Annotated in this window: 35 protein-coding genes, 3 tRNA genes and 1 pseudogene; 22 read left to right on the top strand and 17 right to left on the bottom strand. The window is 38.2% G+C overall.

The annotated features are described in order from the left end of the window. Positions 1 to 135 precede the first annotated feature (135 nt). The 4 genes from AW17_RS11150 to AW17_RS11165 all read right to left on the bottom strand — a co-directional run bounded on the left by AW17_RS11150 (position 136) and on the right by AW17_RS11165 (position 3,911). Positions 136 to 1,323: a class I SAM-dependent methyltransferase gene (locus AW17_RS11150; RefSeq protein WP_029276383.1), complete on the bottom strand. Its 1,188-nt coding sequence runs from the start codon at positions 1,321 to 1,323 to the stop codon at positions 136 to 138. A gap of 150 nt (positions 1,324 to 1,473) precedes the next feature. Beyond that, the gene (locus tag AW17_RS11155; protein WP_029276384.1) at positions 1,474 to 2,739 is read right to left on the bottom strand and encodes an aspartate kinase; all 1,266 of its coding nucleotides are present in this window, start codon (positions 2,737 to 2,739) and stop codon (positions 1,474 to 1,476) included. 1 nt (position 2,740) lies between these two features. After that, entirely contained in the window at positions 2,741 to 3,208 is a 468-nt protein-coding gene (locus AW17_RS11160) for a GNAT family N-acetyltransferase (protein ID WP_029276386.1), read from the bottom strand. Between the two features lies 1 nt (position 3,209). Then, complete coding sequence (locus tag AW17_RS11165) at positions 3,210 to 3,911, bottom strand: YggS family pyridoxal phosphate-dependent enzyme (protein WP_029276388.1); 702 nt, start codon at positions 3,909 to 3,911, stop codon at positions 3,210 to 3,212. A 69-nt stretch (positions 3,912 to 3,980) separates the two neighbouring features. On the opposite strand from AW17_RS11165, the gene AW17_RS11170 reads away from it, so the two are divergent. The 5 genes from AW17_RS11170 to AW17_RS11190 all read left to right on the top strand — a co-directional run bounded on the left by AW17_RS11170 (position 3,981) and on the right by AW17_RS11190 (position 10,030). Beyond that, complete coding sequence (locus tag AW17_RS11170) at positions 3,981 to 4,538, top strand: DUF4296 domain-containing protein (RefSeq protein ID WP_083488686.1); 558 nt, start codon at positions 3,981 to 3,983, stop codon at positions 4,536 to 4,538. Position 4,539: 1 nt separating this feature from the next. Continuing rightward, on the top strand, positions 4,540 to 6,918 hold the full coding sequence (locus AW17_RS11175) for an endonuclease MutS2 (RefSeq protein WP_029276390.1): 2,379 nt from the start codon (positions 4,540 to 4,542) through the stop codon (positions 6,916 to 6,918). Positions 6,919 to 7,213: 295 nt separating this feature from the next. Continuing rightward, the gene (locus tag AW17_RS11180; protein ID WP_029276392.1) at positions 7,214 to 8,302 is read left to right on the top strand and encodes a PQQ-dependent sugar dehydrogenase; all 1,089 of its coding nucleotides are present in this window, start codon (positions 7,214 to 7,216) and stop codon (positions 8,300 to 8,302) included. Between the two features lie 297 nt (positions 8,303 to 8,599). Further along, entirely contained in the window at positions 8,600 to 9,301 is a 702-nt protein-coding gene (locus AW17_RS11185; protein WP_029276393.1) for a CoA transferase subunit A, read from the top strand. Between the two features lie 69 nt (positions 9,302 to 9,370). After that, entirely contained in the window at positions 9,371 to 10,030 is a 660-nt protein-coding gene (locus AW17_RS11190; protein WP_029276395.1) for a CoA transferase subunit B, read from the top strand. Between the two features lie 115 nt (positions 10,031 to 10,145). Here the strand turns inward: AW17_RS11190 and AW17_RS11195 are convergent, their stop codons facing one another. Beyond that, entirely contained in the window at positions 10,146 to 10,790 is a 645-nt protein-coding gene (locus tag AW17_RS11195) for a uridine kinase family protein (RefSeq protein ID WP_036669687.1), read from the bottom strand. 2 nt (positions 10,791 to 10,792) lie between these two features. Beyond that, positions 10,793 to 12,337, bottom strand: a complete 1,545-nt coding sequence (locus AW17_RS11200; protein WP_051691773.1) for a muramidase family protein — start codon at positions 12,335 to 12,337, stop codon at positions 10,793 to 10,795. A gap of 283 nt (positions 12,338 to 12,620) precedes the next feature. Here AW17_RS11200 and AW17_RS11205 point away from each other — a divergent pair, with 283 nt between their 5' ends. Continuing rightward, positions 12,621 to 13,100, top strand: coding sequence for a Dps family protein (locus AW17_RS11205; RefSeq protein WP_029276401.1), 480 nt, complete (start codon positions 12,621 to 12,623; stop codon positions 13,098 to 13,100). Between the two features lie 104 nt (positions 13,101 to 13,204). Next, positions 13,205 to 15,040 (top strand): UbiD family decarboxylase, encoded by a 1,836-nt coding sequence (locus tag AW17_RS11210; RefSeq protein WP_029276403.1) that lies wholly within the window; start codon positions 13,205 to 13,207, stop codon positions 15,038 to 15,040. Positions 15,041 to 15,140: 100 nt separating this feature from the next. Here AW17_RS11210 and AW17_RS11215 read toward each other — a convergent pair whose 3' ends face one another. Beyond that, complete coding sequence (locus AW17_RS11215; RefSeq protein ID WP_029276405.1) at positions 15,141 to 16,670, bottom strand: OmpP1/FadL family transporter; 1,530 nt, start codon at positions 16,668 to 16,670, stop codon at positions 15,141 to 15,143. Between the two features lie 20 nt (positions 16,671 to 16,690). Then, positions 16,691 to 17,713 carry a hypothetical protein gene (locus tag AW17_RS11220; protein ID WP_029276407.1) on the bottom strand — a complete coding sequence of 341 codons (1,023 nt, stop codon included), beginning with the start codon at positions 17,711 to 17,713 and terminating at the stop codon, positions 16,691 to 16,693. Between the two features lie 198 nt (positions 17,714 to 17,911). On the opposite strand from AW17_RS11220, the gene proS reads away from it, so the two are divergent. From proS to AW17_RS11245, 6 genes and pseudogenes are all read left to right on the top strand, one after another. After that, complete coding sequence (proS, locus tag AW17_RS11225; protein WP_029276409.1) at positions 17,912 to 19,384, top strand: proline--tRNA ligase; 1,473 nt, start codon at positions 17,912 to 17,914, stop codon at positions 19,382 to 19,384. A gap of 191 nt (positions 19,385 to 19,575) precedes the next feature. Further along, a complete protein-coding gene (locus AW17_RS11230) occupies positions 19,576 to 20,715 on the top strand; it encodes a cystathionine gamma-synthase (protein ID WP_029276411.1) in 1,140 nt (379 codons plus the stop codon). A gap of 171 nt (positions 20,716 to 20,886) precedes the next feature. Further along, a complete protein-coding gene (locus AW17_RS11235; RefSeq protein WP_029276413.1) occupies positions 20,887 to 21,738 on the top strand; it encodes a TIGR02757 family protein in 852 nt (283 codons plus the stop codon). Positions 21,739 to 21,853: 115 nt separating this feature from the next. Continuing rightward, a complete protein-coding gene (locus AW17_RS11240; RefSeq protein WP_029276415.1) occupies positions 21,854 to 22,468 on the top strand; it encodes a Crp/Fnr family transcriptional regulator in 615 nt (204 codons plus the stop codon). A gap of 150 nt (positions 22,469 to 22,618) precedes the next feature. Then, positions 22,619 to 22,969, top strand: a pseudogene (locus AW17_RS25390) (type IX secretion system membrane protein PorP/SprF). A gap of 111 nt (positions 22,970 to 23,080) precedes the next feature. Beyond that, complete coding sequence (locus tag AW17_RS11245) at positions 23,081 to 23,728, top strand: response regulator (RefSeq protein ID WP_029276417.1); 648 nt, start codon at positions 23,081 to 23,083, stop codon at positions 23,726 to 23,728. A 28-nt stretch (positions 23,729 to 23,756) separates the two neighbouring features. On the opposite strand, the gene AW17_RS11250 is transcribed toward AW17_RS11245, so the two are convergent. Further along, positions 23,757 to 23,942: a hypothetical protein gene (locus AW17_RS11250; RefSeq protein ID WP_029276419.1), complete on the bottom strand. Its 186-nt coding sequence runs from the start codon at positions 23,940 to 23,942 to the stop codon at positions 23,757 to 23,759. 554 nt (positions 23,943 to 24,496) lie between these two features. On the opposite strand from AW17_RS11250, the gene dinB reads away from it, so the two are divergent. The 5 genes from dinB (at position 24,497) to AW17_RS11275 (ending at position 31,135) form a co-directional block, all read left to right on the top strand. Continuing rightward, positions 24,497 to 25,810, top strand: coding sequence for a DNA polymerase IV (dinB, locus tag AW17_RS11255; RefSeq protein WP_029276421.1), 1,314 nt, complete (start codon positions 24,497 to 24,499; stop codon positions 25,808 to 25,810). 2 nt (positions 25,811 to 25,812) lie between these two features. Then, the gene (dnaE, locus tag AW17_RS11260; RefSeq protein ID WP_029276423.1) at positions 25,813 to 28,827 is read left to right on the top strand and encodes a DNA polymerase III subunit alpha; all 3,015 of its coding nucleotides are present in this window, start codon (positions 25,813 to 25,815) and stop codon (positions 28,825 to 28,827) included. A gap of 10 nt (positions 28,828 to 28,837) precedes the next feature. Next, positions 28,838 to 29,416, top strand: coding sequence for a hypothetical protein (locus AW17_RS11265; protein WP_029276425.1), 579 nt, complete (start codon positions 28,838 to 28,840; stop codon positions 29,414 to 29,416). Between the two features lie 91 nt (positions 29,417 to 29,507). Next, entirely contained in the window at positions 29,508 to 30,614 is a 1,107-nt protein-coding gene (locus AW17_RS11270) for a Fic family protein (protein WP_029276427.1), read from the top strand. 11 nt (positions 30,615 to 30,625) lie between these two features. Continuing rightward, a complete protein-coding gene (locus AW17_RS11275; protein WP_029276429.1) occupies positions 30,626 to 31,135 on the top strand; it encodes a YdeI/OmpD-associated family protein in 510 nt (169 codons plus the stop codon). A gap of 45 nt (positions 31,136 to 31,180) precedes the next feature. Here the strand turns inward: AW17_RS11275 and AW17_RS11280 are convergent, their stop codons facing one another. From AW17_RS11280 to AW17_RS11310, 8 genes are all read right to left on the bottom strand, one after another. Then, complete coding sequence (locus tag AW17_RS11280; RefSeq protein ID WP_051691774.1) at positions 31,181 to 31,957, bottom strand: polyprenol monophosphomannose synthase; 777 nt, start codon at positions 31,955 to 31,957, stop codon at positions 31,181 to 31,183. 580 nt (positions 31,958 to 32,537) lie between these two features. Continuing rightward, a complete protein-coding gene (locus AW17_RS11285; RefSeq protein WP_029276432.1) occupies positions 32,538 to 34,019 on the bottom strand; it encodes a peptide MFS transporter in 1,482 nt (493 codons plus the stop codon). A gap of 197 nt (positions 34,020 to 34,216) precedes the next feature. Further along, positions 34,217 to 35,806, bottom strand: a complete 1,590-nt coding sequence (locus AW17_RS11290) for a peptide MFS transporter (RefSeq protein ID WP_083488687.1) — start codon at positions 35,804 to 35,806, stop codon at positions 34,217 to 34,219. A gap of 147 nt (positions 35,807 to 35,953) precedes the next feature. Beyond that, the gene (locus tag AW17_RS11295; protein ID WP_051691775.1) at positions 35,954 to 36,850 is read right to left on the bottom strand and encodes a hypothetical protein; all 897 of its coding nucleotides are present in this window, start codon (positions 36,848 to 36,850) and stop codon (positions 35,954 to 35,956) included. Positions 36,851 to 36,887: 37 nt separating this feature from the next. After that, positions 36,888 to 38,063, bottom strand: a complete 1,176-nt coding sequence (locus AW17_RS11300; RefSeq protein WP_029276435.1) for an acetyl-CoA C-acyltransferase — start codon at positions 38,061 to 38,063, stop codon at positions 36,888 to 36,890. Between the two features lie 609 nt (positions 38,064 to 38,672). Then, on the bottom strand, positions 38,673 to 38,840 hold the full coding sequence (locus tag AW17_RS23625) for a type II toxin-antitoxin system antitoxin (RefSeq protein ID WP_083488688.1): 168 nt from the start codon (positions 38,838 to 38,840) through the stop codon (positions 38,673 to 38,675). Position 38,841: 1 nt separating this feature from the next. After that, positions 38,842 to 39,363, bottom strand: a complete 522-nt coding sequence (locus tag AW17_RS11305) for a hypothetical protein (RefSeq protein ID WP_051691776.1) — start codon at positions 39,361 to 39,363, stop codon at positions 38,842 to 38,844. A 5-nt stretch (positions 39,364 to 39,368) separates the two neighbouring features. Continuing rightward, entirely contained in the window at positions 39,369 to 40,226 is an 858-nt protein-coding gene (locus AW17_RS11310) for an SPFH domain-containing protein (RefSeq protein ID WP_029276438.1), read from the bottom strand. Between the two features lie 190 nt (positions 40,227 to 40,416). On the opposite strand from AW17_RS11310, the gene AW17_RS11315 reads away from it, so the two are divergent. The 4 genes from AW17_RS11315 (at position 40,417) to AW17_RS11330 (ending at position 42,890) form a co-directional block, all read left to right on the top strand. Beyond that, a complete protein-coding gene (locus tag AW17_RS11315; protein WP_157280269.1) occupies positions 40,417 to 42,423 on the top strand; it encodes an HD family phosphohydrolase in 2,007 nt (668 codons plus the stop codon). Between the two features lie 82 nt (positions 42,424 to 42,505). Beyond that, positions 42,506 to 42,592 (top strand) — tRNA-Ser (locus AW17_RS11320). A 100-nt stretch (positions 42,593 to 42,692) separates the two neighbouring features. Further along, positions 42,693 to 42,766, top strand: a tRNA-Pro gene (locus tag AW17_RS11325). Positions 42,767 to 42,816: 50 nt separating this feature from the next. After that, a tRNA-Pro gene (locus AW17_RS11330) sits at positions 42,817 to 42,890 on the top strand. Positions 42,891 to 43,224 lie beyond the last annotated feature (334 nt).

Genomic DNA, 43,224 nt, shown 5'->3' on the forward strand with positions numbered 1-43,224 from the left:
TCTTTTTGATGCCAAAAAGAAAGAGCCCTTCGGCGGCGGAGAGCCGAGGCAAGACCGCGCCGTAGGACGGGAGAAGGCAATTATACGTCACTCATATTGAACTTTAAACAATTAATTAACCCTCAGAATGACAACCTAATAGTATTGAATAATGGATGCCTTAATAACGATGTTTTCCCCATTACCCACCTTGGTGAAAATTAAAAACTGATTTTGATCTGCTTTTATTTTATATTTTTTAACCAAATCTTCAGGCTTTGCCGGATAGTTCCGGACAATCACATTTCCCTTTAAATTTTCTTGTTTCTTAAGTGCCGCGGTTGTAAGTACAACTTCAATTTTAAATATCCTGCCTGGGAAATCTTCATTTACAATAGCCGAACTAAACAGTTGTGTTTGAGGATGTAGTTTTAAAAGATTGTAAGTTGTGCCAATTAAATTAAAAGCGCCCGATTTTAGTAAAGCAGCATCTGGTTCGTACAAGTAATCACCAGTGTTTAGGTCGTCAATAAACTGAATTGAACCATTTGAAGCTGATCTGTAAAAAGAAAAATCTTTTTCAATCCCGTTATTTAGGGTTACAGCTATAATTTTCGTATCACCATTGTAATCTTTATCGATGATCCATAAGAGTTCTTTGCACTCATTTTTTAAACTCACAATATGAATCTCGCTAACTTGTTTCAATTCTGATAATCCTGCTGAAATATCGAGTAAAGGAGCAGTTTTGACGATTATCCTCGAAGATTTTTCTAACAAGGCATCCAGATTACTTGCAATGTCGGGTGTACAGTCTTTTAGCATAAAAACTTTGCCCTTTTCGGCCCTTCGGGCAGGATCTACATAAATCGTATCAAATGATGCATCACTAGTCTGGAGGTAAGCAATTCCATCTTCTGCTTTAAATTCAATATTTGTTGCGTGTAAAGCCTGTGCATTATGTTGGGCTATTACAGATAGTTCAAGGTTAATTTCGCAATGTGTAACCGCTTTTACCTTTTTAGAAAAGTAATAGCTGTCAATCCCGAAACCTCCGGTAATATCAATTAAAGTATTGCCTTTAGCGAGTTTAGATTTGTATTTAGCAGTAATTTCAGAAGAAGTTTGTTCGATGGATAATACAGGGGGGTAATAAATACCTTGAGTGTTAAACCAGGTGGGTAATTTTTTTTCTGATTTTTTTTTTGCGGTAATTTGTGTGGCCAGTTCGGCTGCAGTAATACCCTCGAACGGACTTTTTGCTAAAGCAATCTGATTTACATCTGCATTTAAATTTGTGCTGATATAGTCTTGTACGGCTTTGGCTAAAAGTTTATTGTTCATTGTTTAAATTCAGGTACTTGTTATAAGGGTAGGCGGTATTGTCAGTCTGAGCCTGTCGAAGACCTGCAGGTAATCTCAAATAAATAAGATACTTGTCCTTCGACAAGCTCAGGATGACAATATTTTTTTAAGTTAATGATATTATAAGTTTTAGACCCGATTTTTCATCACCATCTGGCAGGTATGACGGCTTTTAACTTCCAATAAAATATCTTTATCAACCGTTACACGATCAATAGTTTGTTGGTTATAATAGCGGATGGTTACCAGTTCCAGGCCCTTGTTGTATTTTACTGTAAATTCTTGAGAAAGGTCTTTGATCAGTTTTTCAATTTGAGTAGGATGATCATCAACGCTCACCGAAAAGCTGATAGCAGAATTGAGCATCGTATTGATTTTGATCCGGTGTGTATGGAAAAGCTCAAAAATATTGCTCAGGTTTTCTTCGATAATAAAAGAATAATCTTTTGGGAAAATTGAAATCAACGCCTGGTTAACCTTAAAAATAAAAGAGGGAATAGGCAATGGGTTATTTTCTTTTGTAATTGCTGTTCCTGAGCCTTCTGGTTGGATAAATGACCTTACAAAAAGCGGAATCCCTTTATTTTGAAGTGGTTTTATTGTTTTTGGATGGATTACCGTTGCGCCATAATAAGTAAGCTCTATCGCATCGTGATAAGAAAGCTGAGCAATTTTTTCTGTTTCGTCAAACCATTTCGGATCTGCATTTAATACCCCGGGAACATCCTTCCAGATGGTTAGTGCAGCAGCATCTAAGCAGGAAGCAAATATGGCTGCCGAATAATCAGAACCTTCCCTGCCTAAAGTTGTGGTGTAGTTTTCGCTGGTGCCGCCAATAAATCCTTGTGTGACAATAATGTTGTCGGTTAAGAGTGGTAATAAGTCTTTTTGTATAATCTGATTGGTTTTTGCCCAATCTACTTTTCCTTCGCGGTAGGTATTGTCAGTCTGGATATAATTCCGTGCATCAGCCCAAAGGGCTTTATTACCTGTTTCATTTAACCAGGCTGCCACAATTTTTGTAGAAACCACTTCGCCGATAGATACAATCTGATCGTAAATATAATCAGCATTGTTATCCGGTTCATCTTCAATCAGCCAGTCAATTTCAACAAATGTGTTAGCCACATCATCATAAACAGGATTGGCTTTGCCTTGAAACAGCTCGTCTATAATGCTGAAATGGAAATGTTTAATTTCATCAAAAATTGCATGCGCTTCATCACTTTGTGATAAGAATGCCTGCGTTAATTTTTCCAGTTTATCAGTAATCTTACCCATCGCCGAAATTACAATCAGTAGATTTCCTTTTTTGTAATCGCGGACAATATTGGCCAGGTTTTTTACTCCACCTGCATCTTTTACCGAAGCACCACCAAACTTAAAAATATCCATATTAAAATGCCTTGATTTGTTCTTTAGAGAAAGCTGCGTTTAACCAGCCACTTTCTAAATGTGCTTTATATTTATTGTAGAAGTTTATTGCAGGCTCGTTCCAGTCTAATACCTGCCAAACCATGCCACTATAGTTGCCATTTTTAGCCTCTTCTATCACTTTTTCGAATAATACTTTACCCAGGCCTTTTCCTCTAAATTCTTCTGTTACGATAAAATCTTCGAGATATAACCTGCATCCTTTCCATGTAGAGTAACGTGTATAGTATAATGCGAAGCCCACAATTATATTATTTACTTCGGCTACGTAAGCTTTCCATACCGGGTTTTTGCCAAAACCAGCCTCGATAAAGTGATCTAAAGTAACAGTTACTTCTTCAGGGGCACGCTCATAAATGGCGAGCTCATTAATTAATTCCAATATTCTTGGACAATCATCTGCAGTCGCAAATCTGATGTTAAAATCCATATTAGTTGGTCGTAATATCGTTTTTGAAATGTTTGATTACCCTTTTTCCAAAAATACTGCTACCAATGCGTACCATCGTACTTCCCTCCTCAATTGCGATTTTATAATCTGCGCTCATTCCCGTCGATATTTCCTTAAAAGCATCGTCTTTACGGAAAAAGCTCACTTTAATGCCATCAAAAAATACTTTTAGTTCGTGAAACTCGGTCATAATATGCTTTTCGTTCTTGGTATTGGTGGCAATGCCCATTAAACCTACTATACGGATGTTTTTCAATTCGGCTAACTCTTCGGCACGTAGCAATTCGATCACTTCATCAAAACCAAGTCCGAATTTAGTGTCTTCATCTGCAATGTAAACCTGTAATAAGCAATCAATTACGCGTTTGTTTTTTGCCGCTTGTTTATTGATTTCCTGTAGCAGTTTCAAACTGTCTACCCCATGAATAAGTTTTACAAATGGGGCAATGTATTTTACCTTATTACTTTGTAAATGGCCAATAAGATGCCATTCGATATCGTTTGGGAGTTGCGCTTGTTTATCTGCCATTTCTTGTACATGGTTTTCTCCAAAAATGCGCTGTCCGGCGTTGTAGGCTTCTAAAATTGATTCTACTGGTTGTGTTTTTGAAACGGCAATTAGTTTTACCCCGCCTGATTCAACTTCGCTTTTATATTGTTTAAGATTATCAGCTATGCTCATTTATAACTATTTTTGGTAAAATTAATAACCTTGCCGCAATTTGGGCAAAAAATAATATTTAAATTAAGCATGAAGAGATTAATATGGGTTTTAATGACAGCTATATTATGGTTTGGTTGCAAACCTGGTATACCTGATGGCATTATTAAACCTGATAAAATGGAAAAGATTTTATACGATATGCACATTGTTGATGGCTACCTTTCAAGTATTTATGTAGTAGATTCAGCAAAGAAGGTGGCAGCAGCTTATTATAAAGGGATTTATAAAAAATTTGGTACAGATTCTGCCGAATATAACAGGAGTTTAATATGGTATAATACCAACCCTGCAGCATTAGAGGCGATGTATAAAAACATACAAAAATTGTTAGCCAAGCAAAAAAAGGGAACGGCATTAGCCGATCTGATAATCAAGAAAAAGGCATTTAAAGCCGACTCTTTAGTGATAGCAAAGAAATTTAAGGCCGATTCTCTTGCGATCAGAAAAAAAATGAAACCAGATTCTTTATCGAAGGTTAAAGCAGTTGCTGAAATTGCAAAGAAGAAAAAACAGGCCGATTCATTAATTAATATAAAAAAAGCTGGCGTATCGGAAGTAGTTCAAAGTCCAGCTATTGTACAATAATATGTTATATCCCGAAAACTGTTTAGAACGTTTAGGTTTTGTTGAGATCAGGCAGCTGATTAGCAAACATTGTTTAAGTCCGATGGGGCAAACAATGGTAGAAAAGATGCAGGTGATGAACCGTTTTGATCAGATTGATAAGTTTTTACGTCAAACAAACGAGTTTAAAAGTATCCTGCAAAATCAGGAACCACTACAGATTAATACCTTTTTCGATATTAAGTCGCTGGTTGAAAAAATCAGGGTTGAAGGCACCTATCTGTTAGAGGATGAGTGGTTTCAGGTATATACTTCGTTGCATACTGTTTTTTCGGTACTCCGTTTTTTCGAAGAACGTGCAGAAGTATACCCTACATTAGAAGCTTTATTTGAGCATCTGCCGATCGAAAAAACGATCCTTCGTAAAATAGAAACTGTTATAGATGCCAAAGGAAAGATCAAGCCCAATGCATCAAAAGAATTGCAGGAGATTACCTCTGCCATTTCGAAAGCAGAGCAAGATGTGCGTAAGCGCATGGATTCGATCTACAAGCAGGCTATTGCCAATAATTGGGTAGCCGATGGGAGTTTAACCATTCGTGATGGTAGAATGTGTATCCCGGTTTTGGCTGAGAACAAACGTAAACTCAAAGGCTTTGTACACGATGAATCGGCAACAGGGCAGACGGTTTATATTGAACCTGAAGAAGTATTTACCTTAAATAATAAGATGCGCGACTTAGAGTTTGACAAACGCCGGGAAATTATTAAGATTTTAATTGCCCTAACGGATGATTTGCGGCCATATTCGCCACTATTGCTTTCTTACCATGGTTTCCTTACCAAACTGGATTTTGTTCGTGCAAAGGCTTTATTTGCGATGGATATTGAAGCTGAAATGCCAGGTTTGTTAAAAGAGCCTAAAACCAAGCTTATTAATGCACGGCACCCTTTGCTATCGATTTCATTTGCAGCCGAAAAGAAAACGGTTACGCCTTTAAATATCCATATAGATGCCGAAACCCGGGTGGTATTGGTATCAGGACCAAATGCAGGCGGTAAATCGGTTTGTATGAAAACTGTTGGCCTTTTGCAGATTATGTTGCAAACAGGTTTGTTAATTCCGGTTGATGCGAATAGTGAAGTGGGTATTTTTGAAAATATTTTTGCCGATATCGGCGATGACCAATCTATAGAAAGTGATTTAAGTACTTACAGTGCGCACCTAAAGAAGATGCGCTATTTTGTAGAGCATGCTTCGCCAAAAACGATGGTGCTGATTGATGAGTTTGGTACCGGAACTGATCCGCAGTTTGGCGGACCAATGGCCGAGGCTGTTTTAGAGGTGTTGAACAATAAAAAGGTGAGGGGGGTAATTACTACCCATTATTCTAATTTAAAGCTTTTTGCAGGTAATACACCTGGTTTGGAAAATGCATCAATGCTTTTTGATAATGCCAAAATGAAACCGCTTTATATTTTGGAAATGGGTAAACCTGGTAGTTCTTATGCATTCGAAATCGCTCAGAATATTGGTTTGCCAAAAGAGGTAATCGAGCTGGCCAAAGAAAAAACAGGATCTAACCAGAACCGCGTAGATACCATGCTTGTTGATCTGGAGCGCGAAAAGAAAAATGTTTACGATGCCAAAGTAAGTTTAGCCAATCAGCAGAATAAAGCTAAAAACCTGGTTGCCGAAAATGAAAAGTTGAAAAGCTTTTTAGAGGAGAATAGAAAGGTACTGATTAAAGAGGCGAAACAAGAGGCGCAGAATATTATTAAAAATGCCAATAAACTGGTTGAAAATACCATTGCCGAGATTAAGGAAAAGCAAGCTGATAAGGAAATAACTAAAGAACTCCGCCAGAATTTGCAAAAAGAGCTTGTTAAAAATACTATTCCTAAAGAGCGCCCTAAACCAGTACAGGTAGTTGTTGGCGGTGAAATTGAAATTGGTGATTTAGTGAAATTTATGGATAGTGAAACCATTGGTCAGGTTTTAGAAATTAACCGCAATGAATTGGTTTTGGCTATTGGCGATTTACGATCGACTGTTAAAAAGAACCGCGTTCAAAAGGTGAGTAACCGCGAAGCCAAAAAGGTAGTTCAAAGCAGTGCAAATTCTTTTGCAGGGCGCATGAATGATGCCGTATCTGGTTTCAGGGCCGAACTTGATCTTCGTGGAAAACGAACTGAAGACGCCCTCTTTGAAGTAGAGAAATATTTAGATAAAGCCATTATGCTCGGCTTTCCGTCCATTAAACTGATTCACGGTAAAGGTGATGGTATTTTGCGGAAAATGATTAGAGAGTATCTCCGTAAATACAGTCAGGTGAATAGGATGGAGGATGAACATGCTGATAGAGGCGGGGATGGGATTACTTACGTGTATTTGAATTGATTGTGGTGTCGGATGTTATCATCCGATACTAAATTATTTTTTTGAAAATCTGTCAGATGATAACATCTGACAGCACTCTAAAAGCTAATTATAAAGATTTTGCTGCGCAGAGCACTTCGTGGTTCTCTGCTTCGTTGCGCTTCGTTCGAAATGAGATTAGTTGTGGTGTCGGATGTTACCATCCGACACTAAATTATTTTTTTTGAAAATCTGTCAGATGGTAACATCTGACAGCACTTACAGAAAACTAAAACTTTTATAACCGTAATGCTGTTATTTCTAAGACGTTACGGTTATGAGGGCAATACTACTCTGCTTATTTGTAATGCTATTCGTTACAAATTGCAAAAAGAATGGTGATGATAATGACGATCCGGGTACTTTACCTGATGTAGAATTAAAATCAAAAGTAGTTGTATCCGGATTGAGCCTCCCCTGGGAAATGGTGTATGGCCCTGATAATTTCATTTGGTTTACCGAAAAAGCAGGTAAAATTAGTCGTTTAAATCCTGCCAACGGACAAATTACCGCTTTACTTACCATAACCGAAGTACGTACCAATGGAGAGGGTGGCCTGCTTGGAATGACGCTACATCCCGATTTTACCAGTAACCCTTACGTTTATGTAATTTATGGCTATGGTAGTACGTATAAGGCTAAAGTTGTACGTTATACTTACAGCGGAGGAAATTTAACGAGTCCGCAGGTATTATTGGATCAGATTCCTGCTGCTTCAATCCACAATGGTTCGCGTTTGCTGATCAGTGACGGTAAACTATTTATCAGTACCGGCGATGCTGCTGATACTGGCAATCCTCAAAATGTTAATTCCTTAGCAGGGAAAATTTTAAGGATAAATTTAGATGGCTCGATCCCCAGTGATAACCCTTATCCAAATAATCCGGTTTGGTCTTTAGGGCATAGAAATGCACAAGGATTGACCCAGGTGGGCAATAAAATTTTTTCTTCAGAACATGGTCCTGATTCTGATGATGAGATTAATATTATCGAAAAGGGAAGAAACTATGGATGGCCAAATATTAAAGGTTTTTGTAATGAAAGTGGAGAACAATCGTTTTGCAGTTCGAACAATGTGGTAGAGCCATTAATCAATTGGACACCCACTATTGCGCCTAGTGGTTTAGCTTATTACAACTCCGATTATATTCCGCAGTTTAAAAATTCGTTGCTGCTGGCTGTATTAAAAGGAACTAAATTGATGCAACTTAAATTAGACGATGCTCAAACAAAAATCACCGGAACGAAAGATTTTTATGTAAACACTTACGGCAGAATAAGGGCTGTTTGCCAATCGCCAGAAGGGAAAATTTATATCTGTACCAGTAATGGAAGCGATGATAAAATTGTAGAAATTGTGAAGTAGATTAATTATTTTTTCCGTCCTGGACACTTTTTACAGCGTTTACCTTTTTTGAATTTCTCACAACATTTTTTGTGCTCAGCCGTACAGCTGAAAATAAAACCCATGCCCTTTTGAAATTCAGGATCGGTGGGTAATATGAATAGACTTTCTTCTCTCTCGTAAATCATTGCAGCACAAAGGTAATAGTTATTTAGATTAATTCCAATTAATTAATATTCCTGGAAGATTTAAAAAATATAAATGCTACATTTTTGAAGGCAATTTGTAATTTAGCGAACTAACCAAAAAATTCATAAGATGATAAATAAAGTGGTATCTGGAGCTGAAGAGGCTATTAAGGATATATCAGATGGTGCTACCCTCATGCTTGGTGGTTTCGGGCTTTGTGGTATTCCAGAAAATTGCATTAATGCTTTGGTAAACAAACAGGTGAAAAATTTAACCTGTATCTCTAATAATGCCGGTGTTGATGATTTTGGTATCGGTTTAATGCTGAAACAACGTCAGGTTAAAAAAATGATTTCTTCGTATGTAGGTGAAAATGCCGAATTTGAAAGGCAATTGCTGAGTGGCGAACTCGAAGTAGACCTTATTCCACAAGGCACTTTAGCTACGCGTTGTCTGGCTGCCGGATATGGTATGCCTGCAATTTTTACGCCTGCAGGTGTGGGTACTGAAGTGGCAGAAGGCAAAGAAGTACGCAATTTTGATGGCAAGGATTATTTAATGGAATATGCTTTTGATGCCGATTTCGCTATTGTTAAAGCCTGGAAAGGTGATACCGCTGGAAATTTAATCTTCAGGTCTACCAGCCGGAACTTTAATCCAGTGATGGCTATGGCGGGCAAAGTAACCATTGCCGAGGTAGAAGAGTTGGTGGAGGCCGGTGAACTTGATCCAGATTATATCCATACGCCTGGTATTTATGTCCATCGGATTTTTCAAGGGAAAGATTATGAGAAAAGAATCGAGCAGAGAACAGTGAGAAAGGTTCAATAGCTCACTTGTTCATTAATTCATTGGTGAATCATTTATTCGAAATTCTTTCAATCAATCATTAAAAAAAATATGTTTTCAAAAGAAGAAATCGCACAGCGTATTGCTAAAGAAATAAAAGACGGATACTATGTTAACCTTGGTATTGGCATACCTACTTTGGTCGCCAATTATATTCCAAAGGGAATTAACGTAGTGTTACAGTCTGAAAACGGCTTATTGGGTATGGGGCCATTTCCTTTCGAAGGAGAGGAAGATGCCGATTTAATTAACGCAGGGAAACAGACCATCACCACTTTGCCAGGATCGTCTATTTTTGATTCGGCCATGAGTTTTGGGATGATCCGTGCGCAAAAAGTAGATCTGACTATTCTGGGAGCCATGGAGGTATCAGAAAATGGTGATATTGCCAACTGGAAAATCCCAGGTAAAATGGTAAAGGGAATGGGAGGGGCTATGGATTTGGTAGCATCAGCCAAAAATATTATTGTGGCGATGCAGCACATCAATAGAGCAGGAGAAAGTAAATTATTACCTAAATGTACTCTGCCTTTAACCGGTGTAAAATGCATTAAAAAAATTGTAACTGAATTGGCGGTTTTGGATATTCTGCCTGAAGGTGGTTTTAAACTTTTGGAGCGTGCACCAGGCGTAAGTATCGAATTTATACAACAATCTACAGCTGGGAGATTGGTAATAGAAGGTGAGATTCCTGAAATGAGATTGGATTAAACTGGTGGTTTGTGGGGACACAAACCACGGCGGCTAGGGCTTCGACTCCGCTCAGTCTGGCACGACGTATTATCAAAAAAGAAGTCAAGCTTTTGAAAGCTTGACTTCTTTGATTTTACTGTATATCTACCAAAATACTGTTTCTTAAATCGTTGGAGATATCTTCTGTGATACCGATAATTTCTTCAGGTTCGTTGGTATTGTTCATTATTACCTTATTACACTGTTCGCGATACGGCAATAAATATTCCTTATAGGCAGGAACCACATGATTGTGCCATTTGTACAATACATCGTCTTCAGGGTAACCACGTTCCAAGCCATCACGTTTTATGCGGCGATCTAAAGCTACCTGTTCATCTGCATCGACAAAAATGGTATGATCCAGCAGTGCGGCAATTTCTTTAAAGTGAAGAATAAAAAGCCCCTCAACAATAATAATAGGCGCCGATTTAATTTCCAAAATTTTAACTACGGCCAATGGATTATTGAAGTTGTATTCTTTTTTGTAAACAACCTCACCACTCATTAACTGCTTAATGTCTCTTAAAAACTGTTCACTGTCAATGGTAGAAGGGAGGTCGAAGTTGTATAACTTGTTTTCTTCCTGTGTCATCTCGCCCGCTGGGATATAATAGTCATCTTGCGATACGAGTGTTACTTCATCCTGTTTAAAATGGTGAAGAAAGCAGTTTAAGAAAAATGTTTTACCCGATCCGCTACCACCGGCAATACCAATTATAAATGGCTTTTTGTTCAAACTCATTGAGCACTATATGTTAAATTGCAGAAAAAACGTTTGTCTAAAGCGCCCAATGAATCGGCTACAGCTTTAGTCATTACAATTATAACATCTTTTGTGGATTCGTTCTCCGTAAATTTACCAACAACTTTGGCAAAGGTAGTGCGGTTGGTCATTGGGTTGGTAATCTTAATTACCCTGCCCACAGGTGCGGTACGGTGTAAAACCAACATTTTTGTTCCGTCCAGATCCTGGTCTGCAATCCAAACAGCGGTTCCTTTTTCTTCGATCTGGCTTAAACCATATACGCTCGGGTCGCGGCGAAGTTTAGGGTCTTTAACCATGGTGCTATCTGGTTCGTTTTCCTGCTCTTCTTTCGATAAATCATTTACCGATTTAGGTTGTGGCGGTTTAGGAATAATCAGTTTCTGGTCAACTTTTATTGCGTTATCCTCCAGTTTATTTGCTGATCTGATCTGATAAGCGGTTAAATTGTATTTTTTAGCAATGGTAAAAATGTTTTCTCCAGTAGCAACGGTATGAATAAAACTTTCTTCTTTTGTTGCTGGTGTTTCTTTAAACTTTGCATCTACCTCTTTAGCTTTTGCTTCAGCTTGTTTTTCTTTCGGAACCTGAACATCTGTAATAATCCCTCCCGGTACTTTTAAAACCTGACCAATGGTAATGGCGTTATCAGGCAAATCGTTCAGTTTTCTAATCTGGTAAGCGGTAATGCCGTATTGTTTAGCGATGGTGAAAATAGTTTCGTTCCTTAAAACAGTGTGTGTGCCGGCCGCATCTGTAGATTTGTTCTCCTGAACAGGTTTTTCTTCGACAGCAGCCACTACTTTGTTCTCATCAATGTTTTTAGTTGCCGGAATTTTAAGTTTCTGACCGATACGCAAGTTATTTCCTGAAAGATTGTTGGCTTTTTTTACTTCTTCAACAATAGTGCCGTATTTTTCGGCTATTTTGCCTAAAAACTCCTTAGGCGCAACAGTATGCTCGATCATGGTTTGATCAGCAGATGATGCATTGGCTTGAAGCGTTTCTGTATTGTTTTTCGCTGGTGGCGTTACCGGAGCAGCTGTTGCAGTTTGTTCTCCATTTTTAGCAGGGATTTTTAAAACCTGACCGATGCTTAAATTACTGCTGCTAAGGTTGTTTAAAGCTTTAATCTCATTAATGGTTGTGCCGTATTTTTCGGCGAGCATGTTTAGATTTTCTTTTGGCTTGATGGTATGTTCTAGTATGTTGCCAGTAGAAGCGCTTTGATTTTGTGTGCTGTTAGCTGATCCTGTTGCGGTAAAAGGAATATTTGTTGGTACTTTAATGATTATCCCAACCTGAAGGTATTTATTGTCATTAAAGGCCATAATCTCTTTAGGAGAAACATTATACTTTCTTCCTATTGAATAATAAGTGTCTTTTGCTACAGTTTGATGAACGATCAGTTTTTTGCCTTTATTATTTTCTACACCGATAGAGTCTCTTGCTGTGTTGGCTTTGGTATTTGCAATGTTTAAAGCAAATAACACTACAGCAGATAAATATATTTTATGCATTTATTTTATGTAAATTTCTAAGTCAAAGGGAGCAATTATACGAATAATATTGTTAACCAGTCTATGTTCAGCTATTCGTTTTTAAGTAAAAATAAGATGACTTTAATAGCTTAATATCGATATACCATTCATTAACAAATGTTTGTAAAATTGTTGTTCCCTATAATATTGAATATTAAACGATCTAATAAATAACGTATTGTTCAAAAGACAAAATTGAGCAAAACTTTTATAAATTTGGGTTGTTACGTAGACATCAAAAACATCATAAAAAATAAGAAAAATGGATGCTAAAGAAATAAGCTTAAACGAAAAAGAAGTTAAATCAGTTGTAGATCTTTTGAACGATTATTTGGCTAATTATCATATTCATTATCAAAAACTAAGAGGTTGCCACTGGAATATTAAAGGTCAGAACTTTTTTACTTTACATGTTAAGTTTGAAGAATTATATACCAATGCACAATTAACTATTGATGAGATAGCCGAGCGTGTATTAACCTTGGGTAAAGCACCGCATAGCCGTTTTGCCGATTATATAAAAGAATCTCAAATTAAAGAAATTGATACCATTGGTTTAAAAGACCTTGACATGGTTGATGCCATTTTAGATGATATGGCTGCATTGATCGAATTGGAAAGAGAACTTTTAGAAGCTACAGATGCGGCCGGAGACGATGGTTCTAACGATATGGTTAACCGTTTTATGCAGTTTAAAGAGAAAAACACTTGGATGTTGCGCTCTTTTGCAGGAAAGAAATAATATAATTTAGGTGGTTGAAAGCCTCATGTAAGTAGCTTTATTGTAAAATCTGCTTATATGAGGCTTTTTTGTTTCGGAGAAAATCTAATTATTTATCTTTGGGCATGGCATACAAAAGTTTAGCAGAATGTGTATCCGATCTTGAAAAGCACGGTCATTTAATCAGAATAAAAGAAGAAGTAGATCCCTATTTAGAAATGGCAGCCATCCATTTAAGGGTTTACGAAAATAAAGGACCAGCAATACTATTCGAAAAAGTTAAGGGAAGTCCTTTTCCTGCTGTTTCAAACTTGTTTGGGACATTAGAGCGATCGAAATTTATTTTTAGAGATACTTTACCAAAAGTACAACAGCTGGTATCATTAAGGAATGATCCGATAAAAGCACTAAAAAATCCATTTAAATATGCGGGTTCAGCAATGTCGGCTTTATCGGCCTTGCCACTTAAAACACCTTCGGCAAAAAGCAAATTTTTAAAAACAAGTATCAGTCAGTTACCACAAATTGTAAACTGGCCTATGGATGGCGGCCCTTTTGTTACCATGCCGCAGGTTTATACTGAAGATATAGATAAACCAGGCGTTTTAAATGCAAATTTAGGCATGTATCGCATCCAATTGGGTGGGAACGATTATATTCAGGACCAGGAGATCGGGTTGCATTATCAGATCCATAGGGGGATTGGCGTACATCAATCTAAAGCCAATGCATTAGGCCAACCCTTAAAAGTGAGCATTTTTGTCGGCGGACCACCGTCACACCCTTTAGCTGCCGTGATGCCTTTACCGGAAGGATTATCGGAAATGACTTTTGCTGGTGCATTGGGCGATAGGCGTTTTCGTTATTTTTATGATGATGAAGGTTTTTGCATCTCTGCAGATACCGATTTTATTATTACCGGAACGGTTTACCCAAATGAAAATAAGCCAGAAGGGCCTTTTGGCGATCATTTGGGGTATTACAGTTTAACGCATCCTTTTCCTTTGATGAAAGTGCACAACGTATATCATAAAAAGGATGCCATTTGGTCGTTTACGGTTGTTGGCCGTCCGCCACAGGAGGATACCAGTTTTGGGGCTTTGATCCATGAAATTACAGGCTCGGCCATACCACAGGAAATCCATGGTTTAAAAGAAGTTAATGCGGTTGATGCGGCTGGCGTTCACCCTTTGCTTTTTGCCATCGGCAGTGAGCGTTATACCCCATATTTAAAAGCGCGGAGACCTCAGGAAATATTAACCATAGCGAACCATATACTGGGAAAAAACCAATTGAGTTTGGCTAAATACCTGTTTATTGCAGCCAAAGAAGATGATCAGCATTTAAGCACGCACCATATTGAAGCATTTTTTACACATATTTTAGAACGGATAGATTTAACGAGGGATGTTCATTTTTATACCAATACTACAATTGATACACTTGATTATAGTGGTGATGGATTAAACAGCGGATCGAAGGTAGTAATTGCTGCAGCAGGAGATAAGCAGCGTGAACTTTGGAATAAGATTCCTGAAGGACTGATATTGAGCGATGGGTTTTACCAGCCAAAAATAGCCATTCCAGGGGTTTTGGTTTTAGAAAGCAACAAATATTTAAATCCGGAGAAAACAGCTGCTGAAATTGCTTTATTGAATATGGCCTTGATGGATCAGAATTTATCCGGCCTACCTTTAATTATATTGGCTGATGATGCAGAATTTACAGCTGCCAATATTGATAACCTGGTTTGGGTCGCTTTTACAAGGAGTAACCCGGCGGCTGACATATATGGTATTAACGATTTTACCATTAATAAACATTGGGGCTGTAAAGGTTCGTTGATTATTGATGCAAGGAAAAAGCCCCACCATGCACCAGAGTTGATCAAGGATGAAGGGGTGGAAAGAAAGTTGGAAGTTTTAGCCCAAAAGGGTGGAAGCTTGCATGGGATAATTTAAAGTGACTATTCCTTCTTCTTAATATCAAATTGTTTGAATGAACAAAAAAGGCTTCAGTAAATTTACCGAAGCCTTTTATAAAATATCATGATATTAATGCTTAAAACCTTACCCCAAAGGTTAAGAATACGTTGTTTCTATTGCTTTTAACATCTGCAACAGGTTCTGTATAATCGTCCAGTAAATACGGACTTGAACTGAAGTTTGTTTTGTAGTTCTGATACGCTAAATCGAAATAATAGTTATCTATTCGGTATCCAATTCCTCCGGTGTAGTATTGACCTTGATAAAATTTATTGTCGCCACCTTTAACACCATTTCCGTTTACCCCGTAACCAGCTCTTAAGCTAATTTCGTTCGTCACTTTTACTTCTGCACCAACTCTGTAGTTAACGGCTTCTTTATAAGATTCTTTGATAAAAGCATTGTTGCTATTGATTGTTGAAAGATCAGAGCCATTAGAATCTGAAAAACGCATTGAGGCATAATCTACATAATCAACATCAGCTGAGATTAATGCTGTGCCAGCAATTACATAGCTGATACCTGCAGATGCTTTTAACGGCGTGCGTAAGTTGTAACTGAAAGAATAGTATTGGGTAGGGTTATTTGATTTGTTTGGTGCTGTAGAAGCATTACCCGCAGTAGTTGCCTGTAAAGTCTCGCTGGTATTATCTTCAATATTCATCCAGGTTGGTGTTTGGAAATTCAAACCGATCCTTAACTCGTTTACAGGTCGGAAAATAGCACCCAATTTTAAATTAAAACCGCCGCCTTTAGTTTCCTGGTTTCTAAAGTGGGTCAGGTTGTAATTTTCGTTTCCGTTATATGTTGGTACAACATCACCATCATTATATGAGTTAACAATGCCGGATTCCGTAAAAGTAGCATCGCTGGTGTATTTTACATTAACAAAACTTGCTGTTGCACCAATGTATACCTTATTGCCAAAATTAAGGGCACCTGCTACGTTAAATTCAGAAGTTGAACCTAAACGTGCCTCATCCCAGTTTTGTTTAAAATTTGCATTGTTATAAGGTTCTGCAGAAAATTGATTCGGAAAAGTAGGTGTATTTTTATTAATTAAATAACTTTTGTAAGCATCGCCAGCCACGCTATTGTCGGTTCCGAAATTATTTGCTTGATCTACATATGAATCTCTTATGGAGCTGTTGGTATTGGTTCCATTATAACTGATGTTATTTAAAAAATCGTTATTTCTCGTATAGCTTAAGCCGAATACGGTACTTACCAATCCTTTATTTACATCAGCGCCTTTTATTCTTGCCGCTGGGCTGTAAAATACAACACCAATATTGTTCAGGTTAATCTGACTTTTACTTGCTTTTGTATTATTGCCTAAATAAGCGCTGTTATTAGAAACTGAATTAAATTCAGGGGTTAAACTAAACTCAGATTTGGTAAATAAGCCCAATCCGGCGGGGTTTGCGTTAATTGAACCAATATCACCTCCAACCCCAATTTGCGCACCACCCATTCCCTTAAATCGGGCAGAACTACCATAATTGGTTTGAGAAAAGCGGAATGCATCAGGCGCGTAACTTTGGGCGTACGTTGTTCCCATAGCAGCTACTGTAGCTACTAGTGAAGCTAAAATATATTTTTTCATGTTGTGTGTTTAAATTTAAATTAACCTCTTCCTGCTCTTGATGGTCTTGAACCGCCACCGCCACCGCCACCACCGCCGCCGCCGGTTGAGCCACCGCCACTATTTCCGCCGCCATTTGATGGTGGTGGTGAATAACTAGGTCTGCTTTCGGTTCTGGCAGGTGGAGTATAGGTTTCGTTTCTGGTAGGCCTGCTACTTTGTGTACCTTGAGGACTATAATTATCATTCCTTGTAGGTCTGCCAGCTTGCGAGCCCTGAGGTTGTGCATAGCTGCCATTACCTTGGTTTCTGCTTGGTCTTCCAGCATTAATATTTGGAGCATAACCTATACCATTTGGATTTGTAACACCAGATCTGCTCGGTCTGCCCACATTTCCGGCATTGCCGTTTCCGTATCTTGGCGTGCCTCTATCATCACTTCCAGGTCTTGGTCTGCTGTAGCCTCTATTGGTATACACACCGCCACCATAGTATCCGCCGCCGATACCCCAGCCACCGCCGTAGTATCCACCGCCCCAACCATAACGGTCGTAATAAGAGTTAGGTCCCCAAGAGTTCCATCCATATGGATTATTCCATCCGTAGCCAAAATTACCATAATAGAAAGGGTTGCTCCAGATACTGCCATAACCAAAGCTGCCGCCCCAGCCCCCTAAACCGTATCCGCTGTTCCAACCCAGGCCATAACCCAAGTAGTTTGAAGGGCCATAACTGCTTCCATAGTAATAATTATCAAAATAAGGATCGTAATAGCCTTGAAAGCTGTAACCATTATAAAAACGGTTTATCCTAGATGAGTAATCCATATCGTAATAAGGATTACTTGTTCCGTAGTATTCATCATATTCTTCCTGTCCCTGAGCCTGATATTGCTGGCCTTGTCGGTTCTGAGGTTGAGGTGCTATTTCAACCTCCCTGGCTTTCGCCACAGAATTATAAACATCATCAGCTGGCTTAGTTTGAGCCAGTTTTGATGTAGAGCATGATGCCACCAACCCTTCAGCGGCAATCATAACAATGGGTAAAAATTTAATTGGTTTCATTGTGTTTATATTTAGTTGTGTGTGTTCACGAATTTAATAAACAAATTTCAAAAGTAAAAATTATTAACTATTTATTTAGTCAAAAAATGATATAAAATAATTGATATTATTTTGTTAATCGTTTGTAGGCATAAATTTATAAATTTGCCGTTGGATTTTACACTTTTTAACATACAAATTACGTTCCAAATACATAAGATGAGCAAAGAAATTACAAGTAGAGAAGCAGATTATTCCCAGTGGTATAATGATATTGTATTAAAAGCAGATTTAGCAGAGCATTCTGCCGTGCGTGGTTGTATGGTTATAAAGCCAAATGGCTATGCTATATGGGAAAAAATGCAGGCTGTTTTAGATAAAATGTTTAAGGATACGGGCCATCAAAATGCCTATTTCCCATTATTCATCCCAAAGTCATTTTTCTCTAAGGAAGCTTCTCACGTAGAGGGTTTTGCGACAGAATGTGCAGTGGTAACGCATTACCGGTTAAAAAATGACGGTAATGGAAATATTGTGGTTGATGAAACAGCAAAATTAGAGGAGGAATTAATTGTCCGTCCCACTTCAGAAACCATTATTTGGAATACTTATAAAGGATGGATCCAATCATACCGTGATTTACCAATATTGATCAATCAATGGGCGAATGTGGTGAGATGGGAAATGCGTACCAGGTTATTTCTGCGTACAGCCGAATTTTTGTGGCAGGAAGGACATACCGCACACGCTACAGCAGAAGAGGCAATTGAGGAAACAGAACGTATGCTGCATATCTATGCCGATTTTGCCGAAAATTGGTTGGCAGTTCCGGTAATCAGAGGCCGTAAATCGCCGAATGAACGCTTTGCGGGTGCTTTAGATACTTATTGTATTGAGGCCTTAATGCAGGATGGTAAAGCTTTACAGGCCGGTACATCTCACTTTTTAGGTCAGAATTTTGCTAAAGCTTTTGATGTTAAGTTTACCGGAAAGGATGGAAAATTAGACCATGTATGGGCGACTTCATGGGGTGTTTCTACACGTTTAATGGGTGCTTTGATTATGGCGCATAGTGATGATTCTGGATTGATTATTCCACCAAAATTAGCGCCAATACAAGTGGTAATTGTTCCGATTTATAAAGGTGATGAGGATCTGGCGAGAATTTCTTCATACGTTAATGAATTAACCATGCGTTTAAAAGGTTTAGGCGTTTCGGTGAAATATGATGACAGGGATACACAACGCCCTGGATTTAAGTTCGCTGATTATGAGTTGAAAGGTGTGCCAATCCGCATTGCTATTGGTGGTCGCGATTTAGAAAATAAAACAGTAGAAATTGCCCGTAGAGATACCAAGGTGAAACAAACTGTACCTCAGGAAGGATTGGATATTTACATCATCAAACTATTGGAAGATATTCAGCAAAGCATGTTCAACAAAGCTTTGGCTTATCGCGATGAGCATATTACAGAAGCCGATAGTTACGAAGAGTTTCAGGAATTGTTAGATACCAAAGCTGGTTTTATTTCAGCGCATTGGGATGGAACACCAGAAACTGAGCAAAAGATAAAAGAAGAAACAAAAGCAACCATTCGTTGTATTCCTTTAGATAATAAATTAGAAGATGGCGTTTGTATTTATTCAGGAAAACCATCCATCCAAAGGGTACTGTTTGCAAGAGCGTATTAAACAGTCTTGAGTCGGGAGTTCGGAGTCGAGAGTCTCCTTACTATCGCCTTAAAAATAAATTTAAAACCGTTTTAGAAGGATTGAATCTTCTGATGAACGAATTAAATATTAACGTAAAATAGTATCGGAGATATAGGTGTTTTGAAATCTTATCTCGATACTTGGTAATCATCAATCTTGATACTTTAAAAATGAAATTCGCAACTAAAGCTATACATGCAGGTCAAGAGCCTGATCCAACCACAGGTGCTGTAATGACACCGATATATCAAACCTCTACTTACTGGCAGAAATCTCCTGGAGACAATAAAGGCTATGAATATTCAAGAGGAACAAACCCAACGCGAAAAGCTTTGGAAGATTGTTTAGCTGCTTTGGAAAATGCCAAATATGGTCTGGCTTTTTCGAGCGGAATGGGGGCAACAGATGCCGTATTGAAATTATTGCAGCCTGGCGATGAAGTGATTACCGGAAATGATTTGTACGGTGGCTCATATCGGATCTTTACCAAAATATACACTAAATACGGAATCAAATTTCACTTTCTGGACCTATCTAAGCCAGAAAATATATTGCCCTACATCAATGATAAAACCAAATTGGTTTGGATAGAAACACCTACTAATCCTACCATGCAGATTATCGATATTGAAGGGGTGGCAAAAATCACAAAAGAGAAAAATTTAATCCTTACTGTTGATAATACATTCGCATCGCCTTATTTACAAAACCCGATTGATCTGGGGGCTGATATTGTGATGCATTCGGTAACCAAATACATTGGTGGCCACTCTGATGTGGTAATGGGTGCTTTGGTAACAAATGATGAGCAATTGTATAAAGACCTTTGGTTCATTTACAATGCCTGTGGTGCAACACCGGGTCCGCAAGATGCTTTTTTAGTATTGAGAGGGATAAAAACGCTTCATCTTCGGATGAAAGCACATTGCGAAAATGGAGCGCGTATTGCACATTATTTAAAAACACATCCAAAGGTTGATAAAATTTATTGGCCGGGTTTTGAAGATCACCCTAATCATGATGTAGCTAAAAAACAAATGCGTGGATTTGGCGGTATGATTTCGATTACCTTAAAAGGTGCTGATCTGGAAGAAACTTTTAGAATCTCGTCTAATTTTAAAGTATTCACATTAGCTGAATCATTGGGTGGGGTAGAATCGTTAATTAACCATCCAGCAACGATGACACATGGCTCTATCCCGAAAGAAGAAAGAGAGAAAGTAGGTGTTACCGATAACTTGCTCCGTTTAAGCGTTGGGGTAGAGGATATCGACGATCTTTTAGAGGATCTAGCAAATGCATTAGCATAATATTCGAGCGGGCAGATAAAATATTTGCCCGTTTTTTCGTAAAGGTACTGTACTAAATGTTGCTGTCATGCTGAGGCACGAAGCATCTTTTTCATCGGTTGCAGATGCTTCGTACCCTCAGCATGACAATCTGATAGATGGTAATGCTATTTTCGTTTAATCATCACATATATGCAGTTTTTAGAGCTAAAAAATTTCCTTGATAGTAAGGTTGAACAATACAATCAGCCAAATTTTATAGCAAACGATCCAGTTTGTATTCCGCATCTTTTCGAAAAAAAACAGGATATAGAAATTGCCGGCTTTTTTGCTGCGGTTTTAGCCTGGGGCCAGCGGAAAACAATTATTAATAAATGTAAGGAACTGCTGGGCCGTATGGATAATGCGCCTTACGATTTTGTTGTCAATCATACCGATAACGATTTAAAACGTCTGCTGAACTTTAAACACCGCACATTCAATGATACCGACTTACTTTATTTTATTTCGTTTTTTAAGCAGCATTATCAAAACTTCGATAGCTTAGAGCAGGCATTTGTACCAAGGCAAGATGTTTTTCGGACTGATTATTTAGAAGTTTCATCTATAAAACCGGAGATAACCTATGCCTCGGAAGTGTGTTATGCTGCTGAGCTTAACTTCTCGATAGAGCAGGCATTGAACCATTTCAGACAGTATTTTTTCTCCTTAGAAGATTTTCCTCACCGCACGAAGAAACATATCTCCTCGCCAAAGCAAAAATCTACCTGTAAACGTTTAAATATGTTTTTGCGGTGGATGGTTAGGATAGATCAAAAAGGTGTTGATTTTGGTATCTGGAATACACTTCAGCCAAAAGATCTAATCTGTCCCTGCGATGTGCATGTAGATCGGGTAGGACGGTTGCTTGGACTGATTAATAGAAAGCAGACCGATTGGTTAACTGCAATTGAATTAACCGACAATTTGAAGCAATTCGATTCCTCAGATCCGGTGAAGTATGATTTTGCATTATTTGGACTAGGTGTAGAAAAATTGCTTTAAAGTTTGAGAATTGAGAAAAGTCAAAAAAAAGTTCTTTTTTCAATTCAATCTTCCTATACTTACATAGTGATCCTGCCTCGGTTTAGTAGGATTATGTCTATCCCAATGTTTTGCTATGATCGCAGTTAATTTATCTGATGAAGATAGGTGGAAGAAATATAATAATTTTTCTCCTCTAATCTCAATTTTTAAGAAATTCCACCCGCTTAATGATGAAATAGAAAAGCGGATTAACCAGCATACCTTTCCGATCAGCTTCAAAAAAAATAAATACCTTGTTTCACCTATAGACCGTAACAAATTCCTTTTTTTAATTATTAAAGGTGTAGTTAGGGGTTTTATTAAGGATGGGGACAACGAGATTACCACATGGATTGCCAAAGAGAATAAAATTGTAGGTACCATACGTAATTTGTGGATAGATGGCGATTCGGATGAGTATTTACAGGCATTGGAAGATGTAGATTTAGTTGCTGTCCCACATGTATTATCAGAATATCTTTACGAAAATTTTCCTGAAGCCAATATTGTTGGCAGAAAGATGATGGAATTATATTACCGTTCGGCAGAGGAACGTGCTTACCTGTGCCGGATTTCGTCAGCCGAAAAAAGATACAAACGGTTTTTGCTCTCATTTCCTGATTTAATTAACCGGGTTTCTTTAAAATACATTGCTTCTTTTTTAGCCATCAGGCTCGAAACATTGAGTAGAATTAGGGCTAAAATTTAATTCTATATTATTTTCTTGTTTTTAAAGTAAGATGTTTAGCATTTTAACAGGTCTTAAGCTCTTTAGTAAAAAGGAAATAATACCGCTGAGCAAACAGCTTTATACAGCCAAAACCGCATTATTACCTTACCGCCGGCCTTGTTTCCGCTTTTGGAAGATTTTCAGGTTAAACCTTCATTCCTGTTAAAAGGCAACCGCGGAGGCTCCACAAGTTTGGATCTGAATGCATTTTTGATGGTCAAAGATTTTATCTGGGTAGGCGGTTCGTACCACACAGGAGTAAAGCTGTATGATAAAAGCTATTTGTAGCGTGATCTTACATCTGGGAACTTGGCCGTAGCAGCAATACAGGTTTTTCTATCTGAGAAACTCGGGATCGGCTATGGTTACGATTTCTCAATCGGTCCGCTACAGGGCTATAGCAGCGGTACACATGAGATTTCCTTGTTATATTTTTTCATTAAACAAAATATGAGATTGGCAACCCCAATAGTGTTTTAAACAAAAATTTAAATTTGTGTATTATAATATTTACACATTTAAACGAAAAATTAACTACAATTGCGTGCAAAAAAATAACTTTTTATTAACTTGCACAATATTCTTAAAATAATGAAAACAAAAAATGCCGTAAGTACTTTTACTGTGCTCATCGCTGATGATCACGAGATCATCCGCCGTGGATTAAAAGGTTTAATATTAGACTTTTGGCCTGGTGTTGAAATTATTCATGCAACTACCCTAGAGCAGGCGCTTGTTGAAACAGAAAAATCGCCGAGTTTAATCATTATTGATGTGAACTTGCCTGGGGGTAACAACCTTAAGGTAATCGATCAGATTAAATTGGTTCAGCCAAACGCAAAAATCTTGGTATTTTCATCTTTGAATGAGAATATTTATGCTGTTCCGTATTTAAAATCGGGTGCATCGGGTTACTTAACCAAAAATGCAGAAGAATCAGAAATTGTAACCGCTATTACTACGATTTTAGCAGGCAGTCGCTATTCGAGCAGAAATGTTAAGGAAAACATGTTTAACAGCATATTGGGTAACGATGCCGATAATCCTTTTACCAAACTTTCGGGTAGAGAATTAGAAGTAGCAGAATTACTAACAAAAGGGATTGGAGTATTAGAAATTTCTAACCAGCTAAATCTTCAAATGGGTACAGTAAGTACTTATAAGTTGAGGCTTTTCCAAAAGCTAAAAATAAAAAGCATTATAGAACTTGCTGAAAAGATGAGTATCTACGAAAGATAAAAAGAGTATTTTACTCTTTTTATCTTTTTTAAGTCTTTTTGGTTTTATCTACAGTACCAAGCCCACTCTCTCCTGATTCGTTAGGTGTGGAGCCAGCCTGACCAAATTTATCTGAAGAACCCTTTCCGTTTTGATCGAAGGAGGCCTTTTCCTTTGCGCTTCTTTTACTTTTATGCTCTTTTTCTATTGTATTTTTATTGTCTTTAGTTTTCATGGGATAAATGTTGATTACTATCTAAACATTTTAAAACAGTCAAAGTTTTAATGTTCTGATGAAAATCGGGGGCATTTTTGTTTCATGGCCGGTGATCTGCGGATTATTTCAACTGACACTTGTACCAATATCCCATAGCTGTCAATCAGTTTGTCAGTCTGAGCGTAGTCGAAGACCTTCTTTGCCATATAAATATATGGCCATATGAGCTTATATTTTCTTCAATGCCTTATATGATATGGTTAAAAATGTCTTTGTTACGGTACATGCAACTCGCCCCATGGTTGGTGTTCTCACCAACCATCAATCGTTTAATTCCTGTGCTGCGTCATTCCTATCATATAAGTTCCTATGGATCAACCTAAGGGATTGGGAGCCTAATTCCATGCTTTTCTGTGTTTCCGTGGCAAATCCTTCGAGCAAACTCAGCATAATAAAGTGCAGTATATAAAAGCTAATTTTGTTAGTGTTTTGTTTAAAATTAATCAATTTTAATTTTCTTTAAAACTAAAAATATTAGTATTTTTGATCTCAATCATCCTTATAATACGAGAATGGATAAAGAAAGGCAGATTATTCATATGGATCAGGATGCATTTTTTGTGTCGGTAGAAATCAGAAAAAATCCCAAGTTATTGGGCAAACCCGTAATTATCGGCGGTGGCGGCGATAGGGGTGTGGTAGCCTCTTGCAGCTACGAAGCACGCCAGTACGGCATACATTCTGCAATGCCCGGTAGAACAGCAAAATTGCTGTGCCCCCAGGCTATATTTTTAAAAGGCGATATGGAAGAATATTCCAAAGCATCACATGATATTACCGAAATTATTGCCGATAAAGTTCCCCTTTTTGAAAAGGCCAGTATTGACGAGCACTATATCGATATGACGGGCATGGACCGCTTTTTTGGTTGTATGAAATTTGCATCAGAACTCCGTCAGACTATTATCAAAGAAATGGGCTTACCCATTTCCTTTGGCTTGTCGATCAATAAAACCGTAGCCAAAATTGCCACGAACGAGTCTAAGCCTGATGGGGAACGGCAGGTTGCTTTTCCTGAATTGCGACCCTTTCTCGATCCTTTGGCTATTCACAAAATTCCGGGTATTGGCCATGCTACCTATAAAAAATTAAGCGAAATGGGCGTTCGCGAAATCCTTACGCTTACCCAGATTCCACAGCAGCTCATGTTTAAAATTTTGGGTCAACATGGTTTAAGTTTATGGCAAAAAGCAAACGGGATCGATCTTTCTCCCGTAGTGCCTTACCGCGAAAGAAAATCCATTGGTACACAGGCTACCTTCGAAAGCGATACCATGGATATGGCCAAATTAAAGGCCATTATAACCGGAATGGTTACCGGCTTAACCTTTCAGTTGCGCAACCAGAAAAAACTAACCGCCTGTATTACTGTAACCGTGCGATATACCAATTTCGAAACCGTTACCCAGCAAGAGCGTATTCCGTATACCTCGCTCGATTCTTTTTTAATCAGTAAAGCACATAGCCTGTTCGAAAAGGTGTATGCAAAACGGATGCTGTTACGGCTGGTAGGCGTAAAGCTTTCGCACCTGGTGAGCGGTTACGAGCAGATTGGTTTGTATAATATTGCCGAAGAAGAATATAGTCTTTACCAGGCTATGGATAAGGTACGCAACCACTATGGTGCCGAAGCAGTGGTAAAAGCCTGTATTGTTACCCAGCCACCCCGCGATGAAACGGGGAAAATAATCAAGTACAATCCGCGCAAAAAGAAAATATTGATCGAAAACCAAACAGAGGAAGAACAGCAGGAAGTAAGAAAACGATCGAAAATTAGAAGTTTTATGAGTGAAAAAGGAACAATAGGTACTAAATCTTATGATTAGCGATGTTTTTAAATGTCCATTCTTCTTATAGCCTAAAGTATGGTACGCAGCGCATTGACCAGTTAATTGCTACTGCCCGGCGTTTGGGTATTCACCAAATGGTACTTACTGATATCAATAACTCAACTGGGGCAGTAGAGTTTATTCGCGAGTGTTATAAACAAGGCATTGCTAAAGAAGCCGACGAAATACACAAAGGCAATATTCCGTATCAGATTAAACCCGTAGCAGGGATCGAGTTTCGAATTGATAATAAATTGTTGTATGTGGGCATTGCGAAGAATAAAGAGGGGATGCGTGAACTGAATGAATTTTTAAGCTACCATAACATCAACCATATTCCGTTACCCAATATTCCACCCGAAATGGAAAATGTTTATATCATTTATCCCTTTCAAAAATCTTTTAATCCAGTACTAAAAGCGAATGAATTTGTAGGCATCCGTGCCAAACAGCTCAATCTTTTGTATAAACACCCACTTTTAAAACAGAAAGAAAAATTGTTGGTGTGGCATCCTGTTACCGTTAGCGATAAGATCACCTACCGCCTGCACGAATATTTTAGGGCGATCGAGCTCAATACGCTTTTAAGTAAAGTGAACGATGAGCAAAAATGTGATCCAGATGAGTTCCTGATTCCAGAAGTAGAACTAACCCAGCAATTCGAACAGTATCCGTTTATTGTTCAGAATACCCAGCGCTTATTGAATAGTTGCGATTTAAGTGTTTATTTTGAGGATGGTCCTACACCTATTTCTAAAAACAAGTTTTTTTATACCGGAGATTTCGAAGGGGATAAAAAAATGCTTCGGGAGTTGGCCGAAGAAGGGCTTAAGTACCGTTATGGTGAAAATAATACAGAAGCCATTGAGCGTTTGGAAAAAGAACTCCGGATCATCGAACTTAAAAACTTCTGCGCCTATTTTCTCATCACCTTCGATATTGTAAGCTATGCCATGAATAAATGCGGTTTTTACCACGTTGGCCGTGGCTCGGGTGCAAACAGCATTGTAGCTTATTGTTTGCGCATTACCGATGTAGATCCGATTGATCTCGATTTGTATTTCGAACGTTTCCTGCATGAAAAACGGACTAGTCCGCCAGATTTTGATATCGATTTCTCCTGGGACGAAAGAGAAGTGATTCAGCGTTATATTTTTGAACGCTACCCTAAATGGCATGTTGCTTTTTTGGGTACCATGAGCACTTTTAAAGATCGTGCAATTATCAGGGAAATTGGTAAGGTACTGGGTTTACCCAAAGGCGAAATAGATAGTTTTACAGATCCCACTAAAGAACGCGAAAATTTACTGAATGCTACTTACCAGAAATTGCAGGTCGTGTACCAATACATGAAAGGAATGCCCAACCAGCGTTCGATTCATGCCGGAGGAATTTTAATTTCTGAAGAACCAATTACCTATTATACAGCCTTGGATATGCCGCCAAAAGGTTTCCCAACCGTGCAATGGGATATGTACGAAGCCGAAGCCATAGGTTATGAGAAATTCGATATTTTAAGTCAGCGGGGTATCGGGCATATCCGCGAAGCCGTGCAGCTCATTAAAAAAAATAAGAGAAAGGATATCGATATCCACGATTTTAAAACTTTTAAAGAAGACCAGAAATTGAATGGTATCCTTAAAGAAGGGCAGCCCATAGGGTGTTTTTATATCGAATCGCCGGCTATGCGGCAACTGCTCAAAAAACTGAAATGCGATAATTATCTTACCCTGGTGGCGGCCAGTTCCATTATCCGTCCGGGCGTGGCCAGCTCAGGCATGATGAAATCCTATATCGAACGCTATCACGTACCCGATAAAGTAGTATACCTCTGCGAGGTGATGAAAGAGCGGCTTAGTGAAACCTATGGGGTAATGGTTTATCAGGAAGATGTGATCAAAGTATGCCATTATTTTGCAGGTCTAGATCTTGCCGATGCCGATATCCTGCGCAAAGCGATGAGTGGAAAATACCGTTCTAAACTGGCTTTTGATGAACTGGTGAATAAGTTTTTTGTTTCAGCCAGAAAAGAAGGGCACTCAGAAGAACTCATTAGCGAAGTTTGGCGACAGATTTCTTCTTTTGCCGGTTACAGTTTTTCAAAAGCACATTCAGCCTCTTTTGCAGTAGAAAGTTACCAGAGTTTATTTTTGAAAACGTATTACCCCATGGAATTTATGGTAGCGGTACTGAATAATTATGGTGGTTTTTACAGTCGATGGGTTTACGTGCACGAATTGCAAAAAACAGGAGCAAGGGTGCATTTACCCTGCGTTAACTGTAGCGATGATGTGGTAAATATAAAAGGCGAAGATGCTTATCTGGGCTTCATTGCCGTTCAGGGCTTGGAAGAAAAAATCATCAAAATTATTCCACAAGAACGTGCTGCAAATGGTTTGTATATAGATCTCGAAGATTTTGTAAGGCGGACCTGCATCTCATTAGAACAGGCCATTATTTTAATCCGTTTGGGCGCCTTGCGTTTTACTGGGAAAGATCGGAAAACCCTGCTTTGGGATGTGCATAACTACCTTGGGTTTAAACAAAAAAAAGTGAATCATGCCGAGCTTTTTAAGCTGAGTTACAAAACCTATCAGCTCCCCGCCTTGGCCGATTCCGAACTCGAAAATGCTTACACAGAATTAGAGTTATTGGGATATCCGCTCAATTATAAAATGTTCGATTTTTTAAAAACGCCTTATTGTGGTGATGTTATGGCGGTAGATCTGCACAAACATTTGGGTAAAACGGTAAGAATGGTAGGGAGCTATGTTTGCGAAAAAACGGTACACACCATTAAAAATACCAAAATGTGGTTCGGTACTTTTTTAGATGCCAATGGCGATTTTTTTGATACGACCCATTTCCCCAATAGCACACCCATGTATCCCTTTAAAGGAAAGGGCTGTTACCTTATTTTAGGTAAAGTGGTAGAAGATTTCGGCTTTCAGAGCATCGAAGTTTTAAAGTTCGCCAAATTGGATATTCAAATGAACCCGGTGGCAATTGATTAAATAAATTGATATGAATTTAAAATTAAACAGAGATTGGTATTCAATAGTTGTTTACCCTCACCGAGAAGCTATTAATGATGTTAAAGTTTTAAAAGATATGCTCTGGTCTAAGGTTGGCTGGTATAATAGTAGAGATTCAGAAGCACATGTTACGATTGCTCTGTTTGAAGCAAATAAGTGTGAATTTGATTTTTACATATCTTATATTAAAGACTTTTGTTATGCTGAAAAACCAAACTTTGTGATGTTTGATCATTTGATTGCTTCGGAAAAAAACGGAGCAGTTGTTGTTTTGCCTAACAAGAGTTCTAAACCTTACTTGAATAATCTTTTTAAAAGATTTAGACCAGGCTTGAGATATAAGAAAGTAATGAATGGAACTGATGCCCATATCTCTATTGGGAGGAAACTACATCCCGAAGATATTGAAATAGCTCAAGATCTATTCGAAGAAGTTAGCTTGAATTTTTTATGTGAGAAGATTGCAATTCGTAAATTCAATGATGAGATAGGACAGTATGAGGTCATTTACGAATTTTATTTTTTGGGAAATCCTCCTAAACAAGGACAACTTTCATTGTTTCAATAAAAGGAAGTTTATTAGGTGTGAGCCGATTAATTCCCCTAATCGGCTCATGATTTGGCTTTTTTTTGAGCCGAATAAGTCGTATATTCGGCTCATGCAATATAATTGGGAACTATCAACCTGGCCAAATTTTACTTTTTCTATAAAAGATTTTGAACATGATCTCTATAATTTTGCACAGCAAACAGGCGAGGTTAATGCTTTACTAAAGTCATTGCCTGATGATATCAGACAGGAAACATTGCTTGAAATGATATTATCTGAAGCCATAAAGACATCTGAGATTGAAGGGGAGTTTTTGAGTAGAAAAGATGTGATGTCTTCCATAAAAAATAATCTCGGACTTAATAAAACACCTGATGTTGTTAAAGATAAACGTGCTTCTGGAATAGCTGATTTAATGATTGATGTGAGAAATTCCTTTTCTGACATACTAACTGAAGATACCTTATGGAATTGGCACGAGCTTTTATTTACAGGCAATAAACATATAAACATCGGTACTTGGAGAAAAAGCGATGATCCGATGCAGGTTGTGTCTGGTGGGGTGGGTAAAGAAGAAGTTCATTTTGAAGCGCTACCATCGCATCGTGTTGTTAGCGAAATGAAAGCTTTTATCATTTGGTTTAATGAAACCAAACCACGAGGAGCTAAAGAAATTAAAGATCCTGTAATAAGGGCAGGTATTGCACATTTATATTTCGAAACTATCCATCCTTTCGAAGACGGGAACGGACGTATCGGGAGAGCAATTGCTGAAAAAACGATTTCTCAAACATTAGGTAGGCCAGTAATGCTCAGCTTATCTAAAGCAATTGAAAGTGACAGGTCTGCTTATTATCAAGCTTTAAAAAACGCCCAAAGGAGTAATGAAATTTCTGCATGGCTTAAATATTTTGCGGCGATTGCACTTCAGGCACAATTAGAAGCCAAGCAAATGATCGATTTTACACTCCGCAAAATAAAAGTTTTCGACTTATTTGGCGCGAAGCTTAATGACAGGCAAAGGAAGGTTTTGCAAAAGATGTACAGTTTCGGGATTGATGGCTTTGAAGGCGGGATGACTGCAAAAAAGTATATTTCAATCACTAAAACTTCAAAAGCAACTGCTACAAGAGATTTAAAGGAGTTAGAGGGATTAGGGATTTTAATAACTTTTGGTGGCGGTAGGAGTGTGCATTATAAAATTAAAGAATTATAATTATTTAAACCATGATCCACTTTAAAGCAGAAATAGAGCGTTTCGAAACCATGGGCGAAAAAACCGGCTGGAGTTATGTCTTTATTCCGGCAGCACTGGCCAATGAAATCAAACCAGATTGTAAAAAGAGTTTCAGGGTAAAAGGAAAGATAGATCAGTTGGAGATTAGCGGTATGGCAACCATCCCCATGGGAGAGGGCGATTTTATTATTGCTTTAAAAGGCGAAGTCCGTAAAAAATTAAGAAAAGAAGCCGGAGCAGGTGTCGAACTCTATTTAGAAGAAGATAAAGATTTTAAAATCGAAATGCCCGAAGACCTCGAAATCTGCTTATCAGAAGAAGAACATTTAATCCGGAATTTTTTAAAACAGCCTAAATCGCACCAAAACTATTACATCAACTGGATCAATCAGGCTAAAATCGAGCCTACACGTACCAAAAGGATCGTAATGACTGTTAAAGCCATGGATAAAGGGCAAGATTTTGGCGCAATGATCAGAGAATCGCAGGGGAAGTCTTAATTTATAGTCCTTAGTCGGAAGTCAATAGAACTAGACGATGTGGATTTAAGACTCTGGATTTCGGACTCTGGACTTCAGACTCTGGACTTCGGACTCCCTGTTATAATTCCTAAACCAGCTCCAAATTTTCATTTGTATTACGCCTAAAAAAGCCTCCCTAAAGATACGGGTGCTCATTTTTGATGTTCCTTCGGTACGGTCGGTGAAGATGATTGGAACTTCGACCACTTTAAAACCAAATTTAATCGCAGTGAATTTCATTTCGATCTGAAACGCATAACCAACAAACTTAATTTTATTTAATGGAATAGTTTCCAACACAATTTTGCGGTAACATTTAAACCCTGCAGTAGCATCCTGAATATTTATACGGGTAATCATACGTACATACATTGAAGCAAAATACGACATTAAAACCCTGCCCATTGGCCAATTTACCACATTTACACCCTTAACATACCTAGAGCCAATGGCTACATCAGCACCGTTTACACAGGCTTCGCGTAAGCGTGATAGATCATCGGGGTTGTGCGAGAAATCGGCATCCATTTCAAAAATGTAAGCATAATCGTGTTGTAATGCCCACTTGAAGCCGTAAATATAGGCTGTACCCAATCCTTGTTTCCCTGCGCGTTCCTCAATAAATAAATGTCCTTCGTATTCGTCTTGTAAAGATTTTACAATTTCAGCAGTTCCATCAGGCGAACCATCATCAATAATTAAAACATGAAAAGGCTGTGTTAAAGAAAAAACCTTTCTAATGATCTTTTCGATGTTTTCCTTCTCGTTGTAGGTGGGAATGATGACTAAACTATCTGACACGTTTGTTGTGGTTTTTAATAATGTAAGCTTCCTGTGTTTATATATTTATTACACTTTGCTTTTAGACTGCGAAAGTAAATATTTAATATGAAACCTTTATGAATTTTCGTTAATTCGAGATAGTTCGTCTTCCTGAACTTGTTTTATTCGTTGTTTTTAAAGCTTTGTCAGTCTGTCCAAAGGACTCCTGTGGAGAGCGTAGTCGAAGACCTCTCCCATATATTTCCCGCTGATTTAGCAGATCACCGCAGATTAACTTTCAAAGTTTGTGTGGTCCGGATTTGTAATCCAGATCTTCGTTCTCCAGATTTGTAATCTGGTTTAGCAGTTTTGCAAGGATTACGGGGCTCAACTGACTGTTGTATTTACTTTCAGCTTTACGGTACAAACCTTGTTCCTAAACCCGATCGGCGTGTAAAGCCCGTAGACCGAAGCATGAGGGCGAGGACTTGGAACAAGAGCGGGACAGCAGGCCTCCAAGAACCACTATCTTTTCCTTTCCAAATTTTCAGTATATCAATAAATAATCGTTTTATAGATTTCTTCCCGAACATCCGGGATCGAAATGACGATTACTTTCTTACCTCACCTCTTGCATTAACTTTTTAACCAATTGCGAGAAAATAATCAGCGCCAAACCTGCAATTAATGAATATAAAGCCAAGGCCTTATAACCTTCGGTATAAGCCATTAATTTAGTTGGCAACGATGCATTATCAATACTTGACATTTCTGCGCCTAGTTTTCCAGCAGCCAATTGCCCGAAAGCACTTGATAAAAACCAAAGCCCCATCATCATCCCGAACATTTTCTTTGGCGAAAGTTTAGTAATGATCGACATACCTATCGGGCCCAAACAAAGTTCGCCAAGGGTTAATAATAAATAGGCTAACGTAAATATATTTAACGAGCTAATGCCCTGTACATTGGCGAAGAACCTTGTGGCGTAAAACACGTAAAAACTCAAAGCCAGTAAAAGGAAGCCGATTCCGAATTTTACAACCGTGTTCGGTTCTATTTTACGTTTGTATAAACCTAACCACAAAATGCCAACAATCGGGCTAAAAACAATAACAAAGAACGAGTTAACGCTATTGTTTACCACATTCGGATCGATATTGAAAAAGAGGATTTTATGATCAAGATTGTCCTTTGCAAATAATGATAGTGAACCGCCACTCTGCTCAGATATGGCCATGAAAATGAAATAACAGAAGATAAAAACGAAAGCAGCGAGTAGTTTATATTGTGCTTTTTTATCTTTTATTTTAAACGTTTCGTACAAGAAATAAACCAGGGCAATAATACCTATGGTGTACATGAAATAATCGGTAAAGGCCGTGTTTTTTACCATGATATAAATCAGTGGAATACAAAGTATCGACCCTACGTAAACGGCTATTTCCCATAGCTGCTGTTTTGATTTTTTAAGATGCAGCAAAGGCGAATTCCCGATCGGACCTAAGTGTTTTTTTGTAAAAATGAATGTGCCCAAACCGAACATCATTACCAGTGCAGCGGACAAGAAACATAGGTGCCAGCTGTAATATTTACCAAGATAAATACACATCGCACCGCCCAATAATCCACCAACATTAATACCGGCATAAAAAAGCCCATATCCCGCATCTCTGCGGTTGTCTTTCTCGTGGTATAATTCGCCAACCATTGATGAAACATTGGGTTTAAAGAAACCTGTTCCAATAATAGATAAGGTAATTCCAACATAAAATAAATCGTGTGGAGAGAAGGCTAAGATTAAGTTCCCGATAATCATTAAAGCCCCGCCCCAAAAAAGAGATTTTCTGAAACCTAAAATCTTGTCTGCAAAAATACCACCTATAAAAGTAAAGGCATAAACAAAGGCTTGTATAGCACCGTACTGTAAGTTCGATTTTTGGTCGCTTAAACCCAGTTGCTCAACCATAAAGAAAGCCAATACCCCGCGCATTCCGTAAAAACAGAAACGCTCCCACATTTCTACCAACGATAAATGCCAGAGCTGTTTCGGGTATTTTCCCTCAAAATTTTGAATATCTTCTATTGAAACTGTTTTTTCCATTAAATAGGTTTAAAAATTAAAAGAGATTGTATCATAAAGGCGATTTCAGCCCAGATGCTGTCATGTTGTCCAAAGGACTCCTACGGAGAGCTTGTCGAAACACCTTAAAGCGTATTTAAACAGGTCCTTCGACAAGCTCAGGATGACAAATCTATATTTTATGATACAACCTCTTTTTGTTAAATGTATTTTTTTGATTAGTGAACGCCGTGCATCCATTTACGCAATATCGGACTTATAGCAAACATAATTAAGCCTGCAACAATAGGAATAATGGTAAATATCAAGAAGAAAATCGAAATGGAGTATTCTGAACTTATTTTGTCAATTAGGCCGCCGGTAGTACCCGCTAACCAGTTACCAATGGCTGTGCAGGTAAACCATACACCGAACATTAAACCAACCACTTTGGCCGGCGCTAATTTACTAACGTAAGATAATCCAACAGGCGAAACACATAATTCCCCAACGGTATGGAAGAAGTAAGCGAAAATTAACCAAAACATACTTACCTGAGCAGATGTAGCGCCTTTTGCAATATCCATACCTCCATAAGCCAATCCTGCGAAACCTACACCTACAAAAATTAAACCGAGTCCAAATTTTACAGGTCCACTTGGGTTAAATTTAGTTTCCCATATTTTAGACACAAATGGTGCAAGGGAAACAATAAAGAATGAATTTAGAATCCCAAACCATGAAGCAGGAACTTCTGTGTTTAAAGCGGTAAATTCTTTTTCTACCTTCCAAATGGCTAATCCCCAGATAATTATGAAGCTTATTGCAGTGAAAATTATTGTGGCGGGATATTTTTTTGCGATTTTCGCCGCCAGGCTTAATAAAACAACAGTTACCGCAATGAGTGGGAAAATAGTAAGTATTGCATCAACCCATTTAAAAATTGTACTGGCATTTCCTGTTAAATTTCTAAGTGTGTAATCTTTAGCAAAAATAGTCATTGAGCCGCCTGCCTGCTCAAATACCATCCAAAAGAAAATGGTAAAAATTGAAAATACAGCGACTACAGCTAAACGTTGATTGCTTACTTTTTTTGGTAAAACTTCATCAGTGGGATCAATTACTTTTTCTGTTTTATTTACAGCAGCACCTAAAACACCAAATATTTTTTGTCCAAAGTAAAACTGGAGCATTCCGAAAAACATAAATACCCCCGCTAATCCAAAACCCCAATGCCAGCCCACTTTTTCGCCTATATAACCGCACATTAACATACCTAAAAAGGCACCAGAGTTAATGCCCATGTAAAAAATAGTGTAAGCAGCATCTTTTTTATCACTTGTAGATGGGTAAAGTTTACCTACGATGGAAGAAATGTTTGGTTTGAATAATCCATTTCCAGCAATTAATAAAAATAATCCCAGATAGAAGAAATTGGTGTTTGAACCTTCTAACGCCATTGATATGTGGCCAATGGTCATAATTAAAGCGCCTACGATAACAGCTTTTCTGTATCCGGTCAGCCGATCCGCAATTAAGCCACCAATTATTGGCGTTAAATATACTAAACCTGTGTACCAGGCGTAGAGTTGTAAAGCCTCTGGCCTTGTCCAGTGCCAGCCACCTTTACTTATTTCGCTTACTAAGAATAAAACAAGTAATGATCTCATTCCATAGTAACTAAATCTTTCCCACATTTCTGTGAAAAATAGCACAAAGAGGCCTACGGGGTGGCTAAATAATTTTTCTTTGGATACATTGTTACTGTCTAAGTGGAGATCTAGTTCCTTGCTATGGTCAATACTAATGGTTTCATTAGATGTTTGCATAAAACATTTGTTGGTTTTAGTTTATGAATTCAGAATTTGTGTGTTGTTTAAGCCAGTTAAGCAGGGCGCAATATAGTCAGCGAATGCCAAACTCACAAATTTTTAAATGATGTGTTAGGTAAATGATTTGTTAAGGTTTGTTAAGATTTAAAACTTTCTGATGGGTTTAACATTTTTCTTTGGGTCGGCATAAAGCTCATCACTCAAATTCGGATCGTTGTTAAGTGTGATATCTTCCTGTAGTTTTAGTCTTCCGCCAATGATTTTAAAGCCATCAAAAGTACCATCTGATCCGTAATATTCAAATTTGTCTTTTATTTCAGAATCAAATGAGGCAAGGTGGTCGAAAACAATCATCCCTGCTTTCAGATCGGTTTTTAAAGTCATGGCATTCGATTTGGCATACTCGAATATGACCCTGTTTTTTCCTTTCAGCTCTTTTCCATCGAAAACCGGAGCACCAAAAGTGGGGTTATCTTTATCGAAAGAAAGGATGTCGATTACTTTTTTAGTGGTAAATGGTGTATTTCCTTTCCAGCCTAAAAGTATATAATAAGGCAAGCGGTTCCCACTGGTTACCGGAACAATTTCATAATACCTGGCACCAAACCATTTTTGGTTATTGGTAATGCTGTTCGGGTCGACTAAATTTTCGGTCTGATCGATCAGTGGATAAAGTTTCAATGGGCCACTTTTGGTATTCATCTGGATGGCGCCATAATAGCGGTATGTACCGTTTTCGAGTAGTACATACCAACTCAAAATCCTAAAAGCCTGATCGGATGATTTAATTACCGATACGTTTTTAAGCGAATCGAATGGATAAGAAAAAGAATTGGTGGCTTTTAAAGCTTCTACCAAAGTTTTTACAAAATTGCCGTTTATTTCTAATTTTTGTGCATCGCTTTGAGCAGCAATAACCCTTACCGATATTTTAACCAGTGTATCTTGAAAAACCGCTAAATTATTTGGCGCTTGCTGTGCTTTTAAGTTAAAGCTTAGCGTTCCAAAGATTAAAAGGATATAAAATCTGATAAGTTTCATACGATTAAATGCGCAAAGATTTTGCAAAACCAAAAATTTATAACTTCTCGATAACAAGCGCACTTGCGCCACCACCACCATTACAGATTCCGGCAACACCGATTTTTCCGTCGTTCTGTGCCAATACCGAAAGTAAGGTAACTACAATTCTTGCGCCCGATGCACCAAGTGGGTGACCTAATGAAACGGCGCCACCATTAACGTTAACCTGGCTGTCATTTAGTTCTAAAAGTTGATTGTTCGCAATGGAAACTACAGAAAAAGCTTCGTTAATTTCGAAAAAATCTACATCCTTTATATTTACATTGGCTTTGTGTAAAGCTAATGGAATTGCTTTTGATGGTGCAGTTGTAAACCACTCCGGTGCTTGTTGTGCATCAGCATAGCCTAATATTTTGGCCAAAGGTGTTAAGCCCAGTTCTTTTGCCTTATCAGCATTCATTAAAACCAATGCCGCTGCGCCATCATTTAAGGTAGATGCATTTGCTGCAGTTACTGTTCCATCTTTTTTGAAAACAGGTTTTAATGAAGGTATTTTGTCAAATTTAACAGCAGTTGGTTCATCATCGGTATCAACCAAAGTAATGTCACCTTTACGGTCTTTAACTTCTATGGCTACAATTTCATTGGCAAATTTACCTGAAGTTTGTGCAGCTTGCGCTCTTTTGTACGATTCTATTGCAAAATCATCCTGTGCTTCGCGGCTAATATTACATGCTGTAGCACAAAGCTCGGCGGCAGACCCCATGTGATAATCGTTATAAACATCCCATAGTCCATCTTTTACCAAGCCATCTGTAATTTGTCCATGGCCTAAGCGATAGCCATTTCTTGCCTTATCCAGGTAATAGGGAACATTACTCATGCTTTCCATGCCACCTGCTACAATAATTTCATTATCGCCATTTGCAATGCTTTGCGCGGCAAGCATAATTGCTTTTGTGCCCGAAGCGCATACTTTATTTATTGTAGTGGCAGGTAAATCTGGTAAACCTGCAAATTTTGCTGCTTGCGTAGCTGGCGCTTGCCCTAGGTTTGCAGATAAAACATTACCCATATATATTTCCTGGATCTGTTCTGGTTTTAATCCGGCTTTTTCAATAGCAGCCTTAATGGCAAAGCCGCCAAGTTGAGTAGCAGAAAATTGAGCTAATGAGCCTCCAAAACTGCCAATAGGCGTTCGCACAGCTGATACAATTACAACTTCTTTCATGTAAACTAAATTTTATGAATTTTTGGTTAGGCCGCTAAGTTATGCATTTTAAATATTAAACAAACCTCGCAAGTTTAATTCGGGGTTTCTGATGTCTTCATTAGCCTCATTGAGGGCTAACGCCGTTCCAAAACCTCCGAGGTTTAAAAATAACGTATAAAAAATAATTTTAGCCTATTCGAAAATAATAAGTTTTAATGGGTTTTTGGAAAGGTGCTGTAGTGATACTTAGGGGAATTCCGTCCTGCTGTTCGCTGTAGCCCTCATACTTCGGGGCTGTCGCTGCCATCAGGTTTAAATTACTTGGGTTTGGTGGTTCTTTGGCTAGGTTGTCTTTCTACCGTCGATTGCACCCCTCCTTGTTTAAGGAGGGGTGCCCGCAGGGCGGGGTGGTTAGCGTTAGCGATTGTAAGGGTTCAGTGCCGATTAAGCATCTGTTTTTATTTAATTACGGTATGCTTGCTTGTTTCACAGGTTTTAATCGGTACCGGAGCAAAGCGCAGCCCTGAAAAAGCCCGACCCTTGCGTAGCTTGGGGAACGCCCAAATATTAACAGACTTCCGAAGTTTGCTGATGCTCTGGGCCTTGAAAACTTCGGAAGTTTTGCTGTTACTCCTCTTTTGCTTTACCTTTCTTTCTTGATTTTAATGCCTGCGTAAGTAAAAACTCGATCTGCCCGTTCGTACTTCTAAACTCATCGGCAGCCCAGGTTTCTACTTCTTTTAATAAAGCAGGACTAATTCTTAATACAAAAGCTTTTTTATCTTTCTCCGCCATTCTATTGTATTGCTTGTATATTATACCTCGTTTTTAAATTAATAAGGAACATTTGCAGTTCTTCTACCTTATTTGAGCTGAACAGGAGCTTTTTGCCGTTTTTAAATTCAATCTGTAAACCTTTATCTTTATCGTTTAGGATATAGGCCTTGTCGTTAAATTTAAACCAAAGCCTGCTGCGAACCCCAAATCCGCCATAATCTCCTAAAGCATTGTACTTATTAATATAAACTTTCTCGATGTTGCCCCAACTCAATAGCTTCAATTTGGTTTGAAATGGAAAATATTTGTAAGAAATGCCTGCCGTACTGATCTGCAATGTCATTTTATTTTTTTGAAGCAGGTAAATAATCGCAAAAGGAAGAAGTACTGCCCAAAATGGTGCAAAGTAAGTAGCTTTTAAAGTTTCAAAGCTCATTCCGCCTTTATCAAAAAGTACAATACTGCCGACCATAACGGCATCAATAGCCAATAAAATATAAAGCCACCAAAGTTTTAAGCTTTGTTTTTCCTCAAATTCCATTTTGCCTAATTATATAGTGTTCCGGTGTTTACCACAGGCTGTACATGGCGGTCGCCACAAAGTACAACCAGTAAATTGCTTACCATAGCTGCTTTACGCTCTTCATCCAGTTCAACAATTCCTTTTTGAGATAATTTCTCTAAAGCCATCTCTACCATGCCTACAGCGCCTTCAACAATTAATTTACGGGCAGCAATAACTGCAGTGGCCTGTTGGCGTTGTAACATGGCACTGGCAATTTCTGGTGCATAAGCCAAATGCGAAATTCTGGCTTCTAAAACTTCAATGCCTGCTCTCGATAAACGTTCGTTCAATTCGTTTTCTAAAAGTTCACTTACTTTATCAGCACCATCTTTTAACGTGATGCTGGTTTCTTCGCCCTCAGCATGATCATAAGGGAAAATGTTGGCCAAATGCCTTACAGCAGCTTCGCTTTGGATGTTTACATATTGCATGTAGTTTTCTACAGAGAAAACGGCTTTGGCAGTTTCGTTTACTTTCCAAACCACTACAGCAGCAATTTCGATCGGGTTGCCCAGTTTATCGTTAACCTTTAACTGCTGTCCGTTTAAATTGTTCGCTTTTAACGATAAACGCCTTTTAGCGGTTAGGGGATTTACCCAGAAAAATCCATCGGCTTTTACTGTCCCGATATATTTTCCGAAAAGGGTGAGCACCATTGATTGATTGGGATTGATGATTAAAAAGCCCGGGAATATTAAAAATATATCTATGGCCAGTAAAATCCCTCCCCAGAGAAAGATTTCTGAAACAAAACAGAAAATAGAAGCGCCCAGCAATGCGATGCATAGTGCGAATGTTAGATAGCCCGATGGCGGATTAATAATTTTTTCTTGATACATAATTGATATTAATTTGATATCATAAAGTAAAATATAAAATCTGGTAATTGCAAACAAAACCTGTAAAATGTATATTAGATAAAAATGCTATTTTTGACAATACAATAATTACATCGTTTTGGCTAAAATCAAGAGAAATTCACACAAAATCCTTTACCGGAAGTATTCATCAAACCTAAAATATGTGATGATGATATTTACCGTTTTCATTATTACGTTATTCCTGCCCAAACAGCCCCGGTTTAGGTATGAGTTTGAAAAAAATGCAGTATGGAAAAATAAGGACCTGATTTCGCCCTTCAGTTTTGCTATTTTAAAAACCAACCCGCAGGTTAGTGCCGATAAAAAGAATGCGCTAAAAGATATTTTGCCTGTTTACCAATTCGATAGGGGCATTACGGCAAATGCTTTAGAGGAGTTTGCCAATGAGTTTGATGTAAAATGGAAATCTAAGCAACTTAACGAAAAAGACAAGGACGTATATAAAAGCGCCTCCTATAAATTGCTGCAGAACATTTACGAGAAAGGGATTATTGGTTTAAATGTGAAACATCAGGCAGGAGGGAAGAACTATGACTTTTCTTTACTTGAAAACAATGTTGCCCAGGAAAAGAATACACAGGATGTTTTTACCGCAGAATCGGCCCTGAAGTTTTTTAAAGATAATTTTAAAGCCCCCAATCAGGTTATGGGCGATCTGGTTGCAAACCTCGCCATTGATCATATTACCCCGAACATTGTATTTGATGAGCGGCTCACCCAAACCATACAGGACAATACGGTTAACAATATCTCTACTACCAAGGGTATGGTGCAAAAGGGTGAGCTTATTGTAGCGAAGAATGATGTTATTGATGAAGAAATTTATCAGAAACTGGAATCTTATAAAGCAACTTACGATGCACAAAGCAAAACAATAGGGAGCAGGGCATTGGTTTATTTGGGGCAGGTAATATTGGTTGGCTTTATACTTGCCATTTTAATGTCGTTCCTTTTTCTTTTCCGGAAGGATATTTTTGCCGATAACCGCCAGCTTTCCTTAATCCTGATTGTTACCACGGGAATGTTACTGGCATTAACCTGGGCCATTAAAATGGAAATCCCAAGTTTGTACTACATTCCGTTCTGTGTGGTGCCCATTATCATTAGGATCCTGTTCGATACCCGTTTGGCGCTTTACCTCCATATGCTGGTAATTTTAATTGCTGGTTTTTTTGTGGCCAATAGTTTCGAGTTTGTGTTTTATCAGGTTACTGCGGGCATGGTTGCCATATTTAGTATAAAAAACTTTGTTAAGCGCGAAAGATTCCTAGTTTCGGCCTTATTTATTCTTTTGGCTTATTTTGTTTCTTTTATAGGTATTGCCCTGCTTCGTGAAGGATCTTTTCGCGAAATAGAATGGATGAATTTTATTCCTTTTGTTTTTAGTGTACTTTTATCTCTTTTAGCTTACCCCTTAATTTACCTGTTCGAACGTATTTTTGGTATCACATCTGATGTAGCCTTAATTGAGCTCACCAATACCAATAATAAACTCTTAAGGGAACTTGCCTTTAAAGCGCCTGGAACGTTTCAGCACTCTTTACAGGTGGCAAACCTTGCAGAGGCCGCGATATTTAAAATAGGGGGCAATTCGGTGCTGGTAAGGGCAGGTGCTTTATATCATGATATTGGTAAAGTAGACAATCCACAATATTTTATCGAGAACCAGAATACCGCTGTTAGTCCACACGATAAACTGCCATATGAGCAAAGTGCACAGATTATTATTCAACATGTGCATAAAGGAATTGAGATTTTGAGGAAGAACCAGATTCCTGAAGCGATTATCGATTTTATCAGAACACACCACGGCAATACCCGGGTTGATTATTTTTATCAGTCTTTTTTGAAAAATACACCTGAAAAATTTGTCGACGAAAACATTTTCCGCTACCCCGGACCAATACCTTTTAGCAAAGAAACTGGTGTGTTAATGCTCGCAGATTCGGTCGAAGCTGCCTCTAGAAGTCTGAAAAACCCCGATGCTCAGAACATAAATGACATCGTTGAACGGATAATTAATTACAAATTAGAGCAAAATCAGTTAGATGACTGCGATTTAACGTTAAAAGATATTGAGACTATCAAATTGATATTCAAGACGATGCTTATGAGCATCTATCATGTGCGTATAGATTATCAACAAATTTTGTAATTTTTTTTTGTTGGATAACTTGTTTTACTATATTTGCAGACCTCAAAACAACGCCGGTAGGGCGGAAAATAGAGGTTGAGAAGGAGAGGTGCCTGAGTGGCCGAAAGGAACAGTTTGCTAAACTGTCGTACTGGTAACGGTACCGCGGGTTCGAATCCCGCCCTCTCCGCAGAAAATAAAAATTTGCAAAAATAAATGGAATTGTCAATTTAAAACCGTTTCTTTGCAATCCCTTCGAAAAAGGGAAATAAAAAAGAAGATACCAAGTTCGGGATGTAGCGTAGCCCGGTATCGCGCCTGCTTTGGGAGCAGGAGGTCGTAGGTTCGAATCCTGCCATCCCGACAAAAAGTTGATCCACTTTTAAAACAGGATTAAAAGATCGATACCAAGTTCGGGATGTAGCGTAGCCCGGTATCGCGCCTGCTTTGGGAGCAGGAGGTCGTAGGTTCGAATCCTGCCATCCCGACGAAAACAGATACAAACTGTATCAAAAACCCTCTAAATGGTTCATTTAGGGGGTTTTGTTTTTTTATTGGGTTTATAATGGGGTAATGAATATCAACCTTTTTTAAGGATCAAGCAAAAAAGGGGATCAAGCAAAAAAGTTGGGGAGTATTAAAGTTTGATTATTTTTGTGAAAATACTTTGTTTTGGACACCACACTACTTTCTTTAATACTTCCCGAAGGCTTAACCGAATACTTTGAACTTGATAAGTTTGAACTTTCTGAAGGCTCTTATCATATTTATCTTTTAGAAAAAAACATTCACCCTGGGGAGTATTTAGGAGAAAAGCTAATT

The sequence above is a fragment of the Pedobacter borealis DSM 19626 genome, assembly GCF_000708285.2.
GTDB lineage: Bacteria > Bacteroidota > Bacteroidia > Sphingobacteriales > Sphingobacteriaceae > Pedobacter > Pedobacter borealis.

What these genes read in the sequence shown, in the direction of transcription:
- AW17_RS11150 (WP_029276383.1), bottom strand. Translation starts at nt 1,323, where the DNA reads ATGAACAATAAACTTTTAGCCAAAGCCGTACAAGACTATATCAGCACA.
- AW17_RS11155 (WP_029276384.1), bottom strand. Translation starts at nt 2,739, where the DNA reads ATGGATATTTTTAAGTTTGGTGGTGCTTCGGTAAAAGATGCAGGTGGA.
- AW17_RS11160 (WP_029276386.1), bottom strand. Translation starts at nt 3,208, where the DNA reads ATGGATTTTAACATCAGATTTGCGACTGCAGATGATTGTCCAAGAATA.
- AW17_RS11165 (WP_029276388.1), bottom strand. Translation starts at nt 3,911, where the DNA reads ATGAGCATAGCTGATAATCTTAAACAATATAAAAGCGAAGTTGAATCA.
- AW17_RS11170 (WP_083488686.1), top strand. Translation starts at nt 3,981, where the DNA reads ATGAAGAGATTAATATGGGTTTTAATGACAGCTATATTATGGTTTGGT.
- AW17_RS11175 (WP_029276390.1), top strand. Translation starts at nt 4,540, where the DNA reads ATGTTATATCCCGAAAACTGTTTAGAACGTTTAGGTTTTGTTGAGATC.
- AW17_RS11180 (WP_029276392.1), top strand. Translation starts at nt 7,214, where the DNA reads ATGAGGGCAATACTACTCTGCTTATTTGTAATGCTATTCGTTACAAAT.
- AW17_RS11185 (WP_029276393.1), top strand. Translation starts at nt 8,600, where the DNA reads ATGATAAATAAAGTGGTATCTGGAGCTGAAGAGGCTATTAAGGATATA.
- AW17_RS11190 (WP_029276395.1), top strand. Translation starts at nt 9,371, where the DNA reads ATGTTTTCAAAAGAAGAAATCGCACAGCGTATTGCTAAAGAAATAAAA.
- AW17_RS11200 (WP_051691773.1), bottom strand. Translation starts at nt 12,337, where the DNA reads ATGCATAAAATATATTTATCTGCTGTAGTGTTATTTGCTTTAAACATT.
- AW17_RS11205 (WP_029276401.1), top strand. Translation starts at nt 12,621, where the DNA reads ATGGATGCTAAAGAAATAAGCTTAAACGAAAAAGAAGTTAAATCAGTT.
- AW17_RS11210 (WP_029276403.1), top strand. Translation starts at nt 13,205, where the DNA reads ATGGCATACAAAAGTTTAGCAGAATGTGTATCCGATCTTGAAAAGCAC.
- AW17_RS11215 (WP_029276405.1), bottom strand. Translation starts at nt 16,670, where the DNA reads ATGAAAAAATATATTTTAGCTTCACTAGTAGCTACAGTAGCTGCTATG.
- AW17_RS11220 (WP_029276407.1), bottom strand. Translation starts at nt 17,713, where the DNA reads ATGAAACCAATTAAATTTTTACCCATTGTTATGATTGCCGCTGAAGGG.
- proS (WP_029276409.1), top strand. Translation starts at nt 17,912, where the DNA reads ATGAGCAAAGAAATTACAAGTAGAGAAGCAGATTATTCCCAGTGGTAT.
- AW17_RS11230 (WP_029276411.1), top strand. Translation starts at nt 19,576, where the DNA reads ATGAAATTCGCAACTAAAGCTATACATGCAGGTCAAGAGCCTGATCCA.
- AW17_RS11235 (WP_029276413.1), top strand. Translation starts at nt 20,887, where the DNA reads ATGCAGTTTTTAGAGCTAAAAAATTTCCTTGATAGTAAGGTTGAACAA.
- AW17_RS11240 (WP_029276415.1), top strand. Translation starts at nt 21,854, where the DNA reads ATGATCGCAGTTAATTTATCTGATGAAGATAGGTGGAAGAAATATAAT.
- AW17_RS11245 (WP_029276417.1), top strand. Translation starts at nt 23,081, where the DNA reads ATGAAAACAAAAAATGCCGTAAGTACTTTTACTGTGCTCATCGCTGAT.
- AW17_RS11250 (WP_029276419.1), bottom strand. Translation starts at nt 23,942, where the DNA reads ATGAAAACTAAAGACAATAAAAATACAATAGAAAAAGAGCATAAAAGT.
- dinB (WP_029276421.1), top strand. Translation starts at nt 24,497, where the DNA reads ATGGATAAAGAAAGGCAGATTATTCATATGGATCAGGATGCATTTTTT.
- dnaE (WP_029276423.1), top strand. Translation starts at nt 25,813, where the DNA reads ATGTTTTTAAATGTCCATTCTTCTTATAGCCTAAAGTATGGTACGCAG.
- AW17_RS11265 (WP_029276425.1), top strand. Translation starts at nt 28,838, where the DNA reads ATGAATTTAAAATTAAACAGAGATTGGTATTCAATAGTTGTTTACCCT.
- AW17_RS11270 (WP_029276427.1), top strand. Translation starts at nt 29,508, where the DNA reads ATGCAATATAATTGGGAACTATCAACCTGGCCAAATTTTACTTTTTCT.
- AW17_RS11275 (WP_029276429.1), top strand. Translation starts at nt 30,626, where the DNA reads ATGATCCACTTTAAAGCAGAAATAGAGCGTTTCGAAACCATGGGCGAA.
- AW17_RS11285 (WP_029276432.1), bottom strand. Translation starts at nt 34,019, where the DNA reads ATGGAAAAAACAGTTTCAATAGAAGATATTCAAAATTTTGAGGGAAAA.
- AW17_RS11290 (WP_083488687.1), bottom strand. Translation starts at nt 35,806, where the DNA reads ATGCAAACATCTAATGAAACCATTAGTATTGACCATAGCAAGGAACTA.
- AW17_RS11295 (WP_051691775.1), bottom strand. Translation starts at nt 36,850, where the DNA reads ATGAAACTTATCAGATTTTATATCCTTTTAATCTTTGGAACGCTAAGC.
- AW17_RS11300 (WP_029276435.1), bottom strand. Translation starts at nt 38,063, where the DNA reads ATGAAAGAAGTTGTAATTGTATCAGCTGTGCGAACGCCTATTGGCAGT.
- AW17_RS23625 (WP_083488688.1), bottom strand. Translation starts at nt 38,840, where the DNA reads ATGGCGGAGAAAGATAAAAAAGCTTTTGTATTAAGAATTAGTCCTGCT.
- AW17_RS11305 (WP_051691776.1), bottom strand. Translation starts at nt 39,363, where the DNA reads ATGGAATTTGAGGAAAAACAAAGCTTAAAACTTTGGTGGCTTTATATT.
- AW17_RS11310 (WP_029276438.1), bottom strand. Translation starts at nt 40,226, where the DNA reads ATGTATCAAGAAAAAATTATTAATCCGCCATCGGGCTATCTAACATTC.
- AW17_RS11315 (WP_157280269.1), top strand. Translation starts at nt 40,417, where the DNA reads ATGATATTTACCGTTTTCATTATTACGTTATTCCTGCCCAAACAGCCC.